This is a genomic window from Bacillus sp. FSL K6-3154, assembly GCF_040869395.1.
GTDB classification, from domain to species: domain Bacteria; phylum Bacillota; class Bacilli; order Bacillales; family Bacillaceae; genus Bacillus; species Bacillus safensis.
Genome location: NZ_CP152033.1, coordinates 1088210 through 1145880, shown reverse-complemented (window position 1 = coordinate 1145880; position 57671 = coordinate 1088210). Strand labels below are relative to the sequence as shown.

Annotated in this window: 53 protein-coding genes and 1 other annotated feature (2 of these 54 running past the window's edge); of the genes, 37 read left to right on the top strand and 16 right to left on the bottom strand. The window is 41.6% G+C overall.

Going from position 1 to position 57671, the window contains the following annotated elements; genetic code table 11:
• The 4 genes from raiA to MHH61_RS06135 form a co-directional block, all read left to right on the top strand.
• Positions 1–128: the end of a ribosome-associated translation inhibitor RaiA gene (raiA, locus tag MHH61_RS06150; RefSeq protein WP_024423608.1), read on the top strand. The gene continues 436 nt to the left of window position 1, outside the view; only the last 128 of its 564 coding nucleotides appear in the window; its start codon lies off the left edge, out of view; its stop codon occupies positions 126–128.
• 198 nt (positions 129–326) lie between these two features.
• The gene (gene secA / locus MHH61_RS06145; RefSeq protein WP_041107999.1) at positions 327–2852 is read left to right on the top strand and encodes a preprotein translocase subunit SecA; all 2526 of its coding nucleotides are present in this window, start codon (positions 327–329) and stop codon (positions 2850–2852) included.
• A gap of 67 nt (positions 2853–2919) precedes the next feature.
• Positions 2920–4021, top strand: a protein-coding gene (prfB, locus tag MHH61_RS06140) for a peptide chain release factor 2 (RefSeq protein WP_098677688.1) whose coding sequence is annotated in 2 segments (ribosomal slippage) — positions 2920–2991 and positions 2993–4021 — 1101 coding nt in all. Because the reading frame shifts where the segments join, the coding sequence is not laid out codon by codon here.
• A gap of 124 nt (positions 4022–4145) precedes the next feature.
• Positions 4146–5939, top strand: coding sequence for a M3 family oligoendopeptidase (locus MHH61_RS06135; RefSeq protein WP_125585971.1), 1794 nt, complete (start codon positions 4146–4148; stop codon positions 5937–5939).
• A gap of 213 nt (positions 5940–6152) precedes the next feature.
• Here MHH61_RS06135 and MHH61_RS06130 read toward each other — a convergent pair whose 3' ends face one another.
• Positions 6153–6887 carry an alpha/beta family hydrolase gene (locus tag MHH61_RS06130; protein WP_125585975.1) on the bottom strand — a complete coding sequence of 245 codons (735 nt, stop codon included), beginning with the start codon at positions 6885–6887 and terminating at the stop codon, positions 6153–6155.
• A 189-nt stretch (positions 6888–7076) separates the two neighbouring features.
• Between MHH61_RS06130 and MHH61_RS06125 the strand changes: the two genes are divergently transcribed.
• The 5 genes from MHH61_RS06125 to MHH61_RS06105 all read left to right on the top strand — a co-directional run bounded on the left by MHH61_RS06125 (position 7077) and on the right by MHH61_RS06105 (position 11627).
• Positions 7077–7925, top strand: a complete 849-nt coding sequence (locus tag MHH61_RS06125; RefSeq protein ID WP_024426245.1) for a YitT family protein — start codon at positions 7077–7079, stop codon at positions 7923–7925.
• Positions 7926–7973: 48 nt separating this feature from the next.
• Positions 7974–8303, top strand: a complete 330-nt coding sequence (gene cccB, locus MHH61_RS06120) for a cytochrome c551 (RefSeq protein WP_024423602.1) — start codon at positions 7974–7976, stop codon at positions 8301–8303.
• 381 nt (positions 8304–8684) lie between these two features.
• Positions 8685–9371 carry a cell division ATP-binding protein FtsE gene (gene ftsE, locus MHH61_RS06115; RefSeq protein WP_024423601.1) on the top strand — a complete coding sequence of 229 codons (687 nt, stop codon included), beginning with the start codon at positions 8685–8687 and terminating at the stop codon, positions 9369–9371.
• The gene (ftsX, locus tag MHH61_RS06110) at positions 9364–10254 is read left to right on the top strand and encodes a permease-like cell division protein FtsX (RefSeq protein WP_024423600.1); all 891 of its coding nucleotides are present in this window, start codon (positions 9364–9366) and stop codon (positions 10252–10254) included. The genes ftsE and ftsX overlap by 8 nt, the downstream gene beginning before the upstream one ends.
• Positions 10255–10364: 110 nt before the next feature.
• On the top strand, positions 10365–11627 hold the full coding sequence (locus tag MHH61_RS06105) for a murein hydrolase activator EnvC (RefSeq protein ID WP_034623763.1): 1263 nt from the start codon (positions 10365–10367) through the stop codon (positions 11625–11627).
• 49 nt (positions 11628–11676) lie between these two features.
• On the opposite strand, the gene MHH61_RS06100 is transcribed toward MHH61_RS06105, so the two are convergent.
• Positions 11677–12417: a sulfite exporter TauE/SafE family protein gene (locus MHH61_RS06100; RefSeq protein WP_024423598.1), complete on the bottom strand. Its 741-nt coding sequence runs from the start codon at positions 12415–12417 to the stop codon at positions 11677–11679.
• A gap of 153 nt (positions 12418–12570) precedes the next feature.
• Between MHH61_RS06100 and MHH61_RS06095 the strand changes: the two genes are divergently transcribed.
• The 3 genes from MHH61_RS06095 (at position 12571) to MHH61_RS06085 (ending at position 15973) form a co-directional block, all read left to right on the top strand.
• Positions 12571–14019: a S41 family peptidase gene (locus MHH61_RS06095; protein WP_125585977.1), complete on the top strand. Its 1449-nt coding sequence runs from the start codon at positions 12571–12573 to the stop codon at positions 14017–14019.
• A gap of 344 nt (positions 14020–14363) precedes the next feature.
• Positions 14364–14717: a swarming motility protein SwrAA gene (locus tag MHH61_RS06090; protein WP_007500014.1), complete on the top strand. Its 354-nt coding sequence runs from the start codon at positions 14364–14366 to the stop codon at positions 14715–14717.
• Positions 14718–14785: 68 nt separating this feature from the next.
• Positions 14786–15973 (top strand): PDZ domain-containing protein, encoded by a 1188-nt coding sequence (locus tag MHH61_RS06085; RefSeq protein WP_024426241.1) that lies wholly within the window; start codon positions 14786–14788, stop codon positions 15971–15973.
• Positions 15974–15984: 11 nt separating this feature from the next.
• Here the strand turns inward: MHH61_RS06085 and MHH61_RS06080 are convergent, their stop codons facing one another.
• Complete coding sequence (locus tag MHH61_RS06080; RefSeq protein WP_024426240.1) at positions 15985–16350, bottom strand: helix-turn-helix domain-containing protein; 366 nt, start codon at positions 16348–16350, stop codon at positions 15985–15987.
• Between the two features lie 227 nt (positions 16351–16577).
• On the opposite strand from MHH61_RS06080, the gene MHH61_RS06075 reads away from it, so the two are divergent.
• Together MHH61_RS06075 and MHH61_RS06070 are read left to right on the top strand one after the other, a co-directional pair.
• Positions 16578–17252 (top strand): NAD(P)H-dependent oxidoreductase, encoded by a 675-nt coding sequence (locus tag MHH61_RS06075; RefSeq protein WP_125585979.1) that lies wholly within the window; start codon positions 16578–16580, stop codon positions 17250–17252.
• A gap of 89 nt (positions 17253–17341) precedes the next feature.
• Positions 17342–17567 (top strand) — a binding site (T-box leader).
• A gap of 75 nt (positions 17568–17642) precedes the next feature.
• Positions 17643–18992: an amino acid permease gene (locus MHH61_RS06070; protein WP_024426239.1), complete on the top strand. Its 1350-nt coding sequence runs from the start codon at positions 17643–17645 to the stop codon at positions 18990–18992.
• Positions 18993–19036: 44 nt separating this feature from the next.
• Here the strand turns inward: MHH61_RS06070 and MHH61_RS06065 are convergent, their stop codons facing one another.
• The 8 genes from MHH61_RS06065 to MHH61_RS06030 all read right to left on the bottom strand — a co-directional run bounded on the left by MHH61_RS06065 (position 19037) and on the right by MHH61_RS06030 (position 30303).
• Positions 19037–20029: a glycosyltransferase family 2 protein gene (locus tag MHH61_RS06065; protein ID WP_368004466.1), complete on the bottom strand. Its 993-nt coding sequence runs from the start codon at positions 20027–20029 to the stop codon at positions 19037–19039.
• 31 nt (positions 20030–20060) lie between these two features.
• Positions 20061–22175 carry a glycosyltransferase family 39 protein gene (locus tag MHH61_RS06060; protein WP_125585981.1) on the bottom strand — a complete coding sequence of 705 codons (2115 nt, stop codon included), beginning with the start codon at positions 22173–22175 and terminating at the stop codon, positions 20061–20063.
• Between the two features lie 207 nt (positions 22176–22382).
• The gene (locus MHH61_RS06055) at positions 22383–23798 is read right to left on the bottom strand and encodes a HAMP domain-containing sensor histidine kinase (RefSeq protein WP_125585983.1); all 1416 of its coding nucleotides are present in this window, start codon (positions 23796–23798) and stop codon (positions 22383–22385) included.
• Positions 23795–24481, bottom strand: a complete 687-nt coding sequence (locus tag MHH61_RS06050) for a response regulator transcription factor (RefSeq protein ID WP_125585985.1) — start codon at positions 24479–24481, stop codon at positions 23795–23797. Before MHH61_RS06050 ends, MHH61_RS06055 begins: the two co-directional genes overlap by 4 nt.
• Positions 24478–25461, bottom strand: a complete 984-nt coding sequence (locus MHH61_RS06045; RefSeq protein ID WP_056765693.1) for a hypothetical protein — start codon at positions 25459–25461, stop codon at positions 24478–24480. Before MHH61_RS06045 ends, MHH61_RS06050 begins: the two co-directional genes overlap by 4 nt.
• A 272-nt stretch (positions 25462–25733) precedes the next feature.
• Positions 25734–27068 carry an MFS transporter gene (locus tag MHH61_RS06040; protein WP_024426233.1) on the bottom strand — a complete coding sequence of 445 codons (1335 nt, stop codon included), beginning with the start codon at positions 27066–27068 and terminating at the stop codon, positions 25734–25736.
• 40 nt (positions 27069–27108) lie between these two features.
• Positions 27109–27681 carry a TetR/AcrR family transcriptional regulator gene (locus tag MHH61_RS06035; RefSeq protein WP_024426232.1) on the bottom strand — a complete coding sequence of 191 codons (573 nt, stop codon included), beginning with the start codon at positions 27679–27681 and terminating at the stop codon, positions 27109–27111.
• Positions 27682–27771: 90 nt separating this feature from the next.
• Positions 27772–30303, bottom strand: coding sequence for a PEP/pyruvate-binding domain-containing protein (locus MHH61_RS06030; protein ID WP_024426231.1), 2532 nt, complete (start codon positions 30301–30303; stop codon positions 27772–27774).
• A 278-nt stretch (positions 30304–30581) separates the two neighbouring features.
• Here MHH61_RS06030 and MHH61_RS06025 point away from each other — a divergent pair, with 278 nt between their 5' ends.
• The 3 genes from MHH61_RS06025 (at position 30582) to uvrA (ending at position 35976) form a co-directional block, all read left to right on the top strand.
• Positions 30582–30827: a CsbA family protein gene (locus MHH61_RS06025; protein ID WP_025093987.1), complete on the top strand. Its 246-nt coding sequence runs from the start codon at positions 30582–30584 to the stop codon at positions 30825–30827.
• 279 nt (positions 30828–31106) lie between these two features.
• Positions 31107–33092: an excinuclease ABC subunit UvrB gene (gene uvrB / locus MHH61_RS06020; RefSeq protein WP_024423583.1), complete on the top strand. Its 1986-nt coding sequence runs from the start codon at positions 31107–31109 to the stop codon at positions 33090–33092.
• Positions 33093–33099: 7 nt separating this feature from the next.
• Positions 33100–35976, top strand: a complete 2877-nt coding sequence (uvrA, locus tag MHH61_RS06015) for an excinuclease ABC subunit UvrA (RefSeq protein ID WP_034623782.1) — start codon at positions 33100–33102, stop codon at positions 35974–35976.
• Between the two features lie 31 nt (positions 35977–36007).
• On the opposite strand, the gene MHH61_RS06010 is transcribed toward uvrA, so the two are convergent.
• Positions 36008–36238, bottom strand: a complete 231-nt coding sequence (locus MHH61_RS06010) for a hypothetical protein (protein WP_024427654.1) — start codon at positions 36236–36238, stop codon at positions 36008–36010.
• 197 nt (positions 36239–36435) lie between these two features.
• Here MHH61_RS06010 and MHH61_RS06005 point away from each other — a divergent pair, with 197 nt between their 5' ends.
• From MHH61_RS06005 to MHH61_RS05985, 5 genes are all read left to right on the top strand, one after another.
• A complete protein-coding gene (locus MHH61_RS06005; RefSeq protein ID WP_024427655.1) occupies positions 36436–36771 on the top strand; it encodes a hypothetical protein in 336 nt (111 codons plus the stop codon).
• 11 nt (positions 36772–36782) lie between these two features.
• Complete coding sequence (locus tag MHH61_RS06000; RefSeq protein WP_024423579.1) at positions 36783–37874, top strand: DUF4097 domain-containing protein; 1092 nt, start codon at positions 36783–36785, stop codon at positions 37872–37874.
• Positions 37875–37880: 6 nt separating this feature from the next.
• On the top strand, positions 37881–38075 hold the full coding sequence (locus tag MHH61_RS05995) for a PspC domain-containing protein (RefSeq protein ID WP_024423578.1): 195 nt from the start codon (positions 37881–37883) through the stop codon (positions 38073–38075).
• A complete protein-coding gene (locus tag MHH61_RS05990) occupies positions 38076–38462 on the top strand; it encodes a phage holin family protein (RefSeq protein WP_024423577.1) in 387 nt (128 codons plus the stop codon).
• 94 nt (positions 38463–38556) lie between these two features.
• Positions 38557–42411: a metallophosphoesterase gene (locus MHH61_RS05985; protein WP_125585987.1), complete on the top strand. Its 3855-nt coding sequence runs from the start codon at positions 38557–38559 to the stop codon at positions 42409–42411.
• Positions 42412–42441: 30 nt separating this feature from the next.
• Here MHH61_RS05985 and MHH61_RS05980 read toward each other — a convergent pair whose 3' ends face one another.
• The 3 genes from MHH61_RS05980 to nagA are packed head-to-tail and all read right to left on the bottom strand — an operon-like array spanning position 42442 to position 45101.
• Entirely contained in the window at positions 42442–43167 is a 726-nt protein-coding gene (locus MHH61_RS05980; protein ID WP_024427658.1) for a GntR family transcriptional regulator, read from the bottom strand.
• Positions 43168–43185: 18 nt separating this feature from the next.
• On the bottom strand, positions 43186–43911 hold the full coding sequence (gene nagB / locus MHH61_RS05975; RefSeq protein ID WP_024427659.1) for a glucosamine-6-phosphate deaminase: 726 nt from the start codon (positions 43909–43911) through the stop codon (positions 43186–43188).
• Complete coding sequence (nagA, locus tag MHH61_RS05970) at positions 43911–45101, bottom strand: N-acetylglucosamine-6-phosphate deacetylase (RefSeq protein WP_125585989.1); 1191 nt, start codon at positions 45099–45101, stop codon at positions 43911–43913. The genes nagB and nagA overlap by 1 nt, the downstream gene beginning before the upstream one ends.
• 177 nt (positions 45102–45278) lie before the next feature.
• Here nagA and hprK point away from each other — a divergent pair, with 177 nt between their 5' ends.
• The 8 genes from hprK to MHH61_RS05930 all read left to right on the top strand — a co-directional run bounded on the left by hprK (position 45279) and on the right by MHH61_RS05930 (position 51084).
• Positions 45279–46211: an HPr(Ser) kinase/phosphatase gene (gene hprK / locus MHH61_RS05965; protein WP_125585991.1), complete on the top strand. Its 933-nt coding sequence runs from the start codon at positions 45279–45281 to the stop codon at positions 46209–46211.
• Between the two features lie 11 nt (positions 46212–46222).
• Entirely contained in the window at positions 46223–47047 is an 825-nt protein-coding gene (lgt, locus tag MHH61_RS05960) for a prolipoprotein diacylglyceryl transferase (protein WP_024427661.1), read from the top strand.
• Between the two features lie 20 nt (positions 47048–47067).
• The gene (locus MHH61_RS05955) at positions 47068–48012 is read left to right on the top strand and encodes a nucleoside recognition domain-containing protein (protein ID WP_056765706.1); all 945 of its coding nucleotides are present in this window, start codon (positions 47068–47070) and stop codon (positions 48010–48012) included.
• Positions 48009–48659 carry a pyrophosphatase PpaX gene (ppaX, locus tag MHH61_RS05950; RefSeq protein WP_024423569.1) on the top strand — a complete coding sequence of 217 codons (651 nt, stop codon included), beginning with the start codon at positions 48009–48011 and terminating at the stop codon, positions 48657–48659. The genes MHH61_RS05955 and ppaX overlap by 4 nt, the downstream gene beginning before the upstream one ends.
• Position 48660: 1 nt before the next feature.
• A complete protein-coding gene (locus MHH61_RS05945) occupies positions 48661–49179 on the top strand; it encodes a DapH/DapD/GlmU-related protein (protein ID WP_034623792.1) in 519 nt (172 codons plus the stop codon).
• A gap of 69 nt (positions 49180–49248) precedes the next feature.
• Positions 49249–49677 carry an Rrf2 family transcriptional regulator gene (locus MHH61_RS05940; protein WP_024423567.1) on the top strand — a complete coding sequence of 143 codons (429 nt, stop codon included), beginning with the start codon at positions 49249–49251 and terminating at the stop codon, positions 49675–49677.
• An 87-nt stretch (positions 49678–49764) separates the two neighbouring features.
• Entirely contained in the window at positions 49765–50406 is a 642-nt protein-coding gene (locus tag MHH61_RS05935) for an NAD(P)-dependent oxidoreductase (RefSeq protein ID WP_125585993.1), read from the top strand.
• Between the two features lie 45 nt (positions 50407–50451).
• Positions 50452–51084, top strand: a complete 633-nt coding sequence (locus MHH61_RS05930; RefSeq protein ID WP_125585995.1) for a DsbA family protein — start codon at positions 50452–50454, stop codon at positions 51082–51084.
• Positions 51085–51125: 41 nt separating this feature from the next.
• Here the strand turns inward: MHH61_RS05930 and MHH61_RS05925 are convergent, their stop codons facing one another.
• Positions 51126–51914 (bottom strand): C39 family peptidase, encoded by a 789-nt coding sequence (locus tag MHH61_RS05925; protein ID WP_125585997.1) that lies wholly within the window; start codon positions 51912–51914, stop codon positions 51126–51128.
• 234 nt (positions 51915–52148) lie between these two features.
• Between MHH61_RS05925 and MHH61_RS05920 the strand changes: the two genes are divergently transcribed.
• The 7 genes in view from MHH61_RS05920 to hisF are tightly spaced (each overlapping or abutting the next) and all read left to right on the top strand, a layout consistent with a single transcriptional unit that may run on beyond the window.
• Positions 52149–53324, top strand: a complete 1176-nt coding sequence (locus tag MHH61_RS05920) for an ATP phosphoribosyltransferase regulatory subunit (RefSeq protein WP_044334248.1) — start codon at positions 52149–52151, stop codon at positions 53322–53324.
• A complete protein-coding gene (gene hisG, locus MHH61_RS05915) occupies positions 53317–53961 on the top strand; it encodes an ATP phosphoribosyltransferase (protein ID WP_024423562.1) in 645 nt (214 codons plus the stop codon). The genes MHH61_RS05920 and hisG overlap by 8 nt, the downstream gene beginning before the upstream one ends.
• Complete coding sequence (gene hisD, locus MHH61_RS05910; protein WP_125585999.1) at positions 53958–55244, top strand: histidinol dehydrogenase; 1287 nt, start codon at positions 53958–53960, stop codon at positions 55242–55244. Before hisG ends, hisD begins: the two co-directional genes overlap by 4 nt.
• Positions 55244–55828, top strand: coding sequence for an imidazoleglycerol-phosphate dehydratase HisB (gene hisB / locus MHH61_RS05905; RefSeq protein WP_024423560.1), 585 nt, complete (start codon positions 55244–55246; stop codon positions 55826–55828). Before hisD ends, hisB begins: the two co-directional genes overlap by 1 nt.
• Positions 55828–56466 carry an imidazole glycerol phosphate synthase subunit HisH gene (gene hisH / locus MHH61_RS05900; RefSeq protein WP_024427670.1) on the top strand — a complete coding sequence of 213 codons (639 nt, stop codon included), beginning with the start codon at positions 55828–55830 and terminating at the stop codon, positions 56464–56466. Before hisB ends, hisH begins: the two co-directional genes overlap by 1 nt.
• Entirely contained in the window at positions 56463–57200 is a 738-nt protein-coding gene (hisA, locus tag MHH61_RS05895; RefSeq protein WP_098677519.1) for a 1-(5-phosphoribosyl)-5-[(5-phosphoribosylamino)methylideneamino]imidazole-4-carboxamide isomerase, read from the top strand. Before hisH ends, hisA begins: the two co-directional genes overlap by 4 nt.
• A protein-coding gene (gene hisF, locus MHH61_RS05890; protein ID WP_034281034.1) for an imidazole glycerol phosphate synthase subunit HisF crosses the window boundary here: on the top strand, positions 57197–57671 show its 5' portion. 284 nt of this gene lie beyond the right edge of the window; the window shows 475 of its 759 coding nt (coding positions 1–475); the start codon lies at positions 57197–57199; its stop codon lies off the right edge, out of view. Before hisA ends, hisF begins: the two co-directional genes overlap by 4 nt.

Sequence of the window (57671 nt, the reverse complement as noted above, 5' to 3'; positions counted from 1 at the left end):
AGGCCATTCTCCAAATGAACATGTTAGGTCATAGTTTCTTCGTTTTCACAAATGCTGAGACAAATTTGACCAATGTGGTTTATCGCCGAAATGACGGTAAATATGGACTCATTGAGCCAAACGCTTAAATATCAGTTGATGCTGATTTAAAAACAACCTAAATAAAGTAAACCCGTTCCCTTCATAAGGGGCGGGTTTTTTGTGCGAAATTATGGCAAATTCTTTGGAAATGAAAGAAGGTATGGTATGATAAATGCAGGTAAATATGGACCTGTCAAACTTTTGGACATGCCGAAAAATTGCATGAAATAGAGGAGCGTTATTATATGCTTGGAATCTTAAACAAAGTGTTTGATCCTACGAAACGTACGATCAGCCGATATGAAAAAAAGGCAAATGAAATCGAAGCTCTCGCTCAAAATTTTGAAAAATTATCTGACGAGGCTTTACGAAATAAAACGATTGAATTTAAAGAAAAACTTGAAAAAGGACAATCCGTGGATGACCTGCTGGTTGAAGCATTTGCAACGGTTCGCGAGGCATCCCGCCGCGTAACAGGAATGTTCCCATTTAAGGTACAGCTCATGGGGGGCATCGCGCTTCACGAAGGTAACATCGCTGAAATGAAAACAGGTGAAGGTAAAACATTGACATCAACAATGCCTGTTTATTTAAATGCTCTTTCTGGAAAAGGCGTCCACATCGTGACAGTCAACGAATATTTGGCAAGCCGTGATGCGCAGGAAATGGGCAAAATTTTTGAGTTTCTTGGTTTAACAGTCGGCTTAAACTTAAACAGCTTAGACAAAGATGAAAAAAGAGAAGCGTACGCCGCTGATATCACGTATTCAACAAACAATGAACTCGGCTTTGACTATTTACGAGATAACATGGTGCTGTACAAAGAGCAAATGGTTCAGAGACCGCTTCATTATGCCGTGATCGATGAGGTTGACTCCATTTTAATTGATGAAGCGAGAACACCTCTTATTATTTCAGGACAAGCTGCGAAATCAACAAAGCTTTATGTACAAGCCAATGCATTTGTCCGCACATTAAAAATCGAAGATGATTTCACGTATGATATTAAAACAAAAAGTGTGCAGCTGACTGAAAGCGGAATGACGAAGGCGGAAAAAGCATTCGGCATTGAGAACCTGTTTGATGTCAAACATGTCGCGCTGAACCATCACATCGCTCAGGCGCTGAAGGCACATGTTGCGATGCAAAAAGACGTGGATTATGTGGTAGAAGAAGGCCAAGTAGTCATCGTTGACTCCTTCACAGGACGTTTAATGAAAGGACGCCGTTATAGTGAAGGGCTGCATCAAGCCATCGAGGCAAAAGAAGGTCTTGAAGTACAGAACGAAAGCATGACACTAGCAACAATTACGTTCCAGAACTACTTCCGTATGTATGAAAAATTATCTGGTATGACTGGTACAGCAAAAACGGAAGAAGAAGAATTCCGTAACATTTACAACATGCAGGTTGTGTCAATCCCGACCAACCAACCAGTGGTTCGTGATGACAGACCTGATTTAATTTACCGCACAATGGATGGTAAATTTAAAGCAGTGGCTGAGGATGTTGCGCAGCGCTATATGACAGGGCAGCCAGTTCTTGTCGGAACAGTAGCAGTTGAGACATCTGAGCTTATTTCTAAGCTGCTTAAAAATAAAGGCATTCCTCATCAAGTGTTAAACGCAAAAAACCATGAGCGTGAAGCACAAATTATTGAAGAGGCTGGTCAAAAAGGTGCTGTGACCATTGCAACAAACATGGCAGGACGTGGTACAGACATCAAGCTTGGAGAAGGTGTAAAAGAACTTGGAGGTCTGGCTGTTATCGGGACAGAGCGTCATGAATCCCGTCGTATTGATAACCAGCTTCGCGGACGTTCTGGACGTCAAGGAGACCCAGGGATTACCCAATTCTATCTCTCCATGGAAGATGAATTGATGCGCCGATTTGGTGCAGAGCGGACGATGGCGATGCTTGACCGCTTTGGTATGGATGACTCTACACCAATCCAAAGTAAAATGGTGTCTAAAGCCGTTGAATCATCTCAAAAACGTGTAGAGGGGAACAACTTTGATTCCCGTAAGCAGCTTCTGCAATACGACGATGTGCTTCGTCAACAGCGTGAAGTAATCTACAAACAGCGTTTTGAAGTCATCGATTCTGACAACTTAAAATCAATTGTCATCAATATGATCCAATCTTCAATTGAGCGTGCTGTGGGATCTTATACGCCAAAAGAAGAGCTGCCTGAAGAATGGAAACTAGATGGTCTTGTTGAATTAATCAACACGAACTATTTAGACGAAGGTGCCATTACGGTCAAAGATATCTTCGGTAAAGAAGCAGATGAAATCACAAGCTTCATCATGGATCGTATTAAAGAAAAATACGATGCAAAAGAAGAAACATTTGGCGAAGAACAAATGCGTGAATTTGAAAAAGTCATCGTTCTTCGAGCGGTGGATTCGAAGTGGATGGATCATATCGATGCAATGGATCAGCTGCGTCAAGGTATTCATTTACGTGCATACGCACAAACGAATCCGCTTCGTGAATACCAAATGGAAGGATTTGCGATGTTTGAGCATATGGTTGCTTCAATTGAAGATGATGTGGCCAAGTATGTCTTGAAATCAGAAATCCAAAACAACCTAGAACGTGAAGAAGTGGTTCAAGGTCAAACAACGGCTCATCAGCCGCAAGAGGGCGATGAGGAGAAGACAGTGAAGAAGAAGCCGGTACGTAAAGTCGTAGACATTGGACGAAACTCCCCATGTCACTGCGGAAGCGGCAAGAAATATAAAAATTGTCATGGGAAGACAGAATAAGTAATGGAAAGAGGTGAAAACCTCTTTCTATTCATGTCAGCCCCCATACATCTATGAGGTGAAGGATATGGAATTAGTAGAAATTAGACAAGAGCTTGAAAATATGGCTAGCAGGCTAGCTGATTTTAGGGGGTCTCTTTGACTTAGAAACAAAAGAGGCCAAAATCGCAGAGCTTGAAGCGACGATGTCAGAGGCTGATTTTTGGAATGATCAGCAAAAGGCTCAAGGCGTTATTAATGAAGCCAATGCACTGAAGGATTCTGTGAATTCCTACCATGAGCTCAGTGAATCGCATGAAGAGCTGCAAATGACGCATGACTTATTAAAGGAAGATTATGACGAGGAGCTTCATGCAGAGCTTGAAAAAGAGCTGAAGAACTTAACGAAGCAGTTTAACGAATTTGAGCTGCAGCTTCTCTTAAGCGAACCTTATGATAAAAACAATGCCATTCTGGAGCTTCACCCAGGTGCAGGCGGTACTGAATCACAGGACTGGGGTTCTATGCTTCTGCGAATGTACACTCGCTGGGCAGAGCGCAGAGGCTTTAAGGTCGAAACGCTTGATTACCTTCCAGGTGATGAGGCAGGAATTAAGTCTGTGACTTTGCTCATCAAAGGGCATAACGCGTACGGTTACTTAAAAGCTGAAAAAGGTGTCCATCGTTTGGTTCGTATTTCTCCTTTTGATTCTTCTGGCCGCAGACATACATCCTTCGTTTCCTGTGATGTCATGCCGGAATTCAATGAAGAAATTGATATTGATATTCGGACAGAGGATATCAAGGTAGATACGTACCGTGCAAGCGGAGCTGGCGGGCAGCACGTCAATACGACGGACTCTGCCGTTCGGATCACACATATTCCAACGAATGTCGTCGTGACGTGCCAAACAGAAAGATCACAAATTAAAAACAGAGAACGTGCGATGAAAATGCTGAAATCGAAACTTTATCAAAAACGGATCGAAGAACAGCAGGCAGAATTGGATGAAATCAGAGGAGAGCAGAAAGAAATTGGCTGGGGAAGCCAGATCCGCTCTTATGTATTCCACCCTTATTCTCTTGTGAAAGATCATCGAACCAATACGGAGATGGGAAATGTTCAAGCGGTGATGGATGGAGATTTAGATTCATTTATCGATGCGTACCTGCGTTCGAAATTATCATAAAAACTCGGCTTCTTGCCGGGTTTTTTTAATTGTGAGAAAATATAATGAATATAAAGGAATACATACGACATACTGATTCTATATCCTTTGTATGATGAAATTAGCAAATAAAGGGGGAAATATTTTGGGATTAACACCATTGCAAGAAACGTGGGATTTAGATACCTTTTTTAAAGGAGGCAGTTCTTCACCAGAATTTAAGACATACCTGCAAAATATTCAGCAGCTATTAGATGAATTACGACAAAAGGTGAATGCCTTTTCAAAAGAAGATACACACATTGAAAGCAAATTAACGTCTGTCCTTGACACGTATGAAACTACATATAAAAAATTATCTCAAGCAGGTTCATTTGTAACCTGCCTCCAAGCTCAAAATACGAAGGATATGAAAGCAGGCAGCCTTCGAGGTACGATTGCCAAGCTGGAAGCTGATTTAGGAACCATCCTTGCACTGTTTGATCAAGCGCTTGCTGCTATCCCAGCAAACAAGTGGGAAGAATTGATGAATTCAACCGCCTTTTCAGATGTCCGCTACATATTAAATGAGCGGAGAGACCGTGTGAAGGATCAATTACCTGTTGAACAAGAAACGCTGATTCAAAAGCTGGCTGTAGATGGGTATCATGCGTGGGATGAGCTTTATTCCAGCTTAGTGAATAAAATTACCATTCCGTTTGAACAGCATGGAGAAACACAGATGATCTCTGTAGGCCAAGCAGAAAATGCGATGGATGATTCAGATCGTGAAGTCAGAAAGGCCGTTTACCACAACCTAGAGCATGCATGGACGCAGGATGAACATTTATTTGCTAGTACGCTCAATCACCTTGCTGGTTTTCGTTTGCAAGTGTATGAAGCAAGAGGCTGGGATCACATTTTAAAAGAGCCGCTTGAAATTTGCCGTATGAAACAAGAAACCCTTGATACGATGTGGTCTGTGATTGATGAACATAAGCAGCCATTCATTGATTATTTACACCGAAAAGCTGACATGCTTGGAGTGGATAAGCTGAGCTGGTTCGATGTTGGGGCTCCTATCGGCAGTGAGACCAAAATTTATCCTTATCAAGAAGCAGCTGCTTTTATTGTGAAACATTTCGCTGGATTTGGAGAAGAGCTCGCTGCTTTTACAGAAAAAGCCTTTAATGAACGCTGGGTAGAAGCTGAGGACCGTCCAAATAAACGGGTAGGCGGCTTTTGTACAAATTTCCCTGACAGCGGAGAATCACGTATTTTTATGACTTTCTCAGGAAGTCCATCCAATGTGGCGACACTGGCGCATGAACTTGGTCATTCGTTCCATCAGGAAGTGATGCAGGATGTTCGCATTCTGAATCGCAAATACGCAATGAATGTAGCTGAAACAGCGTCGACCTTCGCAGAAATGATTGTAGCTGATGCTTCATTAAAAGAAGCGGCAAATGAAGAGGAGCGTCTCAGCCTGTTAGAGGATAAGCTGCAGCGCAGTGTAGCTTTCTTCATGAACATTCAATCTCGTTTCTTATTTGAACAGCGCTTTTATGAAGAACGTAAAAAAGGAGAAGTGCCGGCTGATCGGTTGAATGAATTGATGGTCGAAGCGCAGAAGGAAGCGTTCGGTGACTCATTAGATGAATACCATCCGCATTTCTGGGCGTCTAAGCTGCATTTCCATATCACGAATGTTCCATTTTATAATTTCCCATACACCTTTGGATACATGTTCTCGTTAGGAATTTACGCAAAAGCATTGCAGGCTGGCACATCTTTTGAAGAGAAATACATTGCATTATTAAAAGATACTGCTTCAATGACAGTAGAAGATTTAGCCAAAAAGCATCTAGGTGTTGATCTTACTCAAAAAGCATTTTGGGAAGAAGCCATTCGTTTGGCTGTAGCAGATGCTGAAGAATTTTTAGAAGTGACAAAAAAATAATAATGAAAAGCTCCCATTACGGGAGCTTTCAGACTGTTGACAAAGGGCTAAAATGATCTTTATTTTAGCTCTTTGTCTTCTTTTCAGCGTGATAGAAAACCTTTGAAGTCTAGGAAGGACGAGCTTTGGCGCGGAGCGAATTGAACATTCGTGAGCACCAACGCGCAGGACTGACAAAGAATGCGAGGGTTTGTCTACACGCTGAAGCTCCCGTTATGGGAGCTTTTTTGCTGGCTTCAACCAGTCAAGCATTGTCTGGATGAGATCATTTTGCTGCGACAGGGCTGGAATGTCCGCTGGCTGATCTCCTTTTTGTTTGCCGTACATGCCAAACTGCGCATGATTTCCGCCTTTTATTTCATGATAAACGGTTTGAGACGGCAGATTTGCTTTCGATTTCTTGATTTTCTCTTGTGTTGCGAGCCCATCCTTTTCACCTGAAATAGAAAGGACTTTCAATGAAGATTGTTTCAGATCATCTGATGCTGGATAAGATGCTAGAAAAAAGAGTCCATCGAGCTTGCTCTGATTTTTTTCTGCAAACATAGCGGCAGCTGCCCCGCCAAGTGAATGTCCGCCAATATACCAGTGTTTGATCGTTTGGTGATCTTTGATGATGTCCTGCGCTTTGTTTGGATTGAAAATCGCAAAGGAAAATGGCATGTCAGGGATAAAGACAGAGTAGCCTTTTTTCATCAGCGTATCCCCGATATAGGCATACGCAAGTGGTTCCACCTTTGCCCCAGGATAGAGAATGATGCCAGTATCACTTTTTGGTGCTTCAAATGTATAAACATTGTTTTTATGTTCCACTTGCTCAATGTTGACCTGTTTTTTTAATGCTTCTGATGATCCATATGTAAAGCGGCTCCATGTATAGAAAGCACCAAAAGCTAAGATGATCAGTGCAAGTAATGTCATACCTGTTATCTTCAGTATTTTCTTCATCGCATGCCCCTTCTTTCTCATGTACATATTAAATATACCATCATTTACTCCTATGCCAACCGGCAAGTGCGCTGATCCGTCTGTGTGATAAAGTATTAATCCATTAGCACTGCATTTGGCTGTTATTTACAATCGTTTTAAGAGGGCTTAAAATAGGTGTGCATTCAGAAGTAACGGAGGAAGAAAGACATGAAGCAGGGACATTCACAATTTTGGATCGAAGTGAAAAATTATTTGTTCATTTTAATCGGATCAGCCATCGTGGCGATTGGATTTAATACGTTATTATTACCAAATCAGATCGCAGCAGGCGGTGTGAGCGGCATTAGTACCATTATGCAGTCATTCGGCTTTGAAGCGGCTTATGTGCAATGGGGGCTCAATATTCCATTGTTTATCGCTGGCTTTTATTTATTAGGCGGTACATTTGGGGTGAAAACACTCGTTGGCTCAATTTTTTTACCTTTCATGGTGTTTGTCACAAGACATATTGCACCTGTCACACATGAAGCACTGCTGGCGGCTATTTTTGGCGGTGTGGTCATTGGGATCGGAATAGGACTCGTGTTCCTTGGGAATGGATCAACGGGTGGAACGGCACTCGCTGCCAAAATCATCAATAAGTACACAGGACTCACGCTAGGCACCTGTTTAGCGATGATGGATGGCTTGATTGTTCTGGCTGCGATGACGGTCTTTGGAATTGAAGAGGGGCTGTACGCGGTCATTGGTGTGTTTATTTCTAGTAAAACGATTGATGTGGTACAGGCTGGCTTCAGTCATTCAAAAATGGCAATGATCATTACAGGGCATGAAGATGAGGTCAGACAGGCGGTTTTTGATCAAATTGACCGTGGTGTGACGAAGATCTCAGCAGTTGGAGGATATACCGATCATGACCGCCCGATTTTGATGTGTGTCGTTGGGCAGTCACAATTCACAAAGTTGAAACAAGTGGTGAAAGCAATCGATGCATCAGCATTTGTCATCGTGATGGATGCAAAAGAGGTGCTTGGTGAGGGTTTTAAAAGGGCATAAACAAGGATATAATAGCGTTGACCAAATGATTGTAAGGGAGGGAAATAGATGAAAAAAAGCGGATTAACGATGCTATTTGCAGCGATGCTTCTTGTTCTCGCGGCTTGTGGAGGAAATTCAAGCAGCAGTGACAAAGAAGGCAGCAAAAGTGCTTCATCTGTGAGCAGTGGTGAGGAGATCTATCAGCAAAACTGTATTGGCTGTCATGGGAAAGACCTATCTGGCGGAGGCGGACCAAGCCTGAAAGAAGTAGGGAAGAAATATAATGAAAGCCAAATCGCAGATATTGCGCAAAATGGTAAAGGCTCTATGCCAAGCGGTATGGTAGATGAGAAACAAGCAAAAGAAGTAGCAAAATGGCTTGCAGAGAAAAAATAAAACCTTTGTCTAATCGACAAGGTTTTTTGTTTTTTATATGTAGAAAAAGACTTTTAAATAGTATGAAAACGCATTATATTAAATTTTATTTAAAAAATAAGGGTATAAAGGCACGTTTTTCGGTTTTGATTGTTCTATTTACCTTTTATTTATAAGTTTTGAAATATAAATGTAATACCATTGCGTCGATTCATGACGTATAATTGGAGTTGTTGAAATTTAGACGATTCAATTTTTTCATCTTTTTGGATGAAAAGGACATAAATTGTTAGTAAGTATCGAAGGGTATGTGCGTGACCATACATAACGTTTTTTGACGAGAAGTGTCAAAACATCATGATAAGCTGTTAGTCAGCGAATAAGAAAAGATTAGGTGATTACATGATTCAAATGAAGGAAGTCTACAAGATCTATCCTAATGGCGTAAAGGCGATCAATGGAATCAATGTCTCTATCCATCCAGGAGAGTTTGTGTATGTTGTTGGTCCCAGTGGTGCTGGTAAATCCACTTTCATCAAAATGATGTATCGTGAAGAGAAGCCAACCAAAGGGCAAATCTTAATTAATAACAAAGATTTAGGATCAATGAAGGAAAAAGAAATTCCTTACGTAAGAAGAGAAATTGGCGTAGTATTCCAAGATTTCAAGCTGCTTCCAACTCTTACTGTGTTTGAGAACGTGGCATTTGCTCTTGAAGTGATTGGTGAACAGCCTCATATCATTAAGAAAAAAGTGCTTGATGTTCTCGATCTGGTTCAGCTAAAGCACAGAGCGCGTCAATTTCCTGACCAGCTGTCCGGCGGTGAACAGCAGCGTGTGTCTATTGCCCGCTCGATTGTCAATAGCCCTGAGGTCGTCATTGCAGATGAGCCGACAGGAAACCTTGATCCAGACACTTCTTGGGAAATCATGAAGACGCTCGAAGAGATTAATAACCGCGGGACAACAGTGGTTATGGCAACACACAACAAAGAAATTGTAAACACCATGAAGAAACGCGTCATTGCAATCGAAGATGGAATGATTGTGCGTGACGAAGCAAGAGGGGAGTACGGAATTTATGATTAAAACTCTCTCGCGGCATTTACGTGAGAGCTTCCGTTCACTTGGAAGAAACACGTGGATGACATTTGCATCAATTAGTGCGGTTACTGTCACATTGATTTTAGTTGGGGTTTTCCTTGTGATTATGCTCAACTTGAATAACATGGCATCGAACGCTGAAAAAGAAGTAGAAGTAAAAGTATTAATCGAATTAACGGCGAATCAAAAGCAGCAGGATGAATTAAAAGCAGAAATTGAAAAGATTCCTGAAATCAGTGATGTGAAGTACTCATCTAAGGATGACGAACTGAAAGCACTGATTAAAAGCTTTGGAGAAAATGGACAATCCATGGGGCTTGTTGATCAAGAAAATCCATTAAACGATGCGTTTATTGTGAAAACAACAGATCCTCACGATACACCAAAAGTAGCGAAGAAATTAGAAAAACTAAAGGGTACATATAAAGTAACCTATGGAAAAGAAGAGGTCAGCCGACTCTTTAATGTAGTCGGAGTAGCGCGTAATGTCGGTATTGTGCTCATTATCGGGCTGTTATTTACAGCTATGTTCTTAATCTCCAATACGATCAAAATTACAATTTTTGCTAGACGCAAAGAAATTGAGATTATGAAGCTGGTAGGTGCAACGAACTGGTTTATCCGCTGGCCATTCTTCATTGAAGGATTATTGCTCGGTGTATTTGGTTCCATTATACCAATTGCCCTATTGCTTGGCACGTATCAATATGCAGTAGGCTGGGTCGCACCGAGAGTACAAGGCTCATTTATTTCAATGCTTCCATACAACCCGTTTGTCTATCAAGTATCACTGATCCTGCTAGTGATCGGTGCAATCATTGGTGTATGGGGAAGCTTAACGTCTATCCGTAAATTCTTAAAAGTATAAATATATTTTGATGGCAGCATTCGAGGATTCTATAGAAGATGTGACCGGTTGATCTGATTCATCCGGTCGGCTCTTCATGTCGACAGTTGTCATGGGAGGGGAATATCGTTTTGAAAAGAAAGCTGATGATGGCTGGAATGGCAGCGTTTATTGGAACAACGTGGCTATACATTCCAGGGAACGAGAATCGTGCATTCGCATACGAAGACCTAGATCAAAAACGTCAACAAATCGAAGAGAAAACATCGAAGACTGAATCAAGCTTGAAGAAGAAGAAGTCAGAGCTGGCAAAGCTTGAAAAGAAAGAATCAAAGCTCAAGAAAGAAATTGAACAAATTGACCAAAAGGTAAGTACTGCAACTGAAAAAGTCGCTGAAAAAGAGAAAGAAGTTAAAAAAACGAAGCAAGAGATCAAGAAGCTAAAAAAAGACATTCAAGTCATCAATGAGCGAATTGAAAAAAGAAAAGCCATTTTCAAAGACCGAATTCGTTCAATGCAAAAAAGCGGCGGTACGATCAACTATTTAGATGTGCTGCTAGGTGCTCGCAGCTTTAGTGATTTTGTCGGTCGTGTTGGGGCTGTCACAACGATTGTCGAAGCAGACAAAGACATGATTACAGAACATGAAAATGATTTAAAGCTGGTGGAGCAAAAAGAAGCAGAGCTAAATAATCAGCTAAGCGGACTTGAAACATCTCTGAAAGAGCTAGAAGCACTGAAAAAAGATTTATCTAAGAAGCACAAAGAAAAAGAACACATTTTAGGTGATGTGACAGATAAAAAAAATCATGCACATGATGAACTAGGCAAGCTTGAGAATGAACAAGAAATCCTTGCGAATCAAAAAGCGGCAGTGAAATCTGAGGAAGCACACCGACAAAAGGAAGAAGCAGAGAAAGCAAAACAAGCAGCTGAAAAAAATGCACCTGCACCTCACAGCGGCGGCTCAGATCAAGTATCTGATACACCAGCAAGCAGCTCAGGCTTTATTAAACCAGCTGCTGGCCGATTCTCATCTGGTTTTGGCGGACGTTCTGGCGGAAACCACTTCGGATTAGATATTGCAGCAAAGGGCACAGTTCCTGTCTATGCAGCAGCATCTGGAACCGTCACAAACTCAAGCTACTCATCGAGCTATGGAAATGTTGTGTTCATTACGCACAATATCAATGGACAGACGTATCAAACTGTATATGCCCATCTGTCTACAAGAAGTGTGTCAACAGGACAGAGAGTCGAACAAGGACAATTCCTTGGCTATATGGGAAATACCGGCCAATCGCATGGTCAGCACCTTCATTTTGAAATTCATAAAGGATTATGGAATGGCGCAAAATCAAATGCAGTCAATCCAGCGCAATATATCCGCTAATCAAAAAGCCGATAACATGATGTTATCGGCTTTTTTGGTCTAGATAGAATTAAAACAGCAGCAGTAATCCGGCAATAATAGGTGTTAACAGAACAGCTGATTTTAATAAGAGCTTCGGTGCAAGGCGTGTAAATTTCGCGCCGATAAATGCGCCTAATACGGTTCCAATTAATATTTGAATCAGCAAGATAAAATCAACATAACCCTCTGAAATATATCCAATTCCACCGCCGATGGAAATCGGAATAATGACAAGCATGGTCGTGCCAACGGCTTGCCGAATCGACAGCTTCAGTAAAATCAAAAGCCCTACTTGAATGAATGGTGCAGACCCGATACCAAACATGCCTGACAGCATACCAGACACAAGGCCTAAAATAATGCCTCTTGTCATCAGCTGACGTGAAGAAAGCGGCTGCTGTTCAGCCTCTTCATTAAGAACAAATAGTTTGATCATCATAAAAACAGCCGATAAAAAAAGCATTCCTGCTGTTAAATAGTGCAGACTCTCTTCTGGAATAAAAGGAGCAACCTTAGCCCCAGCAAAAGAAGCGATACAAGCAAGAGCCCCGACAATCAAACCAGATTTCAGCTGAATGTTCCCTTCCCGGTAGTGGCTGTATGCACCTGATAGTGTCGTAAATGCCATAGCGGCTAATGACGTCCCGAGTGCGGTATGGATAGGGATATCAAAAATTAATGTAAGCAATGCGATGACAAATCCCGCCCCGCCTGCTCCTACAAAACCTAATAAAATTCCTAATAAAAGCATCGTCAAGATAATATACATAGCGAAGACTCCTTCTCAATCATAACAAAATAAAAATTACACCTAATAAAATGATTCGTCAAGCCTTCACGGGAGAATGTCTTTACATGAAATCCCTTCTTCTGGCATATAATAACTCAGGTCATCAGGAAGAGTTGAAGAAGGAGGCCAAATATGAAAAAACAAATCGCATCTATTATGGCAAGTGTCGTTCTCTTAATAAGTGCAGGTGTGATGACGCATAAAGAGGGAACTCATGCGGAGTCAACGCAAGCAGCCGCTGCAATGGCTGGACAAGCTCAATCAAGTGATAAGGCGAAAGAGAATGGGATGGAAAAGATCGAGAAAGCCTATGACCTTATTTCAAATGAATATGTAGAGGAAGTGGATCGGCAAAAGCTGCTTGAAGGCGCGATCCAAGGAATGCTTTCGACGTTAAACGATCCGTATTCAGTATACATGGACAAGCAGACCGCAAAGCAATTTTCTGATTCGCTTGATTCTTCCTTTGAGGGAATTGGGGCAGAAGTGGGGATGGATGAAGGAAAGATCATTATCGTCTCCGCCTTTAAAAAATCCCCTGCGGCAAAAGCAGGTCTAAAGCCAAAAGATGAGGTCATCAGCATTGACGGTGAGCCGATGAAAGAAAAAAGCTTAAACGATGCTGTACTGAAAATAAGAGGAAAAAAAGGTACGTCTGTCGCCTTAACAATCAAACGAAACGGGATTGAAAAAGAGCTGACGTTCCATATCAAACGAGAAGAAATCCCGCTTGAAACAGTGACTTCCACTGTAAAAGAGGTCAATGGTCATAAAACAGGCTATATTGCGATCTCCAGCTTCTCTGAAGATACGGCGAAGGATTTCACGTCAAGCCTGAAACAGCTCGAGAAAAAGGGCATAGAAGGTCTTGTACTGGATGTGAGAGGAAACCCTGGCGGCTATCTGCAAAGTGTGGAAGATATTTTGAAACATTTTATTACGAAGGATCAGCCCTATATTCAAATCGCAGAACGGAATGGCGACCGGAAACGATATTTTTCAAAACTGAAAGAACAAAAGCCTTACCCAGTCAACGTCTTAATTGATAAAGGCAGTGCTTCCGCTTCGGAAATACTTGCTGGAGCCATGAAAGAAGCTGGAAAGTATGAAGTTGTCGGTGATGTCTCCTTTGGAAAAGGAACTGTGCAGCAGGCGGTTCCGATGGGAGATGGAAGTAATATTAAATTAACGCTGTATAAATGGCTCACGCCAAAAGGCAATTGGATTCACAAAAAAGGCGTCGTACCGACAATTGCGATTCATCAGCCGGATTACTTTACCGCAGGTCCGCTTCAGCTGAAAGAACCACTTCAGCTTGATATGAACAATGAAGAAGTGAGACAAGCGCAGACGCTGTTAAAGGGATTGTCATTTGACCCTGGCAGAGTAGATGGATACTTTGATGAAGAAACGAAAAAGGCCGTACTTGCCTTCCAAAGCACATACAATCTCGATAAATCAGGTGTCATTGATTTAAAAACAGCAGAAATGATGAACAAAATGGTGGATGAAGTGAAATCTTACGAAAAAAATGACCTTCAATTACAGACTGCACTAAAAGCACTATATCTTAAAAAATAAAGAGGCGAATAATAGCCTCTTTTTTTTGGTTCATAAGTGTCATGAACATGTAATAATTTATGATTAAAAATAAATTATATCGAGAAATATATTCATTTATTTTACAAAAAACATAACATTCCTTCAATTTTACCCGATAACATATGTATATAAGAGACTTTCTGTTGATTTAAACATGTCATGAAAATGAAACTTTTGAAAGTTGTATGTTACATAAATAATTCTTACAATAAAAAGTAGCACTCATTTTAAATATTTTATTTTTTGCGGATATTCAGCTTGAGCATTAAGCTGTACCGAGGTTTGCGCTTTTCTTAAAAGAACTAGTAAATGGGGGTACACAATTGAAAAGGGCAAGTATTGTGAGAGAGAAAAAATATTACGAGTTGGTAGAGGAACTTAAGAGTCGTACGAAAGATGTGACGTTTTCCGCTACAAAGGCATTAAGTCTGCTCATGCTGTTAAGCAGGTACTTGGTCAATTACACAACGGTAGAATCAGTCGACGAAATCGATGAAGACTGTGCTGAGATATACTTCAATTATTTAATGGATAATCATAAGAGACTTGGTATAAACTTAACCGACATCAAGAGGTCGATGCAGCTGCTCGGCGGCATACTAGATGTAGATGTCAATCACTACTTAAAAGATTTTTCACTGTCGAATGTCACACTTTGGATGAATCAGGAGAAATAAACCTGATGTCAAGCATCGATTTATTTGATAGAATAAGAGAAAATGCTTGACTTGGGCGGTGAACGATAATGAGCTCGGAGTGGATGGGAGCCGGATTAAAAGCGGTCGGTCTGTTTTTAATCCATCCTCTTTTTTATTTCATGATATTAATCAGCCTATTGCATGGCTACATCCGCGTAAAGCGGGAGAGAAAAGCGTTTCAAACAAGAATAGAAGATGTATACGATGAACTTAAATTTACATATTCAAAGGGATGGATTCTAGGGATTTGCCTATCCGTTATTTCAGTAGGCTTAGGGATTGCCCTCCCCCCTGGATTCATCGTGCTGATTGCAGCGATGACCATCGTTTTCTCTTTATTCTTTAAGGCGAGTGCGCTTTCGTCTGCATACACACTCGGTTTCAGTTTTATTGCGGCACTTGGACTGATGCATTTCCAAGTGAGTCATTCTTGGCTGCCGCAGCTCTCAATGATGAATGCATCAGCCGTTGTCATTCTGCTAGGACTTCTATTAATGACCGAGGGAATTCTAGCCTATCGAACGGCGCATTTACGTACATCGCCTGCTATGGTGATGAGTGCGAGAGGACTTTTAATTGGTCAGCAGCGGGCAAACCGTCTGTGGCTTTTACCGCTTGTTTTGCTGATGCCGGCAGGTGAATTCACTTCTTCTCTGCCATGGTGGCCGGTGCTTCAAGTGCATGATCAAAGCTTTTCATTTATTTTGATTCCATATATCATCGGATTCGGTCAGAGAATTCAAGGCTCACTGCCAATTGTTAGTATTCAAATTACAGCGCGGCGTATTCTTATGCTCGGACTCGCTGTCGCCTTATTAGGTGCTGCAAGTATTTGGTTTGAACCGATTGCTTGGGGAGCTGTATTGATTGCGGTGATAGGAAGAGCCTTTCTCTCATGGAAGCAGAGGGTCAATGACAATGCTGCCCCGTTCTACTTCTCTAAGCGTAATCAAGGGCTGATGGTGCTGGGGATTATTCCGAATACACCAGCGGCTGATTTAAAGCTTGAGATCGGAGAAGTCATCACAAAAGTGAATGGAATTGAAGTCAAAACCGTTTCGGAATTTTATGAAGCCCTTCAAACCAATCGTGCTCTAACAAAGCTCGAGATTATTGGCTTAAATGGTCAGACAAGATTTGAGAAACGTGCTTCTTACGAAGGGGAGCATCATCAGCTTGGCATCCTGTTTGTGAAGGATGATCCACAGCAAGAACCAACGGCAATTTCATCTTAAAAAAAAAGCTGCTAGAGATGGCAGCTTTTTTCTTTTGGGCGCGCTTCTTTCCCGTAGGATTCGCCCCAATCACGCATAGCGAAAATGATAGGCTTTAATGTATTTCCGAGAGAAGTGAGGGAATATTCGACACGAGGGGGGACCTCCTCATAGACTTCTCTATGGACAACGCCGTCTTGTTCAAGCTCACGCAATTGCAGTGTGAGGACACGCTGAGAAATTCTTGGCAGTAGCCGGCGCAATTCATTGTAGCGTTTTGGTCCGCAAGTCAAATGATAAAGGATCACTCCTTTCCATTTCCCTCCGATGACACTTGTCGTCACTGAAACGGGACAGCCATGATTGACAATACTGACTGGGTTGGATGGTGCACTCATCTTAACACGCCTTTCTAAGATAAATTTGGTGATACACGAACAAGATGGTAACTAACGAACAAAAATGTGCGTACTTGAATCACTCGAAGCTTTTCTTATACCATAGAGATATCACATCACACATTCGGGCTGTTGTTTTTTTATCATAACAATTTCTATATGGGAATGGAAAGAAATTGGATTGATGAAACACACACCCTAATTGGTTAATAGAAAGGATGAAGACAATGCGAGACAAAGAGCAATTAAAAAAAGAAATCATTGAGGCGTATGAGTTCCGCCATGCGACAAAAGAGTTTGATCCAACGAAAAAAATACCAGAGGATGATTTTTCATTTATTTTAGAAACAGGAAGACTTTCCCCAAGCTCTGTAGGGTTTGAGCCTTGGAAGTTCCTCGTTGTTCAAAATGAAGCATTGAGAGAAAAATTAAAAGAGTATACATGGGGAGCGCAAAAGCAGCTTCCTACTGCCAGCCATTTTGTGATCATCTTGGCAAGAACAGACGCCCGTTATGATTCAGCATATGCAGAATATATCAACAAGCAAATCAAAGGAATGTCAGACGAAACGTTCGAGATGGTGAAGGGACGCTATCAAGAATTCCAAGAGAATGATCTTCATTTGTTAGATAATGAACGCACGCTCTTTGATTGGGCTTCAAAACAAACGTATATTGCCCTTGGAAACATGATGACAGCCGCTGCACAAATTGGCATTGATTCATGCCCAGTTGAAGGATTCAGCTACGATGAGATTCATCGCATTCTAGATGAAGAAGGGCTGCTTGAGGATGGTCAGTATGATATTTCTGTCATGGCAGCCTTTGGTTATCGTGTGACTGAGCCGAAGCGCGGCAAAACGCGCCGTCCGATGGATGAAGTCGCTGTTTGGATTCGTTAAAAGAGAATGTCTGAAAAAGGATGTTGACAATTGCGTGGTTAGTCAGTATATTTAAAAAATAAAATCTTTGATGAATATACAAATTGACTATAAACGCTTTGACTTGAGAATAGTAGATGAACATCCGTTTTTTTAAGAGAGCTGCGGGTTGGTGCAACGCAGTAAAACGAATCATTGAACTCGCTCAAAGAGCGGTAAGACTGAATGAATAGTAAGTCTTTACGTGTGACCTCCGTTAACGGGTTTTAAGTTGGATTTAGCTATGGCTGAATCAATTAGAGTGGTAACGCGGTTGCAAGGTCAGTCGTCTCTTCAAGGAGATGACTGGCCTTTTTATATGCTTTTATCCTATATTTGTCTGAAGATTCAAATTTAAAGGAGCTATAGAAAATGGAAAAGGAACATGTGCAGTTAAAACGAACAATGACGTCAAGGCATATTATGATGCTCGCACTTGGCGGAGCAATTGGTGCTGGTCTGTTTAAAGGAAGCAGCTCTGCAATTGATATCGCAGGTCCTGCTGTCATTTTGGCATATATGATTGGTGGTCTTATTTTATTATTTATTATGCAAGGACTTGCCGAAATGACGGTTGCACGCCCTGGCGCAAGAACATTCCGTGATTTAATTGAACCGGTGTTAGGCAAATATCCGGCTTATTTCTTAGACTGGATATACTGGAAAATGTGGGTGCTGAACATTGCAGCAGAAGCAATCGTATCTGCGATCTTTATTCAGTACTGGTTCCCACAAGTGCCGATTTGGATACTTGTGTTAATCATTTCACTTGTTGTGACATTGATCAATGTTTGTTCTGTTAAAATGTTTGCTGAGACAGAGTACTGGTTAGCTTCTATTAAAATTGCTGTCATTCTTTTATTTATTATCATTGGGTTAACCATGTTGTTTGTCTCATTTGGTCAGCATGCAGCACCGGGATTATCCAACTTAACCGACCACGGAGGATTTTTCCCGAATGGAACAGGCGGCTTAATTGCGGCCATGCTTGTTGTGGTGTATTCATATGGCGGGACTGAAATGATCGGGGTCACATTAGCAGAAACAAAAAACCCTGAAAAAGTCATCCCAAAGGCCATTCAAAGTACATTTGTACGAATCATCGGCTTCTATGTACTGCCGTTCTTCATCATCGTCAGCTTGATTCCTTGGAATCAAGTAAACAATGAGCAAGTGAGTCCATTCGTCACCGTGTTTGCAACGATAGGCGTGCCATATGCAAGTGACATCATGAACGGTATCATTTTACTAGCGATCTTGTCTTCTATGAACTCTGGGCTGTACGCATCCTCAAGGGTACTTTATACGCAAGCGATGGATGGGCGTGTATGGAAGGGCTTCTCAAAGCTATCAAAACAGCAGGTGCCTGTCAGAGCGATCCTAGTGTGTACATCTACATTGTATGCCGCTGTATTGATTTCTCTATTTGTAGGAAGTCAAACCTTTAATTATTTAATGGGATCTTTAAGCTATACGGTCTTATTCATCTGGTTTATTATTGCTGTCGGTCATTTAAAATCTCGAAGTGTAGCAGAACCAGGAGGATATCGCGTGAAGCTGTATCCTTTCACAACATGGTTTTCTGTGATTGCGATCATGGCCATTTTCATCGGCGTTGTGTCAACAACTCCAATTGTCCAAACGATGGTCACAATGGGCATTTATCTGATGATTACTCTTTCTTTCTTCATCAACAGAAAGCGGTTTGAAACAGCCGCTTAATACAAAAAGCGTGCGGGACCTTTAAAGAGGTCTCACACGCTTTTTTAATGCTGTTTGTATTGCTTGAAATGAACAGGGGGTTGAACAGGATGTGGCTTTGACTGAAGCCCGTAACTCTCTCTTACGATGTAAAGTGGTCGATCTTTTGCCTCGTCGTAGATTCGGCCGATGTATTCCCCAATCATTCCCAGCATAAAGAGGATGATGCCGCTAAAGAACAGCTGTATGACAATTAATGAACTCCATCCTGTAATGGTGCTGTTTGTAAAAATTTTTAAGTAAAGTACAAGAAACATTGAAATGAATCCGATAGCGGAAAGGGCAATTCCTGCTATACTCGCTAGCTTCAAAGGTTTATAGGAAAAGGAAGTGATTCCATCCATCGAGAGCTTGAGCATCTTTTTGAGCGGGTATTTTGTTTCTCCTGCTAGACGTTCATCTCGAACGTACTCTACTGCAATTTGTTTGAAACCTACCCAGCTGACTAGGCCGCGAACAAATGGATTTTTTTCTCGTATTTTTCTCATTTCATGGCACACTCTACGATCCATTAACCTGAAGTCACCGGTGTCGATTGGGATATCTACTTCGGTGATTTGACGTAAAACGCGATAGAAAAGGGAAGCGGTTTGCTTTTTGAAAAAAGTTTCGCCTTTTCGTTTGATGCGCACGGCGTATACGACTTCATAGCCTTCTTTCCATTTTGCGATCATCTCTAATATCAATTCAGGCGGATCTTGCAGGTCTGCATCTATCACGATGACCGCTTCTCCCTTTGCATAATCCATCCCAGCTGTAATGGCAATTTGGTGTCCGAAGTTACGTGAAAAATCAATGAGTCTTACATTCGGATCGTTTTGGGAATACCCTTTAATTAGTTCAGCTGTTCGATCCATACTACCGTCATTGACGAAGAGAAGCTCGTATGCTTCTCCTGTCGAATCCATGACTGTTTTCAGTCGCTGATAGGATTCATGGATCACAAGTTCTTCATTATAGACTGGGACTACAATAGAATATCGTATGTTCTTTTCCATCAGTCATCCTTCCTCCCTTTTAATAGATGAATTAATCAACGGATAGTTCATAAAGAGTGCCGCTTTCCATTCCGCCCATTCTTCCATTTGACTGATCATTTTGTTCTGATTGTTGGCTGTCTGTTTGCTGGTTCGTTTTGGATGTAGAGCTGTTCTGCCATTTAGAAGCAGATACTTCTTTGCCATTTTTTTGAATCCAAGTGAGAATGTCAGAGCTGCCGCCTCTCATACCAGAAAGATAGAAGTACTTGATTTTGCCGTCTTTGACGAGCTGTTTGAATTCACTAAGCGTGAGAATGTTATCAGATCCACTAAATCCACCTAATGCCATAACAGCTTTTCCTGTTTTAATAATGTAAGGTGAAGCAGTGGTTGCATCTGTTGTTCCGAATAGGAATTCTTCTCCCGTATTGTTTTTCTCAAGATAGCTGATCAACTTTTCATTGACTTTTGAACTCATGCTGCCACTTGAAGTTGCAAGCTGAGGACCAGCCTCTGGAAGCATACTGTTTCCCCCATAAAGAAGAGGTGTGCTTGCCCAGTATAGTGGTGCAATCAGCATGCCAAGGATGGCGATGAGAGACACGAATTGTTTTAGTTTTTCTTTTCCTTTTATCAAAAGCAGAGAAAGGATTGTTCCAACACCAAGGATACCGACTGCAATGCTTAGTCCAAGACCGATCGTGCTTGTAAAAGTAGATAGGATAAAGATTTCAAATGCTGTTGTGACGAATATCGCAATTGGAAGCAGCCATTTTTTAAACCCAATTCCTGTTTGGAACAATTGTGTCATAGAAACCCATCCGGCTCCTGCTAATACAGCAATTGGCGGTGCCAGCATGATCAAATAATAATGATGGAAAAATCCTGCTACACTGAAAAATGCAGCTACAGGAATAAGCCATGCTAACCAAAATAGTGTTTCTTTTTGTTTTGTATTGAGACGTCTTCTTTCAAAGGCAGTCGAGAAGAAGATACCAATCGCACCGAAGATTGCAAATGGAAGCAGCCAGCTGATTTGATCGGACAGTTCAGATTGGAACAGACGTAACGGTCCCTTGGTTCCTGTACCAAACATGCCGGAGCCATTTCCCATTTTTCCGCCCATGCCATTTGGCGGTCCATCACCATTACCGCCTGAAGGCATATCAGGTGGTGTTGTGCCGTTTGCATTGCTTGGTGGTCCTTGCATTGAAGGCTGTTTCTGACTGGATGATTGGTTTGAATTGTCTGAGTTGTTTTGATTTCCATGAGATGGCGGCTGAGGCATGGTGGATGGATCATTGTCATTTTGCTGATCACCCTGCTGTGAAGGCGGCTGTCCCTTACCCTGATTTGTGCCGCCTCCCCCGCCAGACTGTTGACCAGTCAACCGCTGAAGACCGTTGTAACCAAAGGCTAATTCTAGTGCTGAGTTCGATTGACTTGATCCCATATAAGGACGATTGTCTTTGGAAGTGAGATCAACCGCTATAGACCAAGAAGCAGATACACCTAAAAGAACAATCATTGAAATCATTAATGATAACAACTTTTTCTTCCATGTCGTTCGGTAGGCAATGATGTAAAAAAGAATGAGTGCTGGTACGATCATATAGGCTTGCAGCATTTTTGTATTAAAGCCGACGCCAATCATCGCAAACGAAGAAATTGCCCAAAGCACCTTTTGCTGTTTTACAGCCTTGAACATCATTCCTGTTGCTACTAAAAGTATAAAGACAAGTAAGCTGTCAATATTATTTGTGCGGGATACAGCAACCGCAATAGGTGTACACGCCATGATAAGTGCCGCTAATCTCGCCGCTGCTTGACCAAAAGTTGGTTTGACAAGACGGTAGATTAGATAAACAGATCCAATGCCTGCTAAAGCTTGAGGCAAGATGACGCTCCATCCATGCAGACCAAAAATTTTGGCACTGATCGTTTGCAGCCAGAAGGTGAGCGGGGGTTTATCCACCGTGACATACCCTGCTGGATCAAATGAAGCAAAGAAGAAATGATGCCAGCTTTGCATCATACTAGTGACAGCCGCAGTATAATACGCATTCACCGTATCATCTTCCCAAATGTTATAAATGTTTAAGATGGCAGATAAGATCAAAATGAAAAATAAATAAATATCAAATTTCTGAAAATGTCTGATCAAAAGCATGTCACTCCTTTTTCTTCACTTGAAAAAAGTGTAACAAGCAAATATGAATAAAATGTTAATAAAAAAAGACCATTTTTTTATCTTTTAGAAATAAAAACAGCTCTTGATGAAAAGAGCTGTTCAAGTTGTAGAAAATCCTATGGATACTGAATTTATTGATAAAGTAGTAATTCCAAATGATATTTTAAAATATGTGAGTAGCTATAGAGTAGGTGAGCTCTCATTGAATGGAGCATTGGGAAGTTGAATGATGGCTGTCGTACCAAAGCCAGGTTCAGATTGAATGTCGAATGTTCCATGATGTTTTTTAATGATTTGATAGACAATGGCTAGTCCAAGGCCAGAACCGCCATCCTTTCTTGTTCGTGCTTTATTTACACGATAAAATCGCTCGGAAACATGTGGGAGATCTTCTTTTGGAATACCGCTGCCTTCGTCGGTCACTTTCAATTCAGCAACACCTTGATGAACTTGTAATTCAATCGATATTAATTTTCCAGATGGCGTGTAATGAATGGCATTATCGAGTAAATTACGTATTACTTGTTGGAGACGGTCGCTATCACCATAAACAATACAATCCTCTTCAAGCGTTCGTTTGAAAGTAATGCTTTTTTTGTCAGCGATGAATGCCATTTGATCAAGAACATCGTGGATGAGCTGTGCAAAGACGATTGGCTCCATCGTAAGTGGATAAGAGTCACCTTCTAACTGTGCAAGATCTAAAAGGTCGTGCACAAGCCGGCTTAAACGTGTGGCCTCATCTTGGATGATTTGCATTCCCTTTTTTTGATCAATGATCCCTTCTTCAATTCCTTCTGCATAGCCTTTCATATAACTTAAAGGCGTTCTAAGTTCGTGAGAGACATTCGCAAGAAATTCCCTGCGGTGCTGTTCAACTTTTTCGAGGGTTGAAGATAGTTTATTAAAGGAGCGGCTGAGCTGGTTTAACTCATCTCCTTTTTTGGTTACGGCCATTCGTTTTGAGAAATCACCAGATTCCATTTCCATTGCAATTTCTTTCATTTTATTAATTGTCTGCACTACTTTATTGGAGCTCTTATATCCGATCACGAATATTAGGAGCAGAATCATTAAGATGGATATGCCAAGCGTCAATCTAATTTGGACAAAGGGTTCATATACATCTGATAAGGGCATGGAGAGGAAAATAGTTCCCGATAGATCATCATTGCTTGAGAAAACAGGGATGGCGATGCCAAGAATATCTTGGTGAAACTTTGGGTGTTCTCTAATTAACACGACGGTTTCACCTTGAAGGAGCTTCTGGCGTTCCTTGAACGTAATGAGATTATCATTTGTGTCCGTATCAAAAGGAAGACCACTTGAAAGCTCCATTGGATCATCTGTAAAAATAACGTTCGCCTGACTTGAGTCATTTGCCCACTTCATTCTGTCGGTAAAATACTTGTCTTTCCCGTGTGTGTGATAGATTTCTGCCAGCTTCTTACCTTGCAAACTTAAGGAATCGATCTGTTTATCAATATATAAATGCTGGTATAAGTAAAAGGTAAGGGCAAGCGCTGAGGCTGCAACGATTCCGATCACTGCAAGGATTAAGAAGAGTACTTTCTTTTTAATCGATAATGGCTTCATTCTTCTTCCTCAAACTTATAGCCGACACCCCAAACGGTTTTAATATATCGTTCTGCTTCCTTTAATTTCAGTCGCAGCGTTTTGATATGTGTATCGACAGTTCTTAAAGAGCCGCTCGTTGAATGTGATTCCCACAATTTTTGATAAAGGTGTTCTCGTGAAAACACGTGTCCTTGGTTGAGCAAAAGAAACATGAGTAAATCAAATTCTCTTCTTGTTAAATTAATGGGCTGTTGATGGAGGTAAACTTGTCTGCCATCTTGATCAATCTCCATGTCACCAATCTGTATTCGGCTGCGCTTTAGCGAAAGACCTCTAATTCGTCTCAGAGTGGTTTCGATTCTTGCTGCAAGCTCACGCAGACTGAAAGGCTTCATGATGTAGTCATCCGCTCCAATTTCAAGTCCTCTAATTCGGTCCTCTTCATAACTCCTCGCTGTTAAAAATAAAATCGGTATTTGAGATGTTTGTCGAATACGCTGACAGACTTCAAATCCATCCATGTCAGGCATCATGATATCTAATACAACAAGATCAACAGCTTCCTTTTCAAGCTGATGCAGGGCATCTTTTCCATTATTCGCAGTGATAATGTGAAAGCCATGTCTCTTTAAAAAAGACCCGATTAACTCAAGCATATCAAGCTCATCATCTACGATTAAAATACACATTTGTTCCTTCATTTCTTTTCCTCCAACACGATAGCATAAGGTCCTGATGGGACATTCAGTTGATTTTTCATGATAAGTGAGTGTTTATCGATGATGGATACTGAGTTGTCATCCAAGTTACTCACATAAATTGATGTCTTATCAGCAGTGATATAATTCGGATTTTGACCAGTTTCAACAGAAGCAAGCTGTTTATTTGTTTTGGTATCTACTTTGTATAGCGTATGATCTCCATGACATAGTACATATAAAGTAGAAGAATTTTTCTCTGGAAAAAATGCAACAGGCATAACGCCTAGCTTTATTTCTTGCTGTTTTTTTCCAGTTTTAGGGTCATAAGCAAAAATACTCTTATTTAAGGTGCCTTGTTTACCGTGGCCGCCGATCCAAATGAACTGTCCATCAAAATGAATTCCAGAAGGCCGTTCAAGTACAGAAAACGTACGTATATTTTTTTCCTTTTCAATATCTATGACGGAGACAGTATGACTTTCTGCATTTAAAACAAATAAAATACCTGATGAAGAAAGAGTCATAGAAGAAGGTAATTTTCCAGTTTTCACAGTCGATTTTATTTTTTTGCGCTCCGTATCAATAAAATAAACGACATTTTTCTGTGAGTTAGCAGCGATTAATGTATGAGAAGCTGCATCATATGTAAGGGAAGTCAGTCCTTTATCCACATTCATATAATCTGTTGCTGTACCGTGTTTTAGATTAATTTCGATAAGGGATTCTCCCTCTTTACTTGTAGCGATGATGACGTCTTTATTGATTTGAATAAGATCAGTGAGTGGGTGTTTTAAATCCACAGAAGAGAGCATTTTATTTTTTTGTATATCAACTATTGAAAAGGAGGCTTTTTTTAATTGAGAGATGACAGCGATGGATTGAGAGCTGCCTGGCGGCGTAAATTGCTGTTCTTTTCCACAGCCTGTCAGGAATAAAAGTAGAGCTGATAAACAGATCAAAACATATTTCACACGTTCCATTCTTCCGCTCCTTTGCGTTCTCTATTTTCAAAATCATACCACAAAAATTGTGAAAAAAAATTGAAGTTATCCATGCTGAAAGAATGAAAAAAAGCTTTTAGGTAAGTGAGGGAGACCATTTGTACCTGAAGTTCCTTTTTTGTCTGGACATATGCCGTTTTTTCTTCTTTAAAAGATGATTTTCAGGATTTGATGGATGCACTCGCTATAGTTTACAGTGATACAAATGATGAAAACTCCCCGCTCTAACTAAACATAGAGCAAGGGAGTCATTAGGCGGAATGTTCAGATGATGCGGAGGTTGATTTGGTTTTTACACGTTGAGATAAAAGGAAACCAAGAATGCCTGCCCCCATTAATACAATAAATAAAGATTGAAAACCACTCATGATCCCAATCAATGTAGACGAAATGATACTGCCAAAATATCGAAAGGTAGAGAAAATACCAGATGCTGAACCAGATAAGCTTTGATCAACAGACGTTAAAGAAGCCATCTGCATACTGGTCATTCCAATACCTGATGAAATTCCACCTGCGACAAGTGTCACGATAAGCAGTGGTAAGGTAGGGAACTGACTGAGTGTGATTAACATGATGCCTGATAAAGTCAGACAGAGAAATGAAAAGCCAATCATTTTTTTCGCGCCTTTTTTCGGATGGAGTCTTGCCCCTAACAAGCCGCTAATAGACATGCAAAGGGAAAATACTGATAGAATAATACCGCTTTGTGTATGAGAAAGTGCAAGTTGTTGTTCCATAAACAGCGGCATAATTAGAAGAATGGCATACATCACAAAATTACTTAGCATGATCGACAGGTTTGCGTTTGTAAATGAACTGTTTTTAAAAAGCGACAAATCGATGATCGGATTCTTTACTTTTCGGACATGTTTAAAGAATAAAGGAATGACGATCAACGCTAGAATTCCATAGATCAAGTATTCATTTAGCAATTGGCTTTTAGTGCATAGAATGAGTGTGGCAATCCCGATGGTTAAGTATAGTGAACCAGTGATGTCTACATTTGCTTGTAAGCGTGTATGCTTTGTTTTTGGAATGAGTAATACGCCGGTAACAAGTGTAAGGAACAAGAATGGGATATTGACAAAGAATATAGAATGCCAATCAAAACTCTGAATAAGAATCGAACCAATAAAAGGTCCAAGTGCGGCACCAATACCGGCTCCAAACCCAAAATACCCCATTGTTTTAGACAGTTTTTCGGGGGATACTGTTGCACGAATCAATGCAATGCTATTCGGTGTTAAAATAGCACCGCCAGCTGCTTGAATGGAACGAAAAGTGATGAGAAAAGCTAGATTAGGAGCTAAAGCACATCCAATTGATCCAATTAAAAAGAGCATGACCCCAATTAAATACATTCGCCTGTGTCCGTATATATCTCCTAACTTACCAGCGATAGGCTGAGTGACTGCCATGACAATAAGATAAATTGTGACAACCCAAGTGATGTTTGCAAGGGATTGATCATAATAAGTTGATATGGATGATAGAGCGACAGCGATCATCGTTGAATTGACTGGAACTAGTATAGCTCCAAGCAACAAAGAATAGATGACGAAACTCTCTTTTTTTAACCTCAATGTGTATACCACCTTTTGTAAAAAAGAAGAATTCCACCCTTTAAGCGGGAGAAATTCCTCTCATGAAAATGTGTGTGCATGTTTCAATAAAATCTTCTTTTTGTGTGAGAACGAGTTGAAAATCTTGCTCTAGCTGCTGAATGAAAAATCCGAAATACGTACTAATGAAAATGTCTGCATAAATGTCTTCATTTCCTTTTAATACATGATGCTGGGCACCCATCTTTTTGAAATATTGTATGAGCATTTCTCTCAATTCTTGAGGATAAATCTTTTCGTGACTGGTTAAATCCTTATACATAACCGGATCTCGCATGCTGATATAAATAAATTCTTTTTTGGAAGTCAAATCTTCAAGGAAATAGGTACCGAGAAACTTCAAATCGGTGTATAAATCGTCTTTGAATTCTGCTTCTAGGGTTTTTGTCGGTGTTGATTTCATTTTCATAATGGCAGCAATCACGCCGCGTTTGTTTTTAAAGTTGCGAAAAATAGTTGCTTCACTCACATTCGCTTTTGTCGCTATTTCTTTGGTTGTTGTTTTTTGATAGCCTTTTTCAGTTAATAAATCCATTGTTGCGCGAATGATTCGTTGATTTGTAGATTTTAACAAGCATACTCACCTCAGGTTATGAATGTGTTTGCAACAAAGTAAGTATACCGATAAAACCTATGACCGCCAATATCATCCAAAATGATAAGTTTATGCACGCGAATGCTGCTTTAAAATCTGAATGCGTCCATTGCTGCCATCTACTGTCACAAGGTCACCGGATTGAAGTGTTTCAGTTGCTATCCTAGTACCTAAGACAGCTGGCATCATATACTCTCTTGCGATAATAGCTGAATGAGATAAAATGCCTCCAGCATCGGTAATGACTGCTTTCGCATCTCTAAATAAGCTCGTCCATAAAGGTGTGGTCGTTTTACAAACTAAAATATCATCCTTTTGAAATTGTGAGAATTCATCAGCACATGTAATGACTTTTACTCTTCCAGAAACAATACCGCTGGATGCGCCAATTCCATGGATCACATCGTGTGTGTTGTTTTCATTTTCTCTTAATGAACCAAGCATTCTTTCTACTTGCTGCAGTTCCGCTTCAGTTGGTGTACCAATGTAAGCCGGTGGTTGAATATCTTCATTTTCCTTCATTTCTATCTTTCTTTGCTGGATAACCGAATCAAATGAGATAGACGTTGTGAGCGCTTTTTGTACCTCTTCATCGTAGAGATACCAAAGATCTTCTTGATGAGGAATGGCTCCTTTTTGTACAAGAAGTTCACCTATTTTTAATAGATATACCCGGGCCTTTGCATCTAACATGGCATCAATATAGAAGTGGTGGTCATCTCGGATATTCGCTGCTCGAAGGGCAAATTGATACAGCGTCTCAAATTTTGTTTTAAACGATTCATCCTTCACTTGACTCATAAAATGTTTATATGTCTCTTGTCTTTTGATCACTGCTTTTGCAAATTCTTCATCAAAATCACAATGGCAATGGATGTTATTTCTGATGATATCTAATATAAACTCCGGGTTTTCTGCCCAAGTCTCATCTGTAAGGTCATGACTTTTAACAGATCGCCAGCCGTAAACTTGGAGAAAATCCTCCAATTTCGAAATGAAATGCCTTCCTTTTTCCGAGTGATTGAGTGCATGTAACAGCTCCGAGTTCTTTTCATGTTGAATAAATGCTTGATGAAGTTCTGGATCTTGAAGGACATCCTTTGCGATATCAGATAGCACCTTGTCTGTTTCAAGAGATTTGTTCATCACGCCTATCATCATTTCGTGCAGCAAGACGACTTGGGTGTGATCACCAGTATACGTTACAAGCATGTCTTCAATGATGGCTGATAGAATGACTTGTGGTATGACGATATCAAAATGATCATCATATGCTTGGATATAAAAATCCTTTAATTCTTCAAAGCCAATGATGGCTTTTTCAATGGTCATAGGTTCATTCATTTGGCGATCGAGTTTTTCGTAAAATGGAAAGAAATTTTTCTCTAGAATCTCATACATCCGTTCACTTAAATGAGGAAATAACTCAAATATACTTTCATCAAAAACGGGTGCAGCTCCTTCTTGCGCTTCTGGCAGATCCGGTGCTGAGTATAGGTGGCCTCTGTAAAGTTTAATATCTTTGATGTTCATATCAGGTACTTGATACTTTTCTCCATTTTTCTTCATCCCGCTTTTTAAGGCTGGTATGATCAGGCTTGAGAAAAGAGGGCTCGTTGGACCAGGCATATGATCATCCATTGAAATCCAGAAATCCTGCAGCTCTTCTGGCTTCATTTGAAAAGAAGCACCTGCTGTTTCATTTACTGCTTTTGGAAGAGCTGTAGTAATCGGCCTTGCTTGAAGTAAATAAAACGACCCATCTGCAATTCCAAATTCGATATCGACTCCATGTCCGTAAAGTTCTTCTACTTGTTTCGTGATTTGTGTGATTTCCTTCAATTGATCATCGTTCAGGCAAAACTGGCCAGCCATTTCCTTCGATACTGGCTCCTCGATGACACCCTCTTGGAAAGGAACAATTTGTAGCTCTTTCGCCCCAAGTGTTTTTTCAATCGAAAAATTCTCTTTATCTACAATAAACGTGTCTGGTGTCACAAGGCCGGAGACAATTGCTTCTCCCAATCCGTAGCTTGCGGTCAGCATCATTTCATTTGTTTTCCCCGATACGGGATTCTCACTAAAGATGACACCGGAGACGTCAGAATGGATCAATCCTTGAACGACAACGGCCATGAGCGGCATCTCTTCCTCATTTTCATTCATCTCTTCCTTATATTCTGTTACTCTCGCTGCAAAATAAGAAGACCAGCATTCTTTGACTGCCTGTAAAAACTCTTCATTTGTTTTGATATTTAAATAAGTCTCGTACTGTCCTGCAAATGAGGCGCCTTCGAGATCTTCAGCAACAGAAGAGGACCTGACTGCAACTGAGGGGTAAGTCTTCCGCAAGGATTGAAAGGACGAAAGCAGCTCTGCTTCCATTTGTAAAGGAAACGATGCTTCTTTGATTTTTTGAGAAAGGTTTTGTTCTGCTGGCTGCAGATTGTGATATGAAAGAAAGCTTGCAAAGCTGTTGGTTTTAATAATAAACCCATCTGGGACTGGCAGGCCGTGATTGTTTAATTTGATTAAATTCAGGCCTTTTGCCCCTGCGAGTGATGCGGATTCTTCAGCCGCATGAAATAAAACTGAATACATGGGAATGCCCCCTTATCCAAATAGCCAATGGTTTGTATGTCTCTATGATTAAAATGATAGTGCGCACTATCATTTTAATCATAGGATTGATTGGATGTTATTGTCAAAGACGGAAAGACCTATCTTTACAAAGGGGACAATCTCACTAATTTCCTTCTATTTCTAAAACAAAAGTCTCCGAACATGGAGAAAAAAGGCGAAATTGAAAACTGTGAATTGTTCAATATGCCAATCTTTACTATAATCAAGGAAGTAGACCATGAAGAGGGAGGGTTTTTGTGATTACAAAAGCCATATTTGCACTAGTTTTTCCTTTCTTGCTCGTTATTTTATTTTCAAAGGTTACTTATAATCATTATGTGGGCATTGCGTTAACAGCAGCGCTTTTATTTGCTTCGTACATGAAAGGCTATACAGAAACCTACTTTATTGTGGGATTAGATATTATTTCTTTAGTAGCTGGGGCTTTGTTTATGGCTAAGAAAGAAATCGAAAAAAGAGAAAAAGCTGAAAAACATCAATGATGTTATCTCAATGCTGAAAACTGACATGTTTTAAACAAGAGCTGTGCTTACGATTTCTAGTAAGCACAGCTTTCTTTTTCTGCTCATCGAATATCTCACTCCAAAATGTTCCATACTGAAAGGAAGGTTTTCTTAAGAGGGTTATTTCCCATGGGAGAGAGGGTATGACTGTATTGGAAATAAAAATCAAGTAAGAGCCGAACTTTAGTTCGTATTTTTGTGTTCTTTTATGATAATATATTCATTAGATAGATTTCGTAACGAAACGGAGGCTTTGATGTGAGTGACCGCTTTGAATTAGTTTCTAACTATCAGCCCCAAGGAGATCAACCAAAGGCGATTGAAAAGCTTGTTGAGGGGATCCATCAGGGGAAACAGCATCAAACGCTGTTAGGTGCTACAGGTACGGGAAAGACCTTTACTGTCTCCAACCTGATCAAAGAAGTGAATAAACCGACACTTGTCATTGCGCATAATAAGACACTTGCCGGTCAGTTATACAGCGAATTCAAGGAATTTTTTCCGAATAACGCTGTTGAATATTTTGTGAGTTACTATGATTATTATCAGCCAGAGGCATATGTGCCTCAGACCGATACATTTATTGAGAAGGATGCCAGCATCAATGATGAGATTGATAAGCTGAGACACTCGGCTACGTCCTCGTTATTTGAGAGAAGAGATGTCATCATCATTGCCAGTGTGTCCTGTATTTATGGCTTAGGTTCGCCAGAGGAATACAGAGAGCTTGTGCTGTCTTTGCGTACTGAAATGGAGATTGAACGCAATCAGCTTCTTCGTAAGCTGGTGGATATTCAGTATTCTCGTAATGATATAGATTTTCAGCGCGGAACCTTCCGAGTCAGAGGAGACGTTGTTGAGATTTTTCCCGCTTCACGAGATGAGCATTGTATCAGAGTGGAGTTTTTCGGTGATGAAATTGAACGTATTCGTGAAGTGGATGCGCTGACTGGAGAAATACTTGGTGATCGTGATCATGTGGCGATTTTCCCAGCATCTCACTTCGTAACAAGAGAAGAAAAAATGGAAAAAGCCATTATCAATATTGAACAAGAGCTAGAAGAACAGCTTGAAAAGCTTCGTGAAAATGGAAAATTACTTGAAGCGCAGCGCCTTGAGCAGCGGACAAGATATGACCTTGAGATGATGAGAGAGATGGGCTTTTGTTCAGGAATTGAGAACTATTCAAGACATCTGACCTTGCGTCCGCCTGGTTCAACACCTTACACACTGCTTGATTATTTCCCAGATGATTTTATGATTGTGGTCGATGAGTCGCATGTGACGATTCCGCAAATCCGCGCCATGTACAACGGGGACCAAGCTAGAAAGCAAGTGTTGGTTGATCACGGATTCCGCCTGCCATCAGCACTTGATAACAGACCGCTCACCTTTGATGAGTTTGAAAAGCATATCAATCATATTGTGCATGTATCAGCAACGCCTGGTCCGTATGAGCTTGAGAAAACACCAGAGGTTGTGGAACAAATTATCCGTCCAACGGGATTACTTGATCCAATCATTGAAGTCCGTCCGATTGAAGGACAAATTGATGACTTAATTGGAGAAATTCATGCACGAGTTGAGAAAAATGAGCGTGTGCTCGTGACCACACTGACGAAGAAAATGTCTGAGGATCTCACAGATTACTTAAAAGAAATCGGAATCAAGGTGAATTACCTGCATTCAGAGATTAAGACCCTTGAGCGGATTGAGATTATCCGTGATCTGCGTCTCGGTAAATATGATGTGCTTGTTGGAATCAACCTTCTTCGTGAAGGACTGGATATTCCAGAAGTGTCGCTTGTGGCCATTTTAGATGCGGATAAAGAAGGCTTTTTACGCTCTGAAAGATCCCTCATCCAGACGATTGGCCGTGCAGCGAGAAATGCAGAAGGCCGGGTCATTATGTATGCAGACAATATGACGAAATCGATGGACATTGCGATTCAAGAAACGAAGCGAAGACGAGAACAGCAAGAAGCATATAACGAGAAATTCGGGATTACACCGCAAACGATCCATAAGAAAATTCGAGATGTCATTAAGGCAACAAAGATACATGAGGATTCAGAAGAATACGAAACAAAAGCAGCACCAAAGCTTTCGAAAATGAGCAAAAAAGAACGAGAAAAAGTGATCGAAAAAGTCGAGATGGAAATGAAAGATGCAGCAAAAGCGCTTGATTTTGAAAAAGCAGCAGAATTAAGAGATCTATTGCTAGAGCTAAAAGCGGAAGGATGATTGCCTGATGGCTATGGAACGAATAGAGGTGAAAGGTGCTAGAGCCCACAACCTTAAAAATATTGATGTCAATATCCCGCGTGACCAGCTAGTGGTCATTACGGGATTATCTGGTTCAGGGAAATCGTCGCTTGCCTTTGATACGATTTATGCAGAAGGTCAGCGCAGGTACGTTGAATCTCTTTCAGCGTATGCACGCCAATTTCTTGGGCAGATGGATAAACCGGATGTAGATGCCATTGAAGGTCTTTCTCCGGCGATTAGTATTGACCAGAAAACGACGAGCCGAAACCCTAGATCAACAGTTGGTACTGTCACTGAAATTTATGATTACTTGCGTCTCTTGTATGCTCGAGTCGGAAAACCTATTTGTCCTATACATGGAATTGAAATTACGTCACAAACGATTGAGCAGATGACAGATCGTATTTTAGAGTATCCTGAAAGAACGAAATTACAAGTGCTTGCGCCAGTTGTATCCGGCCGCAAAGGAACACATGTGAAAGTGCTTGATCAAATTCGGAAGCAGGGCTATGTACGAGTGAGAGTCGATGGAGAGATGGAGGATCTTTCAGAAGATATCGAGCTTGAAAAGAACAAGAAGCATTCCATTGAAGTAGTCATTGATCGAATTGTCGTGAAGGAAGGCGTTGCTGCTCGGCTGTCTGACTCCCTTGAAACGGCGCTGCGGCTGGGCGAAGGCCGAGTGATGATTGATGTGATTGGACAAGAAGAGCTGTTATTCAGCGAACATCATGCTTGTCCGCATTGCGGGTTCTCTATTGGTGAACTTGAGCCGAGAATGTTTTCGTTTAATAGTCCTTTTGGTGCCTGCCCGAGCTGTGATGGGCTCGGTTCAAAACTGGAAGTCGACCCTGAGCTTGTCATTCCTAATAAGGATCTGACTTTACGGCAGCATGCCATTGCACCATGGGAGCCGCAAAGCTCGCAATACTATCCGCAGCTTCTTGAGGCTGTTTGTACACATTATGGCATCGACATGGACATTCCTGTGAAAGATATCCCATCGCATTTATTTGATAAAATTTTATATGGAAGCGGATCTGAACGGATTTATTTTAAATATGAAAATGATTTTGGTCAGGTACGTGAAAATGAAATTGAGTTTGAAGGCGTTCTTCGTAATATTGAACGGCGTTATAAGGAAACCAGCTCTGATTATATTCGTGAACAAATGGAAAAATATATGGCCAATCAGCCATGTCCGACATGTAAAGGATATCGTCTGAAAAAAGAAACGCTGGCGGTTCTCATCAATGGCAAGCATATCGGAGAAATCACCGATTTGTCTGTCTCTGATGCCCTTGATTTCTATGAAAAAATTGAGTTGTCTGAGAAAGATTTGCAGATTGCCCAGCTCATTTTACGTGAAATCAAAGAGCGTTTGTCCTTCTTAAATAATGTGGGCTTAGATTATCTGAATTTGAGCCGGTCCGCTGGCACACTATCAGGCGGAGAGGCGCAGCGGATTCGCCTGGCAACTCAAATCGGCTCAAGGCTGACAGGTGTTCTTTATATATTAGATGAACCATCCATTGGTCTGCATCAGCGCGATAATGACCGGTTGATCGGGACGTTGAAAAATATGCGTGACATCGGGAACACACTGATTGTCGTGGAGCATGATGAAGATACCATGCTAGCCGCTGATTATTTAATAGATATTGGACCTGGAGCAGGAGTTCATGGAGGAGAAGTGATTTCAGCTGGAACGCCAGAAGAAGTCATGAAGGACCCGAAATCCTTAACAGGTCAATATTTATCAGGTGAGAAATTTATTCCGCTGCCAATTGAGAGAAGAAAGCCTGACGGCCGCTATATTGAGATAAAAGGTGCAAAAGAAAACAACTTGAAAAACGTGAATGCGAAGTTCCCTCTGGGCGTCTTTACAGCTGTGACCGGAGTATCCGGCTCAGGAAAAAGTACGCTTGTGAATGAAATTCTATTAAAATCACTTTCACAAAAATTGCACAGAGCGAAGGCGAAGCCAGGGCAGCACAAAGAAATCAAAGGAATGGATCATTTGGATAAGGTCATTGATATTGATCAATCTCCAATTGGCCGTACACCAAGATCCAACCCTGCCACGTATACAGGTGTCTTTGATGATGTGCGGGATGTGTTTGCACAAACAAATGAAGCAAAGGTACGAGGCTATAAAAAAGGCAGATTCAGCTTTAACGTCAAAGGCGGCCGCTGTGAGGCGTGCCGCGGGGATGGCATCATTAAAATTGAAATGCACTTTTTGCCAGATGTGTATGTGCCTTGTGAAGTGTGTCACGGGAAACGTTATAACCGCGAAACACTCGAGGTCACATATAAAGGGAAAAACATTGCTGATGTGCTTGAAATGACTGTGGAGGACGCACTCCAATTTTTCGAGAATATCCCAAAGATTAAGCGGAAGCTTCAAACGATTTATGATGTGGGGCTTGGATACATTACACTTGGACAGCCTGCAACGACATTGTCCGGAGGAGAGGCACAGCGCGTGAAATTGGCATCTGAGCTTCACCGCCGTTCAAACGGAAGGTCCCTTTATATTTTGGACGAGCCGACAACAGGACTGCATGTGGATGATATTGCCCGTTTATTAAAGGTGCTTCAGCGTTTGGTTGAAAACGGAGATACGGTGTTGGTCATTGAGCACAACCTTGATATTATCAAGGCTGCTGATTATCTCGTTGATCTCGGACCAGAAGGTGGTGCAGGCGGCGGAACGATCATTGCCTCTGGCACTCCTGAGCACATTGCAAAAGAAGAAGCATCTTACACAGGTCAATACTTGAAGCCTATTTTAGAGCGTGACCGTAAACGCATGAAACAACTGGTTAAAGAAACGGAAAGTGTGACTTCTTCATAAAGAAAACCCCTCGATAAGAGGGGTTTTTCTTTTACTGCACATCTTCCTTCGGCATTAAATTACTGAGGTGCGTTAAATCCTTTAAAATATGGGTGCTGCTGCTGTCGAGCAGTACCTTTAAATAACGGATATCACCATACTTTGGATGAGACGGATGAATGGTCTCAAGCTCCTTGATCATATCGCTGTTCATGCTTTTCTGTTTCTGTATAAGGTCTAAAAGCGTTTGAGCCGTATGTTTTGAATTATGATGATCTGTCAAAATAATTACCCCCTATAATGATAATCACCATCTTTTCAACATATTTTAAAGGGTAATCTGTGAAGAATCTACTCTTAGGTGCAAAAAGAAATAATTTGTGTCTAAGGTCATATGTAAATCGAATGATTTTGAAACTTTTTATACGCAATAAACGTATGAGTTAGAAAGGGATTTTCGTTATGAAGGAGCGAATATATATGAATAGAGATCAGTCGATTATTGCTTCTATTTGTTATTTTAGTGTATTATTTATGCCGTTTATCGTACCGATCGTGGCGTTTTTTGTAGTAGATCAAAAGGAAACGAAGCGGCACGCATTGCGGGCATTATGGTCACATCTTTTGCCGGTCGCAGCGTGCATTCTGTTGATTTTTGGGTCTATCCCATTTTTATTGACGACACAGGCAGGTGACTCGCTCATTCCAGTCATGACGGTGTTCATCTTGTCTTTTTTAGTAGTCATTGGCTTTTTGATCTCTGTCATTTGGAATATCATTCAAGGTATTAAAGTACTTCAATCCATCAAATCTTAGGAGGGCTTTGTATGAATGAAAAAGAACGAATTTTAAAATTAGTAGAAGACGGAGTATTATCAGCAAAAGAAGCAATTACGCTGCTGGAAAAACTAGAAGAAGGTCAGTCAGTCTCATTAGAAAAGTCTACGGCTGATCACACCTTTCATGAAGAAAAAGCTGGAGCAGAGAGCAAAGGAAACGGCACCGAAAATCTTGGGGCAAAGCTGTTTGGCTGGTTAGACTCTGCGGTGAAAAAGGTAAAAGACGTGGATCTTGATTTGAACTTTGGACAGTCCGTTGATGTTGAGCACATTTTTCAGTTCAAGGACGCATCGCTTTCTCATTTAGATATTCAATTGGCGAACGGCAGCCTCAACGTGATGCCTTGGGACGATCGAGATATTCGAGCAGAGTGTCATGCAAAAATTTACCGTGCAGAGGATGGAGAGCAGGCAAGACAGCAATTTCTCAATCAATTGGACTGCGGGCTTGAAGGAGATAAATTTTTTATTCGAACCGAAAAGAAGACGATGAAAGTCAATGTTACATTATACGTACCGCGTATCCAATACGATAAGATCAAGGTCAAGCTGTTTAATGGACCGATTCGCGGGGAAAAGCTAAAGACAAAAGAACTTGCCGCGAAAACGACAAATGGTGTTGTCTCTTTTGCTTCGTTACAAGCAGAAAAAGTCGGAATAGAAACAGCAAACGGACAAATCAAACTGGCAGATCACGAGTGTGGTATGATTGAAGTAGAAACCATCAATGGGCTCATAGACCTGCGCGGGAAAAGTGAATCAATTGATGCTCAAAGCTTTAATGGAAATATTGCTGTTCAGCTGTCAGATGAAAAGTGCCGTTCCATCTATGCGAAAACGACAACAGGCAGTGTGGACGTTCAGATTCCGCGTGCATGTGCAGTGACCGCTGAGCTGAAAAGCAATCTTGGGTCTATCTCTCACGATTTACTTGATGCAGAGATGATTAAAGAAAAAAATGAAACATTACAAAAAGAGAAAATGATCAAAGCCAATCAACAAGCGGTGCACAGTATATCCATTTTTGCAGAAACAAAAACAGGCTCAATACAAGTAAAGCACCAATCAGACAAGGAGTGATTCTACATGAAGAAGCTTTATCGTTCAGCAACAGATAAAAAAATAGCGGGTGTTGTTGGTGGACTTGCGGAATATTTAAGTGTTGATGCATCGCTGCTTCGCATTTTAACCGTCATCATCGGATTTTTGACAGCATTTATGCCGATCTTCCTGATCTACTTCATATGGTATTTTGTTGTTCCGGAAGAAGGCACTAAATAAATGCTTAGATGGATTGTCAGTATTTTAGTAAATGCATTACTTTTAATCGTCATTGCTGGATATTTTGATTCGGGCATTCTGCCTGGGCTCGGGAGCGTGTATATTGAAGGTTTTGGTGCAGCCATTGTGGCAAGTATCATTTTGTCCTTGCTCAATATTTTAGTGAAGCCGTTTTTGATCATTTTAACGCTTCCAGTGACCGTTCTTTCACTAGGATTGTTCTTATTTGTCATCAATGCGATTACACTCATGATGACATCGAGCTTTATGGGAGATAGCTTTAACATTGATGGATTCGGAACGGCCATTTGGATGGCTGTCATTTTATCCATTTTCCATCTGTTGATACAAAAAGGAATTGTAGAGCCGTTAGCGAAAAAAAGCTAACGGTTTTTTTGTGCAAATTTGCATCGTTTCTCCGTTCCATCTGACATAAAAACGACCTTCAGGAGACACAATATCCGAAGGGAGGCGGTGCAAGATGGTGAACGTGAGCAGACAAATCATGCTTTTGTGTTTTTTTATCATTCTTTTTTGTTTCAGTCAGCCTGCTTCAGCAGGACCTTTTCTTCAAACAGAAGTGAATGTACCGGACAAGCCTTTTTCGCCTTTTATCTTTGACCAATTTCATGTGGACGTCCGCCCGGTTCTAGGAAAAAGCCATGATCTACAGTTTCGTGCGTCCATTAGTGACCAAGAACAGATTTTGTCTGCGAACTTGTATTATAAACAAAGTGATGAACTGGGGTACCGCTTGATTCCAATGGAACGGCTGCCAGGGATGAAGCCAGAATTTACAGCGAAAATTCCGCCAGATCAATTATGGAATCCAACCGTTCGTTACTATACAGAGTTCCTTACGCAAAAATCAGTAATCAAAACGGCAGAGAAATCGGTTCATTTAAATGGATTTGAAGAAGATCTTTCACATATTCCGGATTTATTCATCACAGAAATTGTCGTCAATTCAAAAAACCGAAAAGGCAAAGATGCTTTTGAGTTTATCGAAGTGTATAACACGACACATGCGCCTATCTCTCTTAAACATTATCAGCTCCGCTACCGCAATCCTGCACAGGGCATTGAAATGGATGATGTATATTCCTTTCACACAAATCCAGTCACCATTTCACCTGGAAAACCTTATGTATTCTGGCTGAGAAAAAAAGGGCAGGAGCATTTAACGGCAGCGGATTTTAATGCCATGTATAAAAGCCAATTAAAAGAGGGCGAGCATTTGTCCATTATTGAGAGCAAAGGGCTGTCCAACTCTAAATCTCGTCTTGTTTCGATCACAACAAATATAGGTGAAGAAATTTCTTCTGCCGCTTTTCGTTTGAAGCCATCATGGTTTAGCGAGCATAAATCCTTGCTGTTTAAGTATCCAATGGATGGTACGACGCAGACGAAGCTGATTTCGAAAATTGAGGAAGAACCCACTCCAGGTAAAGTGCTAAAAGCACAAATTCCATCTGAAAAAAAGGAAATTTCTCAAGATATCCATAAACCTGTGATTGAAGATATGACGGTAAGGAAGCCGGTGAAACCAACTGAAAGTGTAGAGATTAAAGCAGATGTCCAAGATGATCAGGCTGTAAAAACCGTCAAGCTGCGCTATCGAACGAATCGAAAAGATCCGTTTAAGGAAATCCTGCTGCAAAAAGACCATAATGACCGGTTATTTCATCATATTATTTATTCACCTGAGTTGATTGGGAAAGAACAATTAGAATATCAGCTTGAAGCGTCAGACGGCGGAAATGAAGCCAAGACGTTGAAAAAAACGATTGATGTGGAGCAGGTCAGCAAAGCCCACGGTCTACGATTCAATGTAGAAGAGGGAGATACGGTATCAGGTTTATTTTCATTAAAGGCAACGTCTGATCAGAAAAAAAGTATCGAATTGCGAATAGATGGAAAACGGAAGCAGCAAGTATCCTCTGCCCTTGAAGCAGATCCATATATCGCATTTGATGTCAAAGGAACAAATTTATATTTTAAAAATGGTGTGTCTATAGGTAGGCGTTTACTTTCTATTTTTGATGATTCGACAAAAGTGTACCGTACCTATACAATGCCAATACCCGAAGAAGAGATAAAAAAGGCAGGTCTCCAAACGATCTCTTTTCACGCTGGCACAAAGTCTTCTCCGGTAGACCGGCTGCCTGGAGAGAATCATGATGATTTTGAATTGAAAAACGTCAGGATGATCTTGTCAAATGGAACACAAATTCCGCCAATCAATGCGAAGCCGCTAAAAGAATGGAGAATGGGAGACAGCGGGAACGCAAAAAAGGTGAGAACGTTTCAATTTGAGATTCCAAAAGAGGCGTATGTCTCAACCTATATAAAGTGGGACACAAAAAGGCTGAAAGAAGGGCCGCACCTAATTGAGGCCAAAACCTCAGAAGAGCACGCTTCAGTACGTGTGAAAGTTGATAACACTGGGCCGAGAATTAAGACCAACGTACAAACAAAGGATCAATATAAAGGCGCCTTTACATTAAAAGCAAAAGTAACGGATCGCTGGAGTGACATAGAGGAGTTGAAGGCATATGTAGATGGCAAACCAGTTTCTTTGCCATATCAGACATCCTCTAGTGAATTAAAGCCTGGGAAGCACACGTTTACGATCAAAGCAAAAGACGCAGCTGGTAACATGTCGACGTTAAAAAAAGAGTTCAAGACGGTACATGAGCATCCTGAAACACCAGAGCGGGTGGCAGATAAGACGAAAATGAAATCATCAAAACAAACTGTGCTAACCAAGGATCCAACGAATGATAAGTTAGATTACTCTTTTTATCGTGCCTATCAATATACATCGCTGCATCCTTCAATGAAAATTTTTAAGTATGCAGCAGAGACAGAACCGCCTAAGAGTTATCTCCAAAAAGGAGAAATGATTTTTTCTGATCAAGAAAGAAACCGCATTGCATTTGTTGATGGGAAGACAGTTGAAACGAAGGATTTACAGCGTTTTCCTTATCATCGTTTTCAAATTAAGGTTCATCATGATGTACGTGAAAAGGATGTCGTCGAAGCTGTATGGAAAGGGAGTTCATTGTCAGGGAGAAAGGTGACAATGTACGCATGGAATCACCAGCAGGAAAAGTGGGATAAAATCACTCATCACTTTGCCAAGGATCAAAAGGAATTTTACCTGAAAGGGCTGCTGTCAGTGAGACAGTACATGAAGAATCAAACGTTTGATTTGCTAGTACAGGATGAAATCAGCAAATCGCAAAAGCCATATAAGATGGTATGGATGTCTGACACTCAATATTATGCAAAGAGCTATCCTCATATCTTTAAACAAATGGTTGAATGGATCAGAGATCAAAGAGAAAAATTAAACATTCAATATGTGTTCCATACAGGCGATATTGTAGATGATTCAAAGGATAAGCAATGGCACCGTGCTGATACATTTATGCGTGTATTAGATGAGAATCACATTCCCTATGGGGTTTTAGCAGGAAATCATGATGTTAGACACAAGGACGGTTTATATGCGGAATACGGGAAATATTTCGGGGAAAAACGCTTTGCTGATAAGCCTTACTATGGTGAATCCTATCGAAACAATAAAGGTCATTATGATCTCATCTCTGCCGGCGGCAATGATTATATGATGGTGTACATGGGCTGGGGGATTAAGCAAGATGAAATTGATTGGTTAAACCGTGTAATTTCTGAGCATCCAGATCGTATCGTCATTTTAAATTTCCATGAGTATTTGTTAGTGAGCGGCAACCGAAGCCCGATTGGCGACCTCATCTTTCACCAAGTGGTGAAACGCCATCCTAATATTGTGGCCGTATTTAGCGGCCATTATCATGGAGCAAGCAGAAAAGTAGATGAGCTTGATGATGACCATGATGGAAAAGTCGACAGGAAAGTATATCAAATACTCGCCGATTATCAGTCAGGACCTGAAGGTGGTCAAGGGTTTATGAGGGTCATAACAGCCGATCAACAAAAAAATCAGCTTCATTTTACGACATATTCACCTTACTTGAATAAAGAGCATTTTTACGATCCTAAAACGTATGGAGATCAGGATGAATTTTCAATCGATGTAGATTTGACACCGAAAATGAAATCTGTCAAAACCAATTATTTTGAACTCAATGTGTATACGAATGTTCTTCTAGGAGAAGCGCGCGGTGTAAAAAGCGGCAAAAAAGCAAGCTTTGAGTGGAAGGGCTTAAAGCCAAATGAAGATTATTATTGGTACACTGTAGCAAAAGATCGTTTTCAAGGAAAAGCCATTTCACCAATATGGAAAATTCATACAAAAGATGATGACGAAACAAAATTTCTTAGGAAATAAAAAAACAGTGCTCCGTGTCAGGGGCACTGTTTATCTTTCCATTGTATGAATGAGCTTGTAACGATCCCCTCTATAAACAGAAACGACATACTCAAATGGAATGTCTTGTTGAAAAAAAGTCGTTCTTGTTATTGATAGCACAGGATCGCCTGCTGAAATAGACAGCAAGTTTGCTTCATCCTTTGAGGCAACATTGGCTTCAAGTTCCTGTTTGGCATGAGCAATGACATGGCCAGTGTGAGTTTCTATATATTCATATAAAGAGCCAGTTAAATGTTTCTTTGTTAAATCTCCGGCAAATCTTTCAGGTATATAGCTCGTTTCAATCGCCATCGGTTCATCATTTGCAAGGCGTATCCGTTTTAGTTCAAATACAGCATCACGATTTGACAGATGTAAGACTGGCAGCAAGTGCTCTGGACATGCAGTTTTTTTGAAGTCAATCAGCTGGCTTGATGCTTTGAGTCCACGCTGGCGCATATCCTCTGAAAAGCTTGTTAAGCCTTGAAGCGGCTGTTCAAATTTTTTTCGGCTTACAAAGGTGCCTTTTCCTTTTTGTCGATACAAATATCCTTCGTTCACAAGATTCGATAAGGCTTGTCTGACAGTCATTCGACTAATACCAAAGCGTTCGGCATATTCTCTTTCAGAAGGAATGAGTGTATCAGGTGCTAATGTTCCATCCTCAATCTGTTTTTTCAGGTTCTCCATAATCTGATGGTACATCGGAATAGGTGACTGCTTATCAATAAACATGTGAAAATCCTCTCGTTTTTAGCGTAGTGATCCAGCATCTCGATCAATCAAGACCGTTACATCTTCATGAAGTTTCAGTGCAGACGCTGGGAAGTCCGGATGAATCTCTGCCTGTTCTAAATATTGTATCACTTTCGCTTTTGATTTTCCCGAAGCAAGAAGGAGAATCTTTTTACTTGAAAGAATGCTCGCAATTCCCATTGTGATGGCATGTGTAGGTACCTCATCAATAGAAGAAAAGTATCTTGCGTTAGCCTGTCTCGTGTTTTCATCTAACTGCACGACATGAGTTTTTGAGTTGAAAGGGGTACCTGGTTCATTAAAACCGATATGCCCATTTTGACCGATTCCAAGGAGCTGAAGATCGATGCCGCCTACAGCCTCAATGAGCTGGTCATATCTTAAGCATTCCTTTTCTAAATGAGCTGCATTGCCATTTGGAAGAAAATACTGATCCTGAGGGAGATCAATATGGTCAAATAAATGACGTTTCATGTAGGTCATATAACTATTTTCATGTTCTGGATCAAGTCCTGCATATTCATCTAAATTGATTGTTTTTGTTTGCTTGAAAGACAATTGATGCGCTTGATGAAGTTGAATTAACTCTTTGTAAGTTTCAATAGGTGTACCGCCCGTTGCTAGGCCGAGTACGGCATCGGGTTTAGCAGCTATTGTCCTTGCAATAATGGCAGCTGCTTCTTTTCCTAATTGATCTTTGCTTTCAAATTCGATGATGTTCATTAGTGGTTGGCCTCCTTTTTTTCAAAGACGATTTGTCCACGGCAGATCGTCATCATCAGTTCACCAGATTCATCCCAAATCACCAGATCTGCTAGTTTTCCAACTTCGATGGAACCGAGCTGTTGATCAAGTCCCAGCTGAGCGGCCGCATTGGTTGAGGTCATCTTCGCAATCTCTGTCCAATCACAATCAGTGAGCTGTTTCATCCGTTTGACGCCATCTTTCATTCGCAAAATCGATCCTGCAAGTGTACCATCGTCCAGCAATGCTTTTTCGCCGCTGACTGTGACCGTCTGACCGCCAAATTCATACGTTCCATTCCCAAGCCCTTTTGCACGCATCGAGTCTGTGATCATGATTAAACGATCACTTCCTTTTGCCAAATACGCAAGCTTGATGGAAAGAGGATGGGAGTGAATCCCATCTGTGATCAGCTCAGTATGAAGATTCTCGTTCGTAAGAGCAGCACCTACAGCGTTCGGTTCACGATGCTGAAACGAACTCAGTGCATTATAAAGGTGCGTTACATGGCATGCACCATGCTTAGCTGCTAAATTGATCATGTCATGATGGGCATTCGTATGTCCAATAGAAGGGATAATGTTCTTTTCCTGTAATAGAGAAAGAAATGCAAAATCTGTGTCTTCCTCAGGTGCAAACGTGACAATTCGAATGAGCTGATCAGAAGCATCCAGCCATTTTTTAAAAAGCGGGATGTCCGGCTGTTTAATCCATTGAACAGGCTGTGCTCCTGCCTTATCTTTAGAAATAAATGGACCTTCGAGGTGGATTCCTATACATTGTGCCTGATTTCCTGCTTGTGCTTCATTACTTTGTTTCCACTGAGCGACATTTTTAAGTGCATGCTCAATCTCATGATGGTTTTGTGTGATGGTTGTCGCTAAAAAACTTGTCGTTCCTTCGGACGGAAGGTTGTCAGCGAGCGTATTCATTGCTTCTGCTGTCGCATCCATCATGTCTGCACCATATCCGCCATGGATGTGAATATCAATCATTCCGGGGAGTAAATAAAAGTTTTCCCGGGAAATATATACTTTTTCATAATTTCCTGTCGGTGGTGATGTTGAAATATAGTCGATCTTGCCATCGCGTAAACCGACAAAACCGTTTTCAATGACCTGTGACTTTGTCACAATATGAATGTTGGAGAGCAATAAAGAACCGCTCATGTTTGAGCCCCCTTATTCGTTATCTTTCATTTAAGTTTACTCTTTTTAAGTATAGTTGTCTATACCAGTTAGGGCGGTGAAACAGGAACAGGATAAAATACTGTTTTGGGTTCATCATTGAAAGTGATAAAATAGAGCTGTATTTCTGAATCGCCTGTGATAAAAGGAGGAAGAAACGTGCCGAAAGTTCGTACGAAGGACATAATGGAACAATTTCATCTTGAACTGGTAAGTGGGGAAGAAGGGATTAATCGTCCCATTACAATCAGTGATCTTTCCAGACCAGGTATTGAAATGGCTGGTTATTTTACATATTACCCAAAAGAAAGAGTTCAACTTTTAGGAAAAACAGAGCTTTCTTTTTTTGAACAGCTCCCAGAACGCGAACGAAAGCAGAGAATGATGTCTCTTTGTACAGATATTACCCCTGCCATTATTTTGTCACGAGATCGTGATGTCCCGAAGGAATTAATCGAAGCATCAAATGAAAATGGCGTGCCTGTTTTACGATCTAGTCTAAAAACGACAAGACTTTCGAGTCGATTGACCAACTTTTTAGAAAGTAAGCTTGCACCAACGACTGCCATTCATGGTGTGCTCGTAGATGTATATGGTGTGGGTGTGTTGTTAATTGGGAAAAGCGGAGTAGGAAAAAGTGAAACAGCCTTAGAATTAGTGAAGAGAGGACATCGGCTGGTCGCAGACGATTGCGTGGAAATCCGTCAAGAGGATCAGGATACGTTAGTTGGGAGCGCACCTGAGCTGATTGAACATCTTTTAGAAATTCGCGGGTTAGGCATTATTAATGTGATGACCTTATTTGGAGCAGGCGCTGTCAGAAGCTATAAGAGAATTACGATTGTAATGAACCTTGAGCTTTGGGAACAAGGCAAACAGTATGATCGTTTAGGACTTGAAGAAGAGAAAATGCGCATCATCGATACAGATGTGCCGAAGCTGACGATCCCTGTGCGGCCAGGTCGAAACTTAGCGGTCATCATTGAGGTGGCTGCGATGAACTTCAGGCTGAAACGTATGGGACATAATGCAGCGGAACAATTTACAAGTAAACTTGCCGATGTCATTGAAGACAATGGCAAGGATGAATAGGAGTTGACTATATGAACGAAGCAATTCAGCCAATTGATCCGATTGCTTTTCACCTCGGACCTATTTCGGTTCATTGGTATGGTGTGATTATTGGGGTCGGGGCCTTGCTTGGACTTTGGCTCGCCTTGAGAGAATGTGAAAAAAGAGGAATCAATAAAGATACGTTCATTGACTTAATCTTATTTGCCATTCCAATAGCGATTATTTGTGCTCGAATTTATTATGTATCCTTCGAATGGGATTACTATCAGCAGCACCCAAACGAAATCATTAAGATTTGGAATGGTGGAATTGCGATTCACGGGGGGCTGATCGGTGCCGTGCTGACAGCCATCATTTTTACAAAAGTGAGAAAGGTATCCTTTTGGAAAATAGCCGACGTCGCAGCACCTAGTATTTTACTAGGGCAGGCAATTGGACGCTGGGGGAACTTTATTAATCAAGAAGCACACGGTGAGGCGGTTTCAAGAACCTTTTTAGAAAATTTGCATCTGCCTGAGTTTATCATTAATCAAATGTATATTGATGGTACCTATTATCACCCGACGTTCTTATACGAATCATTATGGAATCTTGTTGGTGTTGTCATCTTGATTTTATTACGCAGAACTTCGCTGCGCAGAGGCGAAATCTTCTTGTCTTATTTAATTTGGTATTCAATCGGCCGTTTCTTCATTGAAGGGATGAGAACAGACAGCTTAATGCTGACAGAGCATCTTCGAATCGCACAGATGATTTCGATTGCGATATTCGCAGTGGCTGTTCTACTGATTTTCTTTAGAAGAATGAAAGGATACGCATCGATTCCGTATAAAGAGAACAACTCATCGAATTAAGCAGGGGGGATCAGAAGAAGATGGGAGAGACATGGAAAAACGGCTTGAAAGCAGGGCTGTCGACAACTTGGACACTTGGTAAAGTCATCTTTCCAGTGACCATTCTCGTCAGTATCTTGCAGCATACGCCTGTCATGGATTGGATCATCCGATTCATTCAGCCATTTATGGGGCTGTTTGGTCTTTCGGGGGAAGCGGCTATTCCGCTTGTATTAGGAAATATGCTGAATTTGTATGCGGGGATTGCTGCCATTTTGACATTAGAGCTTCCTGTGAAGGAAGTGTTTATTTTGGCAGTGATGCTGTCCTTTTGCCATAACTTGATCATCGAATCAACAGTGGCAGCAAAGGTTGGACTGAGAGTATCTGTGATTTTGCTGGTCAGAATCAGTCTTGCTGTTATTTCTGCTATTGTCATTCATCTCGTTTGGCAGGGAGGCGAGGAGCCGGCGCAATATGGACTTTTGAGTGCAGCTCAGGCGGCTGATGTGCCTTCCAGCTGGTACATGATCGTCCTTCTTGCTTTACAAAAAGCAGTACTCGGTGTGCTGCAGCTTGCCTGTATCGTTATCCCGCTCATGATCATCATTCAATTCATGAGAGATTTAGGGTGGCTCCATACACTGTCTAAGTGGCTGTCACCTTTTACTAGAATGCTTGGAATGAAAGAAAATACGTCTATGACGATGGTGGCTGGATTAACGATTGGTCTCGCTTATGGAGCCGGTGTGATGATGAAGGCAGTGGAAGAGGACGGTGTGAGTAAAAAGGACTTAACCCTTGCTTTTATTTTCCTTGTTGCCTGCCATGCGGTGGTCGAAGATACGCTGGTTTTTATTCCACTTGGTATTCCAGTATGGCCGCTTCTTGTGATCCGCCTGATTTCTGCAATTTTATTGACAGCTGCCATTAGCTATATTTGGCGGAAGCGGGAGCTTGCAGCTGTTAGAAAGGAAGCCATATGAACGAATCAACGATCAACACAGTGCTATTTGATTTAGATGGCACATTAATCAATACAAATGAATTAATTATTGCTTCATTTCAGCATACGCTGGATCATTATTATCCTGGTCAGTACAGCCGTGAGGATATTCTTCATTTCATTGGTCCGTCCTTGTTTGATACATTTTCTGCGATGGACCCTGATTTGACAGATGACATGATTCAGATGTACCGCACGTTTAATCATAAGCAGCATGATCTGCTTGTGACTGAATATGAGACCGTTATCGACACATTGAAAGTCCTGCAGGATCGAGGATTTAAGCTCGGTATTGTCACAACGAAGATACGGGATACGGTTTTAATGGGATTGAAGCTGACCGGTTTAGAGCCGTTCTTTGAGGTCATTGTGACGCTCGATGATGTCCAAAATGAGAAGCCGCATCCGGAGCCTGTTCAGCTGGCATTATCAAAGCTTGGCAGTGATCCGCATGAAGCGGTGATGGTCGGTGATAATTATCACGACATTTTGTCTGGTCAAGCGGCAGGGACAAAAACGGCAGGTGTTGCTTGGTCGATTAAGGGAGAAGAGGCCCTTTTAAAGCATCGCCCTGATTTCATGCTGAAGAAAATGAGTGATCTCCTGGCGATTGTTGGAGCTGATTAAGTTGAGAAAAACAGATCGTTATCCTGTAAAAGGGGTTAATTCGCTGCGGCAAGTCTATCGGACAGTTCCCTTTTTCAAAGTGGTGAAAAACTTCATTTTTATTCAAATGGCAAGGTACACGCCTTTTATGGGAATGAAAAATTGGATTTACCGAACCTTTCTTCGTATGAAGGTCGGCGAGGATACGGCGTTCGCCTTAATGGTGATGGTTGATCTGATGTTTCCTGAGAAAATCACTGTCGGTCGAAATAGTGTGATCGGCTATAACACAACCATCTTGTCCCATGAGTATTTGATTAAAGAGTACCGACTTGGGGAAGTCTATATTGGTGATGAAGTCTTAATTGGAGCTAATTCAACTATTTTACCTGGTGTGACCATTGGGGATGGAGCGATCGTATCGGCTGGTACACTTGTTCATAAGGATGTCCCAGCAGGCTCATTTGTTGGAGGAAATCCAATGCGCTTGATTTATACGAAAGAAGAAATGGAAGCACGTCAATCTACGTCTGCTGAGTAGCTCGGCAGACTTTTTTGTTGACAATGTGACATGGTGTAACTATAATGATTACAACAGAGGTGAGAAAACATGAAAATCAGCAGCAGATTTACTGTCGCTGTCCATATTCTGGCCTTGCTATCACTTGAAAAAGGATCATTACAGACATCGGAGGATATCGCGGGAAGTGTGAATACAAACCCAGTGGTCATCCGCCGCATTATGAGTAAATTAAAAAAAGCAGGTCTAATCTCAACGAGTCTTGGCAAAGGTGGTTCTCAGCTGAACCGCAGTGAAGACGACATCACACTGCTCGATGTGTATAAAGCGGTTGAAGTTGTGGATGAGGGAGAATTGTTTCAAATTCATGAAAGCCCAAATCCTGACTGTCCGATCGGTGCAAATATTCAAGCGGTGCTTGAATTAATTTTATGCCGCGCTCAAAGTGCGATGGAGCAAGTGCTTGCTGAGATCAAATTAAGTGAACTAACGCATGTGCTAATCAAAAAAATTGGATGATCAATTCAATTTTTTTTACCTCTGTTGTAACCGTATTAGTTACACCTTTCTTTATCAACATAAAATCATATTGCAGGAGGAGTTAACATGAAAATTGGAATTATTGGCGCAACAGGTAAAGCAGGACAAGAAATTGTGAAAGAGGCTCGATCAAGAGGACATGAAGTAACGGCAATCGTCCGTGATGCACAAAAGGTGACAGATTCATCTCTATCTGTTCTTGAGAAGGATGTGTTTCACTTGCAAGCAGAAGACATCAAAGGCTTTGATGTGATTGTAAATGCATTTGGCGCACCTGCTGGAAAAGAGCATCTTCACGTAGAAGCTGGGAAAAAGCTGATCGATATTTTAAAAGAGGCACCTGAGACTCGTTTGATCGTTGTGGGCGGAGCAGGAAGTCTATTTGTAGATGAGGCGAAAACAACAAGACTAGTGGACACACCAGAGTTTCCTAAAGAATTTGTTGCTACGGCTTCACAGCAAGGAGAAAACCTAAAAGATCTTCAACAGACAGAGGGATTAAAATGGACCTTCCTCAGCCCAGCTGCATTCTTTAATCCAGCTGGCAAACGTACAGGTTCTTACGTGAAAGGGAAAGACCATCTGATTGTCAATTCTAAAGGTGACAGCTATGTGAGCTATGCTGACTACGCCATTGCGCTTGTTGATGAGGTGGAGCAGGCAGCCCATGTTGGAGAACGTTTTACCGTTGTATCTGAAGCAGAATAAGCAGTTTCATGGCCGCCTAAAAATGATAAATAGGGAGTCTAACGTATGAATGAACAAGAATTGTCTTTCATCTATGTATGGGATGCGTATTGTGGCTGGTGTTATGGATTTTCAAACAGTATCCGCATTTTGCATGAAAATCATCCGGAGATATCATTAACACTTGTGTCGGGTGGTTTATTTGTAGGAGAAAGAAGTCTTCCAATAAAGGATTATCCACACATTCCAGAAGCAAATCAGCGTATTAGTCAGCTGACTGGTGCCGAGTTTGGTGAACGTTATCAGAAGCTGTTAGCAAACGGAATGTTTCTTTTAGACTCTGAGGCTGCGGCCATTGGTTTTTCTGCATTAAGATCCATCGCGCCTGAGCACGCATTGTACTTGGCTTCATCGATGCAAAAGGCTTTTTATCAAGACGGAAAAAGCCTGAGTGATGAAGAAACGTATCGGGAGATCGCTTTGGCGCATCATCTTGATCCTGACGCAGTCATAGAACGCATGAAAACAAAAGAAGCGATGAATGATGCGTATGCCGACTTTGCGAAGGTTCATCAACTTCATGTGAACGGCTATCCTACACTTTTATTAAAAAGAGGGGATGAATACTTCAGCCTGGGCGGAGGTGTGATGACAGCTGAAAAGCTTGAAGACCGCCTGAAGGAATTACTAGGAAAATGAAGCGTAAAAAAACAACCTCTACGTGAATAGAGGTTGTTTTTTTACGCTTTAATGATAATCGCCTGACTGCCCATCTGTTCCCAAGAATCTTCAAATTGATCACGGTCGACTTTTTGATTCTTTTCTCCATAGGGGTTATTCAAGTAGACATGCTCCTTGTCATAGCCTGTGATGACCACGCTATGCATATTAAAGCTTACATCTATTTTGCCATTTGGTGTATTCCATGTTTCGATGTTATCTGTTTTGTCAAAGGTGGATGTCGTAATCACCCAGACAGGATAGCCTTTTTCAAGGGATTGATAGATGGCCTTTTTAACAGGCTTTCCGGTTAAGTCGACTACTTGATCGCCCGCGTATTTTTTCGCAAGCTGATAAATCGGTTCGTGGTAAACCCCAAGACCCGGTCCATTCTCCATATCGCCTACAAACCCGTCATGAGGGTCTCCTTTTAAGCCATTTTCATAATTGAGCGGAACGCGTTTGATTTCATTTGCCAATGTGTTTTTCGTTACTTGCTCATAGCCGCTGTAATGAAGCAGCATCGCTAAGCTCGTGACTTCGCATCCGTTATAAAGCCTTGGCGCATCCATTTGATTGTAGAGAATGATGTCCATGGCTTTTTTGCTTCCTTTTAATGAATGATGTGTGGTTTCTGCTTTTTTCGTTGAACGAGTTTCTTCAGCCGCAAGTGCTGTATCGTTTTCTTTTGCTGCTTTTTGCGGCGAAGCTGTTTTCTTGACTTGATCGATTTGTGAAACGTATATAAAGCCGAAATAAACAAGACATGCGCACAACAAAGTTAAGATGAATGTCTGGATGAACTTCACTGTTAATCTCCTGTGTTATTCAATATTTTTAAGTATTATAGCACGTTCCTTCATCGAACATACAGAAAAGGCACAGGTGTCACTTGAATGTAATAATTCCAGAATATGTTGATGAAAATAGAGAGAAATAAAAATGATTGATTTAATCACTTTATTTTGTTAGCATATTATCATATTAGCGAACTAAAGGATTCGGAATTTTTTGTTTTAATGTGTTGGAGGTGCGGAAGAAACATGTTTATGTTTGAGAAACCATATGGTATGCGGGATTCATTACCTGGATTGTATGAGACGAAGAAAAAAGTGAGGCATTCCTTAACAGAGGTCATGACTGGTTGGGGTTTCCGTTTGATGGAGACACCAACGCTTGAATTTTACGATACAGTCGGTGTTCAATCGGCGATTACTGATACACAGCTTTTTAAGCTTCTTGATCAAAACGGGCAAACCCTTGTACTGAGACCTGATATGACAGGTCCGATTGCAAGGGTGGCGGCTTCTAAGCTTCATGAACAGGCGTATCCGCTTCGTGTTGGGTATGCAGCCAATGTGTTCCGCGCCCAGGAAAGAGAAGGCGGAAGGCCGTCAGAATTTGAGCAGGTCGGAATTGAATTGATTGGTGATGGTTCGATTAGTGCAGATGCTGAAGTCATCGCGCTTGCCGTATTTGCCTTAAAAAATGCCGGGCTAAGGTCCTTCAAAATCGCGATCGGGCATGTCGCTTTAGCAGAAACGTTATTTGTTGATGTACTCGGAAATACAGAGCGTGCAAACGTCCTTCGCCGCTTCTTATATGAAAAGAATTATGTGGGATACCGTCAGCATGTGAAACAATTACCGCTTTCCTCCATCGATAAAACGAGGCTGTTACAGCTTTTAGAGTTAAGAGGCGGCCAAGAGGTTATAGAGCGGGCAGAGGAAATCGTCGTTTCACAAGAAGGAAAAGAGGTGCTCGCACAGTTAAAGTCGCTTTGGGAGACACTTGAAGATTACGGCTGTACAGAATATATCCGTTTAGATTTAAGCATGGTGAGTCATATGAGCTATTATACGGGTATTTTGTTTGAAGTATTTGCAGATCATGTTGGGTCGGTCATTGGAAGCGGCGGGAGATATGATCAATTGCTTGCTCACTTTGATGCACCTGCACCAGCTACAGGGTTCGGACTTCGACTAGACCGTCTTCTTGAAGCGCTCGATGCAAAAGAAATCATTGAGCCGCAGGAGGCTGTGATTTTTAGTAAAGAACAAAGACTGGAAGCCTTTGCTTTTGCAGAAAAGGAGCGGTCAAAAGGGAAAAAGATCGTTCTGCAAGACTTAGCGGGGATTGAAAATATTGACGCGATGACCAAGGCATTTGAACAGGTGACTTATTTTATCGGCGCTAGAAAGGAAGAGCGGAATGGGTAAAGTGTTGACGATGGCGATGCCAAAGGGCCGGATATTTGAAGAAGCAGCAGGGCTGTTAAGACAGGCGGGGTACCAGCTGCCAGAGGAATTCGAGGATTCAAGAAAATTAATCATTGATGTACCAGAAGAAAACCTCCGCTTTATTTTAGCCAAGCCAATGGATGTGACCACCTACGTAGAGCACGGCGTGGCGGATGTTGGCATTGCAGGGAAGGATGTCATGCTCGAAGAAGCTCGTGATGTGTACGAAGTGCTCGATTTAAACATCAGTAAATGTCATTTAGCTGTTGCTGGCTTGCCAGGAGCGAGCTGGGGTGGTGTCGCACCGCGTGTGGCGACAAAGTACCCAAATGTCGCATCGTCCTATTTTAGAGAGCAAGGAGAGCAGGTGGAGATCATTAAGCTGAATGGTTCCATAGAATTAGCACCGCTCATTGGGCTTGCCGATCGCATTGTAGACATTGTCTCCACAGGTCAAACACTAAAAGAAAATGGACTTGTGGAAACGGAACATATTTGTGATATCACGTCACGTTTTATTGTCAATCCTGTGAGCTACAGGATGAAGGATACGGTGATTGATGAAATGGCGCAGCGTCTTGCAAGAATCATTGGAGAAGGGGAGGAAACATCATGAACATCACCTGCATACAAGAAGGTGAGACAGATATTCTCTCACTCAAACGGTCCTTAGATACAGGAACAGAAGAGCAGCGTCAGGCTGTTCAGCGCATTATACAAGAAGTGAGAACAAATGGTGATGAAGCTGTACGGTCTTTTACAAAGCAATTTGACGGTGTGTTGATTGAGGATCCGCTTGTCACAGAGGATGAAATGGCAAAAGCCTGTGACCGCTTGGACAAAGAGATGGTTCAGATTATCCAAACGGCTATCAAGCATATTCGCACATACCACGAGCGGCAGCTCACGTCCTCTTGGTTTTATCACCAAAAGGACGGTTCAATGCTTGGTCAAAAGGTGACACCGCTTGATGCGGTAGGTGTGTATGTCCCCGGTGGAACAGCTGCCTATCCATCATCTGTATTAATGAATGTGATTCCTGCGCTAGTCGCTGGCGTTGAACGAATCGTTCTTGTGACACCCCCTGGGAAAGATGGCCGTCTCTCAGACGCTGTACTGGCTGCGGCGAAGGAGCTTGGTATTTCAGAAATGTATAAAATGGGCGGAGCACAGGCGGTTGCTGCACTTGCCTATGGAACGGAAAGCATCAAGCCTGTTGATAAAATCACAGGTCCAGGCAACATTTATGTCGCGCTGGCAAAGCGGGAGGTATTTGGTCAGGTAGACATTGATATGATCGCAGGTCCAAGTGAAATTGCAGTTCTAGCAGACGAAACAGCAGTCGCGCATGAGGTAGCGGCGGATTTACTTTCACAGGCAGAGCATGATGCGCTGGCATCTAGTATTTTGGTAACACCGTCTAAGACACTTGCTGAAAGTGTGCAGGCTGAAGTTCGAAAGCAGCTGGATACTTTGCCGAGAAAATCAATCGCAGCAAAATCTATACAAGATCATGGCCGTATTTACGTGACAGAATCAATCGATCGTGCAGTAGACGTCATCAATCAATTAGCACCAGAGCACTTAGAGGTGCTGACAGCATACCCAGAATCACTTCTTGGTCAAATCAAGCATGCTGGCGCAATTTTCTTGGGACGCTATAGTCCAGAGCCGGTGGGCGATTATTTTGCAGGGCCGAATCATGTGCTGCCAACAAACGGAACAGCTCGATTCTCCAGCCCGCTTGGTGTGACTGATTTTCAAAAGAAAACGAGCATTATTTCATATAGTCAAGAAGCCTTTGAAACACACCGGGAAAGCATTGCAGCTTTTGCCAGATTAGAAGGGCTTGAAGCACATGCAAGGTCGATTGAAGCGAGAAAGCGGGAGGAATCGTAATGAGACAGGCGAAAACAGCGAGAAAAACAAATGAAACGAACATTTCATTAGCGCTAGAAATTGATGGAGAAGGAAAAGCGGATATTCAAACAGATGTCCCTTTCATGACGCACATGCTTGATTTATTTACGAAGCATGGACACTTTAATTTGACCGTCGATGCGAAAGGAGATACGGATGTTGATGATCACCACACAACAGAAGATATCGGCATTGTACTTGGGCAAATGTTTAAGGAAGCGTTAGGCGATAAAAAAGGGATTAAGCGGTATGGCTCCAGCTTTGTTCCGATGGATGAAACACTTGCCCAGGTCGTGGTCGACTTAAGCAACCGTCCTCATTTGGAAATGAGAGCGGCCTTTCCGAGTCAAAAGGTTGGTACCTTTGATACAGAGCTAGTACATGAGTTTCTGTGGAAATTTGCACTTGAAGCCCGGATCAACCTTCATGTCATTGTTCACTACGGAACCAATACACACCATATGATTGAAGCCATTTTTAAAGCGATGGCACGTGCCTTAGATGAAGCAACAACCATTGATCCACGTGTGAAAGGAATTCCTTCAACAAAGGGGATGCTCTAATGATCGGAGTTATTGATTACGGAATGGGAAATTTGTTCAGCGTATCAAAAGCACTGGAACGAGCAGGTGCCCGCTATATCGTCTCCTCTGATGTGGAGGAGCTGAAAAAAGCAGATGCTTATATATTGCCCGGAGTAGGTTCGTTTCGTGATGCAATGCAGCTGTTAAAAGAGACTGGACTTGAGGCGTTTATTCACCAAGTCGTGCAGGAAGGAAAGCTGTTATTCGGCATTTGCCTTGGCATGCAGCTGTTATTTGAAGAAAGTGAAGAGGCAGGCCTCACAAAAGGATTGGGGCTGTTAAAAGGGCGTGTCGTTCTTTTAAAGGATCATGATCAGGACGGGCAAAGATTGAAGGTACCTCATATGGGGTGGAATGAGCTCACATTTCATCAGCCCTCCCCATTGTTTGACGGTGTACCAGAAGGATTTGCGTACTTTGTTCACTCGTATTATGTGAGCGATATGAATCCAGATGAGCAATTAGCAAGCGCGGACTATGGTGTTCAAGTACCAGCTGTTGTTGGCAAGGGAAATGTGCTTGGTGCACAGTTTCACCCTGAAAAAAGCAGTACAACGGGAATGGCGCTGCTCAAACAATTTATTCAATTAGCAAACGAACAGAGGGTGAGCAAATGAGCGAGTTTATATTATATCCAGCGATTGATATGAGAAATGGCAAATGTGTACGTCTTGTGCAAGGAGATTATGATCAAGAAACCATTTATGGAGATTCACCGCTCGACATGGCCGCGCAATTTGCGAAGGATGGAGCAGCATGGATTCATCTTGTGGATCTAGATGGTGCAAAAGCAGGGAAACGTGTCAATCATGAGCATGTGCTGGCGATTGCTTCTTCTTTAGATGTGAAGGTACAAATCGGCGGCGGAATTCGGACAGAAGAAGACGTTGCCTTTTATTTAAAGAGCGGCGTAGATAGAGTGATTCTCGGCAGCTCAGCTGTATCTAACCCAGCCTTTGTGAAAAAAATGCTGGCGCAATATGGAGAGAAAATCGCAATTGGGATTGATGCGCGAAACGGCTTTGTATCGACTGAAGGATGGCTTGAAACGTCTAAAGTGAAGGCAGAGGAACTCGGCAGGGAATTGGCAAAGGAAGGCGCAGAGGTCTTTATTTTCACCGATATTCAAATGGATGGCATGCTGTCTGGTCCCAATGTAGAAAGCACGGTTCGCTTAGCAGAAGCAACCGGCAAACAAGTGATTGCTTCAGGTGGTGTCAGCGCAGTAGCTGATCTTCAAAAGCTGTCAGCGCAAAAACAGTCTGGTGTGTCTGGTGCGATCGTTGGAAAGGCACTTTACACAAACCAGTTTACTTTAGCAGAAGCATTTGAAGGGCTTGACCGTATATGATGACAAAACGAATCATCCCATGTCTTGATGTGAAGGAAGGTCGTGTTGTCAAAGGGGTGCAATTCCTTGGCTTAAAAGATGCTGGTGATCCGGTTGAATTGGCGCAGATCTATGATGAAGAAGGGGCGGATGAACTCGTCTTTCTTGATATTTCTGCTTCTCATGAAGGCCGGAAAACGATGGTGGATGTGGTCAAACAAGTCGCGTCTACGCTTGCGATACCATTTACGGTGGGTGGAGGGATTAACCACCTTGATGACATGAAGCGTATATTAAGAGCGGGTGCAGACAAAGTATCTGTCAACACAGCAGCTGTGTTAAGACCAGAACTGATTTCAGAAGGTGCTGACTTTTTTGGCTCCCAGTGTATCGTTGTTGCAATTGATGCAAAATACGATGAAGAGAAAAAAGCATACATGGTCTATACACACGGAGGACGCCGTCAAACAGATTTAGAGGTCAGCGACTGGG

Bases quoted from the DNA above. Each gene is read 5' to 3' on its own strand.
- MHH61_RS05985 (WP_125585987.1), top strand. From the start codon at position 38,557: ATGGTGAACGTGAGCAGACAAATCATGCTTTTGTGTTTTTTTATCATT.
- ftsX (WP_024423600.1), top strand. From the start codon at position 9,364: ATGATTAAAACTCTCTCGCGGCATTTACGTGAGAGCTTCCGTTCACTT.
- hisB (WP_024423560.1), top strand. From the start codon at position 55,244: ATGAGACAGGCGAAAACAGCGAGAAAAACAAATGAAACGAACATTTCA.
- MHH61_RS06000 (WP_024423579.1), top strand. From the start codon at position 36,783: ATGAATGAAAAAGAACGAATTTTAAAATTAGTAGAAGACGGAGTATTA.
- secA (WP_041107999.1), top strand. From the start codon at position 327: ATGCTTGGAATCTTAAACAAAGTGTTTGATCCTACGAAACGTACGATC.
- MHH61_RS05920 (WP_044334248.1), top strand. From the start codon at position 52,149: ATGTTTATGTTTGAGAAACCATATGGTATGCGGGATTCATTACCTGGA.
- lgt (WP_024427661.1), top strand. From the start codon at position 46,223: ATGAACGAAGCAATTCAGCCAATTGATCCGATTGCTTTTCACCTCGGA.
- MHH61_RS06050 (WP_125585985.1), bottom strand. From the start codon at position 24,481: ATGAAGGAACAAATGTGTATTTTAATCGTAGATGATGAGCTTGATATG.
- MHH61_RS06055 (WP_125585983.1), bottom strand. From the start codon at position 23,798: ATGAAGCCATTATCGATTAAAAAGAAAGTACTCTTCTTAATCCTTGCA.
- uvrA (WP_034623782.1), top strand. From the start codon at position 33,100: ATGGCTATGGAACGAATAGAGGTGAAAGGTGCTAGAGCCCACAACCTT.
- MHH61_RS06030 (WP_024426231.1), bottom strand. From the start codon at position 30,303: ATGTATTCAGTTTTATTTCATGCGGCTGAAGAATCCGCATCACTCGCA.
- cccB (WP_024423602.1), top strand. From the start codon at position 7,974: ATGAAAAAAAGCGGATTAACGATGCTATTTGCAGCGATGCTTCTTGTT.
- MHH61_RS06045 (WP_056765693.1), bottom strand. From the start codon at position 25,461: ATGGAACGTGTGAAATATGTTTTGATCTGTTTATCAGCTCTACTTTTA.
- MHH61_RS06075 (WP_125585979.1), top strand. From the start codon at position 16,578: ATGCGAGACAAAGAGCAATTAAAAAAAGAAATCATTGAGGCGTATGAG.
- MHH61_RS05955 (WP_056765706.1), top strand. From the start codon at position 47,068: ATGGGAGAGACATGGAAAAACGGCTTGAAAGCAGGGCTGTCGACAACT.
- nagA (WP_125585989.1), bottom strand. From the start codon at position 45,101: ATGAGCGGTTCTTTATTGCTCTCCAACATTCATATTGTGACAAAGTCA.
- MHH61_RS05995 (WP_024423578.1), top strand. From the start codon at position 37,881: ATGAAGAAGCTTTATCGTTCAGCAACAGATAAAAAAATAGCGGGTGTT.
- hisD (WP_125585999.1), top strand. From the start codon at position 53,958: ATGAACATCACCTGCATACAAGAAGGTGAGACAGATATTCTCTCACTC.
- ppaX (WP_024423569.1), top strand. From the start codon at position 48,009: ATGAACGAATCAACGATCAACACAGTGCTATTTGATTTAGATGGCACA.
- MHH61_RS06130 (WP_125585975.1), bottom strand. From the start codon at position 6,887: ATGAAGAAAATACTGAAGATAACAGGTATGACATTACTTGCACTGATC.
- MHH61_RS06080 (WP_024426240.1), bottom strand. From the start codon at position 16,350: ATGAGTGCACCATCCAACCCAGTCAGTATTGTCAATCATGGCTGTCCC.
- hisH (WP_024427670.1), top strand. From the start codon at position 55,828: ATGATCGGAGTTATTGATTACGGAATGGGAAATTTGTTCAGCGTATCA.
- MHH61_RS06065 (WP_368004466.1), bottom strand. From the start codon at position 20,029: ATGGAAAAGAACATACGATATTCTATTGTAGTCCCAGTCTATAATGAA.
- MHH61_RS06125 (WP_024426245.1), top strand. From the start codon at position 7,077: ATGAAGCAGGGACATTCACAATTTTGGATCGAAGTGAAAAATTATTTG.
- ftsE (WP_024423601.1), top strand. From the start codon at position 8,685: ATGATTCAAATGAAGGAAGTCTACAAGATCTATCCTAATGGCGTAAAG.
- MHH61_RS05990 (WP_024423577.1), top strand. From the start codon at position 38,076: ATGCTTAGATGGATTGTCAGTATTTTAGTAAATGCATTACTTTTAATC.
- nagB (WP_024427659.1), bottom strand. From the start codon at position 43,911: ATGAACATCATCGAATTTGAAAGCAAAGATCAATTAGGAAAAGAAGCA.
- MHH61_RS05935 (WP_125585993.1), top strand. From the start codon at position 49,765: ATGAAAATTGGAATTATTGGCGCAACAGGTAAAGCAGGACAAGAAATT.
- hisG (WP_024423562.1), top strand. From the start codon at position 53,317: ATGGGTAAAGTGTTGACGATGGCGATGCCAAAGGGCCGGATATTTGAA.
- MHH61_RS05980 (WP_024427658.1), bottom strand. From the start codon at position 43,167: ATGTTTATTGATAAGCAGTCACCTATTCCGATGTACCATCAGATTATG.
- hisA (WP_098677519.1), top strand. From the start codon at position 56,463: ATGAGCGAGTTTATATTATATCCAGCGATTGATATGAGAAATGGCAAA.
- MHH61_RS06005 (WP_024427655.1), top strand. From the start codon at position 36,436: ATGAATAGAGATCAGTCGATTATTGCTTCTATTTGTTATTTTAGTGTA.
- MHH61_RS05930 (WP_125585995.1), top strand. From the start codon at position 50,452: ATGAATGAACAAGAATTGTCTTTCATCTATGTATGGGATGCGTATTGT.
- MHH61_RS05940 (WP_024423567.1), top strand. From the start codon at position 49,249: ATGAAAATCAGCAGCAGATTTACTGTCGCTGTCCATATTCTGGCCTTG.
- MHH61_RS06095 (WP_125585977.1), top strand. From the start codon at position 12,571: ATGAAAAAACAAATCGCATCTATTATGGCAAGTGTCGTTCTCTTAATA.
- MHH61_RS06100 (WP_024423598.1), bottom strand. From the start codon at position 12,417: ATGTATATTATCTTGACGATGCTTTTATTAGGAATTTTATTAGGTTTT.
- MHH61_RS06085 (WP_024426241.1), top strand. From the start codon at position 14,786: ATGAGCTCGGAGTGGATGGGAGCCGGATTAAAAGCGGTCGGTCTGTTT.
- MHH61_RS06070 (WP_024426239.1), top strand. From the start codon at position 17,643: ATGGAAAAGGAACATGTGCAGTTAAAACGAACAATGACGTCAAGGCAT.